At 64.9% G+C, this 56,278-nt stretch carries 51 protein-coding genes (1 of these 51 cut by a window edge); 26 read left to right on the top strand and 25 right to left on the bottom strand.

Features of this window, described 5'->3' with window-relative positions; translation table 11 throughout:
* From ugpA to RB623_RS04335, 3 genes are all read left to right on the top strand, one after another.
* Positions 1-696, top strand: partial view of a sn-glycerol-3-phosphate ABC transporter permease UgpA gene (gene ugpA, locus RB623_RS04345; protein ID WP_308055540.1) — the 3' portion only. Its footprint begins 189 nt before the window's first position; 696 of the gene's 885 nt are visible here — the last part of the coding sequence; its start codon lies beyond the left edge, outside the window; its stop codon occupies positions 694-696.
* Between the two features lie 67 nt (positions 697-763).
* Positions 764-1,612: a sn-glycerol-3-phosphate ABC transporter permease UgpE gene (ugpE, locus tag RB623_RS04340; protein WP_308055830.1), complete on the top strand. Its 849-nt coding sequence runs from the start codon at positions 764-766 to the stop codon at positions 1,610-1,612.
* A gap of 220 nt (positions 1,613-1,832) precedes the next feature.
* On the top strand, positions 1,833-2,864 hold the full coding sequence (locus RB623_RS04335) for a sn-glycerol-3-phosphate import ATP-binding protein UgpC (protein WP_308055539.1): 1,032 nt from the start codon (positions 1,833-1,835) through the stop codon (positions 2,862-2,864).
* 150 nt (positions 2,865-3,014) lie between these two features.
* Here RB623_RS04335 and RB623_RS04330 read toward each other — a convergent pair whose 3' ends face one another.
* Positions 3,015-3,737: an XRE family transcriptional regulator gene (locus tag RB623_RS04330; RefSeq protein WP_308055538.1), complete on the bottom strand. Its 723-nt coding sequence runs from the start codon at positions 3,735-3,737 to the stop codon at positions 3,015-3,017.
* A gap of 218 nt (positions 3,738-3,955) precedes the next feature.
* Between RB623_RS04330 and RB623_RS04325 the strand changes: the two genes are divergently transcribed.
* Positions 3,956-4,957, top strand: coding sequence for an ornithine cyclodeaminase family protein (locus RB623_RS04325; RefSeq protein ID WP_308055537.1), 1,002 nt, complete (start codon positions 3,956-3,958; stop codon positions 4,955-4,957).
* A gap of 29 nt (positions 4,958-4,986) precedes the next feature.
* On the top strand, positions 4,987-6,432 hold the full coding sequence (hutH, locus tag RB623_RS04320) for a histidine ammonia-lyase (RefSeq protein WP_374121643.1): 1,446 nt from the start codon (positions 4,987-4,989) through the stop codon (positions 6,430-6,432).
* Here hutH and RB623_RS04315 read toward each other — a convergent pair.
* The 5 genes from RB623_RS04315 to RB623_RS04295 all read right to left on the bottom strand — a co-directional run bounded on the left by RB623_RS04315 (position 6,396) and on the right by RB623_RS04295 (position 11,777).
* The gene (locus RB623_RS04315; RefSeq protein ID WP_308055535.1) at positions 6,396-7,346 is read right to left on the bottom strand and encodes an oligopeptide/dipeptide ABC transporter ATP-binding protein; all 951 of its coding nucleotides are present in this window, start codon (positions 7,344-7,346) and stop codon (positions 6,396-6,398) included. The two genes, hutH and RB623_RS04315, sit on opposite strands and share 37 nt — an antisense overlap.
* Complete coding sequence (locus RB623_RS04310; RefSeq protein ID WP_308055534.1) at positions 7,343-8,311, bottom strand: ABC transporter ATP-binding protein; 969 nt, start codon at positions 8,309-8,311, stop codon at positions 7,343-7,345. The genes RB623_RS04315 and RB623_RS04310 overlap by 4 nt, the downstream gene beginning before the upstream one ends.
* Positions 8,308-9,093 carry an ABC transporter permease gene (locus RB623_RS04305; RefSeq protein WP_308055533.1) on the bottom strand — a complete coding sequence of 262 codons (786 nt, stop codon included), beginning with the start codon at positions 9,091-9,093 and terminating at the stop codon, positions 8,308-8,310. The genes RB623_RS04310 and RB623_RS04305 overlap by 4 nt, the downstream gene beginning before the upstream one ends.
* Positions 9,094-9,142: 49 nt before the next feature.
* Positions 9,143-10,135: an ABC transporter permease gene (locus RB623_RS04300; RefSeq protein WP_308055532.1), complete on the bottom strand. Its 993-nt coding sequence runs from the start codon at positions 10,133-10,135 to the stop codon at positions 9,143-9,145.
* Between the two features lie 85 nt (positions 10,136-10,220).
* Entirely contained in the window at positions 10,221-11,777 is a 1,557-nt protein-coding gene (locus RB623_RS04295) for an ABC transporter substrate-binding protein (RefSeq protein WP_308055531.1), read from the bottom strand.
* Between the two features lie 235 nt (positions 11,778-12,012).
* On the opposite strand from RB623_RS04295, the gene RB623_RS04290 reads away from it, so the two are divergent.
* Positions 12,013-14,028: a CocE/NonD family hydrolase gene (locus tag RB623_RS04290; RefSeq protein ID WP_308055530.1), complete on the top strand. Its 2,016-nt coding sequence runs from the start codon at positions 12,013-12,015 to the stop codon at positions 14,026-14,028.
* Between the two features lie 22 nt (positions 14,029-14,050).
* On the opposite strand, the gene RB623_RS04285 is transcribed toward RB623_RS04290, so the two are convergent.
* A complete protein-coding gene (locus RB623_RS04285) occupies positions 14,051-16,444 on the bottom strand; it encodes a transketolase (RefSeq protein WP_308055529.1) in 2,394 nt (797 codons plus the stop codon).
* Positions 16,445-16,574: 130 nt separating this feature from the next.
* Here RB623_RS04285 and RB623_RS04280 point away from each other — a divergent pair, with 130 nt between their 5' ends.
* Positions 16,575-17,036 (top strand): Lrp/AsnC family transcriptional regulator, encoded by a 462-nt coding sequence (locus RB623_RS04280; protein ID WP_308055528.1) that lies wholly within the window; start codon positions 16,575-16,577, stop codon positions 17,034-17,036.
* Positions 17,037-17,049: 13 nt separating this feature from the next.
* Here the strand turns inward: RB623_RS04280 and RB623_RS04275 are convergent, their stop codons facing one another.
* From RB623_RS04275 to RB623_RS04255, 5 genes are all read right to left on the bottom strand, one after another.
* Positions 17,050-17,874 carry an SDR family oxidoreductase gene (locus RB623_RS04275; RefSeq protein WP_308055527.1) on the bottom strand — a complete coding sequence of 275 codons (825 nt, stop codon included), beginning with the start codon at positions 17,872-17,874 and terminating at the stop codon, positions 17,050-17,052.
* Positions 17,875-18,393: 519 nt separating this feature from the next.
* Complete coding sequence (locus RB623_RS04270; RefSeq protein WP_308055526.1) at positions 18,394-19,287, bottom strand: SMP-30/gluconolactonase/LRE family protein; 894 nt, start codon at positions 19,285-19,287, stop codon at positions 18,394-18,396.
* Positions 19,284-20,111 carry a carbohydrate ABC transporter permease gene (locus RB623_RS04265; protein ID WP_308055525.1) on the bottom strand — a complete coding sequence of 276 codons (828 nt, stop codon included), beginning with the start codon at positions 20,109-20,111 and terminating at the stop codon, positions 19,284-19,286. The genes RB623_RS04270 and RB623_RS04265 overlap by 4 nt, the downstream gene beginning before the upstream one ends.
* Positions 20,108-21,028, bottom strand: a complete 921-nt coding sequence (locus RB623_RS04260; protein ID WP_308055524.1) for a sugar ABC transporter permease — start codon at positions 21,026-21,028, stop codon at positions 20,108-20,110. The genes RB623_RS04265 and RB623_RS04260 overlap by 4 nt, the downstream gene beginning before the upstream one ends.
* A 29-nt stretch (positions 21,029-21,057) precedes the next feature.
* Positions 21,058-22,485, bottom strand: coding sequence for an extracellular solute-binding protein (locus RB623_RS04255; protein WP_308055523.1), 1,428 nt, complete (start codon positions 22,483-22,485; stop codon positions 21,058-21,060).
* A gap of 254 nt (positions 22,486-22,739) precedes the next feature.
* On the opposite strand from RB623_RS04255, the gene RB623_RS04250 reads away from it, so the two are divergent.
* The 4 genes from RB623_RS04250 to RB623_RS04235 all read left to right on the top strand — a co-directional run bounded on the left by RB623_RS04250 (position 22,740) and on the right by RB623_RS04235 (position 27,194).
* Entirely contained in the window at positions 22,740-23,543 is an 804-nt protein-coding gene (locus tag RB623_RS04250; RefSeq protein ID WP_308055522.1) for an SDR family oxidoreductase, read from the top strand.
* A complete protein-coding gene (locus tag RB623_RS04245; RefSeq protein WP_308055521.1) occupies positions 23,540-24,556 on the top strand; it encodes a LacI family DNA-binding transcriptional regulator in 1,017 nt (338 codons plus the stop codon). The genes RB623_RS04250 and RB623_RS04245 overlap by 4 nt, the downstream gene beginning before the upstream one ends.
* A gap of 294 nt (positions 24,557-24,850) precedes the next feature.
* Complete coding sequence (locus tag RB623_RS04240; protein WP_308055520.1) at positions 24,851-26,017, top strand: mandelate racemase/muconate lactonizing enzyme family protein; 1,167 nt, start codon at positions 24,851-24,853, stop codon at positions 26,015-26,017.
* A gap of 148 nt (positions 26,018-26,165) precedes the next feature.
* Complete coding sequence (locus RB623_RS04235; RefSeq protein ID WP_308055519.1) at positions 26,166-27,194, top strand: substrate-binding domain-containing protein; 1,029 nt, start codon at positions 26,166-26,168, stop codon at positions 27,192-27,194.
* Between the two features lie 56 nt (positions 27,195-27,250).
* Here the strand turns inward: RB623_RS04235 and RB623_RS04230 are convergent, their stop codons facing one another.
* The 6 genes from RB623_RS04230 to RB623_RS04205 are packed head-to-tail and all read right to left on the bottom strand — an operon-like array spanning position 27,251 to position 31,604.
* A complete protein-coding gene (locus tag RB623_RS04230) occupies positions 27,251-28,039 on the bottom strand; it encodes an SDR family NAD(P)-dependent oxidoreductase (protein WP_308055518.1) in 789 nt (262 codons plus the stop codon).
* 10 nt (positions 28,040-28,049) lie between these two features.
* Positions 28,050-28,817 carry an SDR family NAD(P)-dependent oxidoreductase gene (locus RB623_RS04225; protein WP_308055517.1) on the bottom strand — a complete coding sequence of 256 codons (768 nt, stop codon included), beginning with the start codon at positions 28,815-28,817 and terminating at the stop codon, positions 28,050-28,052.
* Positions 28,818-28,835: 18 nt separating this feature from the next.
* Complete coding sequence (locus tag RB623_RS04220) at positions 28,836-29,168, bottom strand: EthD domain-containing protein (RefSeq protein WP_308055516.1); 333 nt, start codon at positions 29,166-29,168, stop codon at positions 28,836-28,838.
* On the bottom strand, positions 29,165-29,656 hold the full coding sequence (locus RB623_RS04215) for a VOC family protein (RefSeq protein ID WP_308055515.1): 492 nt from the start codon (positions 29,654-29,656) through the stop codon (positions 29,165-29,167). The genes RB623_RS04220 and RB623_RS04215 overlap by 4 nt, the downstream gene beginning before the upstream one ends.
* A gap of 3 nt (positions 29,657-29,659) precedes the next feature.
* Positions 29,660-30,529: an amidohydrolase family protein gene (locus RB623_RS04210; protein ID WP_308055514.1), complete on the bottom strand. Its 870-nt coding sequence runs from the start codon at positions 30,527-30,529 to the stop codon at positions 29,660-29,662.
* On the bottom strand, positions 30,522-31,604 hold the full coding sequence (locus tag RB623_RS04205) for a tartrate dehydrogenase (RefSeq protein WP_308055513.1): 1,083 nt from the start codon (positions 31,602-31,604) through the stop codon (positions 30,522-30,524). Before RB623_RS04205 ends, RB623_RS04210 begins: the two co-directional genes overlap by 8 nt.
* A 559-nt stretch (positions 31,605-32,163) precedes the next feature.
* Here RB623_RS04205 and RB623_RS04200 point away from each other — a divergent pair.
* The 10 genes from RB623_RS04200 (at position 32,164) to RB623_RS04155 (ending at position 43,567) form a co-directional block, all read left to right on the top strand.
* The gene (locus RB623_RS04200) at positions 32,164-32,913 is read left to right on the top strand and encodes an SDR family oxidoreductase (protein ID WP_308055512.1); all 750 of its coding nucleotides are present in this window, start codon (positions 32,164-32,166) and stop codon (positions 32,911-32,913) included.
* Between the two features lie 30 nt (positions 32,914-32,943).
* Complete coding sequence (locus RB623_RS04195) at positions 32,944-33,822, top strand: SMP-30/gluconolactonase/LRE family protein (RefSeq protein WP_308055511.1); 879 nt, start codon at positions 32,944-32,946, stop codon at positions 33,820-33,822.
* A gap of 12 nt (positions 33,823-33,834) precedes the next feature.
* Positions 33,835-34,974, top strand: a complete 1,140-nt coding sequence (locus RB623_RS04190) for a mandelate racemase/muconate lactonizing enzyme family protein (protein WP_308055510.1) — start codon at positions 33,835-33,837, stop codon at positions 34,972-34,974.
* A gap of 67 nt (positions 34,975-35,041) precedes the next feature.
* The gene (locus tag RB623_RS04185; RefSeq protein WP_308055509.1) at positions 35,042-36,160 is read left to right on the top strand and encodes a sugar ABC transporter substrate-binding protein; all 1,119 of its coding nucleotides are present in this window, start codon (positions 35,042-35,044) and stop codon (positions 36,158-36,160) included.
* A gap of 68 nt (positions 36,161-36,228) precedes the next feature.
* The gene (locus RB623_RS04180) at positions 36,229-37,278 is read left to right on the top strand and encodes an ABC transporter permease (protein WP_308055508.1); all 1,050 of its coding nucleotides are present in this window, start codon (positions 36,229-36,231) and stop codon (positions 37,276-37,278) included.
* On the top strand, positions 37,275-38,765 hold the full coding sequence (locus RB623_RS04175; protein ID WP_308055507.1) for a sugar ABC transporter ATP-binding protein: 1,491 nt from the start codon (positions 37,275-37,277) through the stop codon (positions 38,763-38,765). The genes RB623_RS04180 and RB623_RS04175 overlap by 4 nt, the downstream gene beginning before the upstream one ends.
* 210 nt (positions 38,766-38,975) lie before the next feature.
* Entirely contained in the window at positions 38,976-39,743 is a 768-nt protein-coding gene (locus RB623_RS04170) for an SDR family NAD(P)-dependent oxidoreductase (RefSeq protein ID WP_308055506.1), read from the top strand.
* A 65-nt stretch (positions 39,744-39,808) separates the two neighbouring features.
* A complete protein-coding gene (locus tag RB623_RS04165) occupies positions 39,809-40,876 on the top strand; it encodes a sugar ABC transporter substrate-binding protein (protein ID WP_308055505.1) in 1,068 nt (355 codons plus the stop codon).
* A gap of 133 nt (positions 40,877-41,009) precedes the next feature.
* Entirely contained in the window at positions 41,010-42,572 is a 1,563-nt protein-coding gene (locus tag RB623_RS04160; RefSeq protein ID WP_308055504.1) for a sugar ABC transporter ATP-binding protein, read from the top strand.
* Positions 42,569-43,567: an ABC transporter permease gene (locus RB623_RS04155; protein ID WP_308055503.1), complete on the top strand. Its 999-nt coding sequence runs from the start codon at positions 42,569-42,571 to the stop codon at positions 43,565-43,567. The genes RB623_RS04160 and RB623_RS04155 overlap by 4 nt, the downstream gene beginning before the upstream one ends.
* Positions 43,568-43,574: 7 nt before the next feature.
* Here RB623_RS04155 and RB623_RS04150 read toward each other — a convergent pair whose 3' ends face one another.
* The 7 genes from RB623_RS04150 to RB623_RS04120 form a co-directional block, all read right to left on the bottom strand.
* Positions 43,575-44,870 carry a hypothetical protein gene (locus tag RB623_RS04150; protein WP_308055502.1) on the bottom strand — a complete coding sequence of 432 codons (1,296 nt, stop codon included), beginning with the start codon at positions 44,868-44,870 and terminating at the stop codon, positions 43,575-43,577.
* Between the two features lie 91 nt (positions 44,871-44,961).
* Positions 44,962-46,482 carry a fumarate hydratase gene (locus tag RB623_RS04145; RefSeq protein ID WP_308055501.1) on the bottom strand — a complete coding sequence of 507 codons (1,521 nt, stop codon included), beginning with the start codon at positions 46,480-46,482 and terminating at the stop codon, positions 44,962-44,964.
* A 188-nt stretch (positions 46,483-46,670) separates the two neighbouring features.
* Positions 46,671-47,519: a hypothetical protein gene (locus tag RB623_RS04140; protein ID WP_308055500.1), complete on the bottom strand. Its 849-nt coding sequence runs from the start codon at positions 47,517-47,519 to the stop codon at positions 46,671-46,673.
* A gap of 198 nt (positions 47,520-47,717) precedes the next feature.
* Complete coding sequence (locus RB623_RS04135; protein WP_308055499.1) at positions 47,718-48,866, bottom strand: CoA transferase; 1,149 nt, start codon at positions 48,864-48,866, stop codon at positions 47,718-47,720.
* A complete protein-coding gene (locus tag RB623_RS04130) occupies positions 48,866-49,357 on the bottom strand; it encodes a MaoC family dehydratase (protein ID WP_308055498.1) in 492 nt (163 codons plus the stop codon). Before RB623_RS04130 ends, RB623_RS04135 begins: the two co-directional genes overlap by 1 nt.
* Positions 49,358-49,363: 6 nt before the next feature.
* Complete coding sequence (locus RB623_RS04125; protein ID WP_308055497.1) at positions 49,364-49,600, bottom strand: lipoyl domain-containing protein; 237 nt, start codon at positions 49,598-49,600, stop codon at positions 49,364-49,366.
* A gap of 100 nt (positions 49,601-49,700) precedes the next feature.
* Positions 49,701-50,861 carry a sn-glycerol-3-phosphate ABC transporter ATP-binding protein UgpC gene (locus RB623_RS04120; RefSeq protein WP_308055496.1) on the bottom strand — a complete coding sequence of 387 codons (1,161 nt, stop codon included), beginning with the start codon at positions 50,859-50,861 and terminating at the stop codon, positions 49,701-49,703.
* Positions 50,862-51,025: 164 nt separating this feature from the next.
* Between RB623_RS04120 and RB623_RS04115 the strand changes: the two genes are divergently transcribed.
* The 5 genes from RB623_RS04115 to RB623_RS04095 all read left to right on the top strand — a co-directional run bounded on the left by RB623_RS04115 (position 51,026) and on the right by RB623_RS04095 (position 55,997).
* Complete coding sequence (locus tag RB623_RS04115; protein ID WP_308055495.1) at positions 51,026-52,165, top strand: enolase C-terminal domain-like protein; 1,140 nt, start codon at positions 51,026-51,028, stop codon at positions 52,163-52,165.
* Positions 52,166-52,191: 26 nt separating this feature from the next.
* The gene (locus tag RB623_RS04110; RefSeq protein ID WP_308055494.1) at positions 52,192-52,989 is read left to right on the top strand and encodes an SDR family oxidoreductase; all 798 of its coding nucleotides are present in this window, start codon (positions 52,192-52,194) and stop codon (positions 52,987-52,989) included.
* Between the two features lie 153 nt (positions 52,990-53,142).
* Positions 53,143-53,619, top strand: a complete 477-nt coding sequence (locus RB623_RS04105; protein ID WP_308055493.1) for a VOC family protein — start codon at positions 53,143-53,145, stop codon at positions 53,617-53,619.
* Positions 53,620-53,679: 60 nt separating this feature from the next.
* A complete protein-coding gene (locus RB623_RS04100; RefSeq protein WP_308055492.1) occupies positions 53,680-54,681 on the top strand; it encodes an alpha-ketoacid dehydrogenase subunit beta in 1,002 nt (333 codons plus the stop codon).
* Positions 54,682-54,947: 266 nt separating this feature from the next.
* A complete protein-coding gene (locus RB623_RS04095; protein ID WP_308055491.1) occupies positions 54,948-55,997 on the top strand; it encodes a thiamine pyrophosphate-dependent dehydrogenase E1 component subunit alpha in 1,050 nt (349 codons plus the stop codon).
* Positions 55,998-56,278: the final 281 nt, after the last annotated feature.

The following is a 56,278-nucleotide window of genomic DNA, read 5'->3' as shown; positions in this document are numbered from 1 at the left end:
GACCCCAATTACCTGAACTCGCTGAAGGTGACGGTCATCTTCTCGGTATCGACGGCAGCGGTTGCCATGTCGGTGGCGCTGCTGCTGGCGGTTATGGTCGACAAGGTGATCAAGGGCCGGGGCCTTTACCGCACGCTGATGATCTGGCCCTATGCGGTGGCGCCGGCGATTGCCGGCATGCTCTGGCTGTTCCTGTTCAACCCCTCGATCGGCAGCCTGGCGGTCTGGCTGCGCTGGCTCGGCATCCCGTGGGACCCGCTGCTCAACGGCAACCAGGCGATGGTCCTGGTCGTCACCGCCGCCGCCTGGAAGCAGATCAGCTACAATTTCCTGTTCTTCGTTGCCGGCCTGCAGGCGATTCCGAAATCGCTGATCGAAGCCGCGGCGATCGACGGCGCCGGGGAAAACAAGCGGTTCTGGACGATCGTCTTCCCGCTGCTGGCGCCGACCACCTTCTTCCTGCTGGTGATCAACACCACTTACGCCTTCTTCGACACATTCGGCATCATCCACGCTGTCACCGGCGGCGGCCCCGGCAAGGCCACCGAGACGCTGGTCTTCAAGGTCTACAGCGACGGCGCGCTGAACCAGCTCCTGGGCGATTCGGCCGCGCAGTCGGTGATCTTGATGGTCATCGTGATTGCGCTCACCGCCATCCAGTTCCGCTACGTCGAGAAGAAGGTGCATTATGACTGACGCCGCCGTCGCGAAGCCGGAGGCGCAGGGCACCGCCGTCGCGCTCGGCCGGCGCGAGGAAGGCGAGATGCTGGGCTTGAGCCGCACGTCGCGTTATCTCGCGCATGTGCTGCTCATCCTCGGCATCCTTATCGTTGCCTTCCCCATCTACTATACCTTCGTCGCCTCGACCCACACGCTGCAGACGATCCTACGCCCGCCGCTGCCGCTGCTGCCCGGCGGCGAGTTCTTCAACAACTATTATGAGGCGCTGTTCGGCGGCATCGGCCGCATCGGCGGCGTCAATGTGTGGACGCTGCTGTTCAACACCACCGTGATGGCGCTGGCGATCGCCACCGGCAAGATCGTCATTTCCATCCTGTCGGCCTATGCGATCGTGTTCTTCCGTTTTCCGCTGCGCATGACCTTCTTCTGGCTGATCTTCATCACGCTGATGCTGCCGGTCGAGGTGCGCATCATGCCGACCTACAAGGTGATGGTCGATCTCGGCCTGATCGACACCTATACCGGCCTGACGCTCCCGCTGATGGCGTCGGCCACCGCGACGCTGCTGTTCCGCCAGTTCTTCCTGACCATCCCCGGCGAACTGGTCGAGGCGGCGCGCATCGACGGCGCCGGGCCGTGGAAGTTCTTCAAGGATATCTTGCTGCCGCTGTCGCGCACCAACATCGCGGCGCTGTTCGTCATCCTCTTCATCTACGGCTGGACGCAATATCTGTGGCCGCTGCTGATGACCAACAGCAACGACATGAACACCATCGTCATCGGGCTGAGGAAGATGGTGTCCTTCGCCGACGCCGACACGGAGTGGCATTTGGTGATGGTGACGTCGATGCTGGCGATCGTGCCGCCGATCCTGGTGGTGGTGCTGATGCAGCGCTGGTTCGTGCGCGGGCTGATCGAGACGGAGAAGTGAATTTGCCTGTGGTTGTTGCGTCTCCCCCTCACCCGGCCTCCGCTTCGCTCGGCCACCCTCTCCCCGCTGGGGAGAGGAGGTCGTCAGCGTTGCCGCCTCGCTTTTTGACGCTAACGAGTTGGCGCGATCCGCGGAAAACCTCCTCTCCCCAGCGGGGAGAGGGTGGCCGAGCGAAGCGGAGGCCGGGTGAGGGGGACATTCAGACACGGGGCAACGACTAATGGCAACCGTCGATCTGAAAGACGTCCGAAAGACCTATGCCGGCAAGGTCGAGGCGGTGAAGGGCGTCTCCATCGCCATTCCCGACAAGGCACTCTGCGTTCTGGTCGGGCCGTCCGGCTGCGGAAAATCAACCCTGCTCAGAATGATCGCCGGGCTGGAATCGATCACCTCAGGCGCGGTCTCCATCGACGGCAAGGTGGTCAACACGGTCGGTCCGGCAGAGCGCGACATCGCCATGGTGTTCCAGAACTACGCGCTCTACCCGCACATGAAGGTCTACGACAACATGGCTTACGGCCTGCGCAACCGCGGCATGGGCAAGGAGGACATCGACAAGCGCGTCCGCGCCGCGGCGAAGACGCTGGAACTGTCGCACCTGCTCGAACGCCGGCCGCGCGAGCTTTCCGGCGGCCAGCGGCAGCGCGTCGCGATGGGCCGCGCCATCGTGCGTAACCCAAAAGTCTTCCTGTTCGATGAGCCGCTCTCAAACCTGGATGCCAAATTGCGCGGCCAGATGCGGGTCGAGATCAGGAATCTTCAGCGCTCGCTGGGCGTCACCTCCGTCTACGTCACCCACGACCAGTTGGAGGCGATGACGCTCGCCGACACGCTGGTGGTGATGAACGCCGGCGTGGTCGAGCAGACCGGCGCGCCGCTCGACGTCTACGAAAAGCCCGCCTCGACCTTCGTAGCGAGCTTCATCGGCGCGCCGCCGATGAACCTGCTGCCGGTTGCCGCCCTGCCCGCCTCCGCCGGAATTGCCGTGCCGGTCGGCGCCGCGACCGTCGGGTTCCGGCCGGAGGATGCCTCGATCGCACTGGCCAATGGCAGTGCGCCTGGATTTGAGGTTGCGGTCGAGGGCGTCGAGCCGGTCGGCGCCGAGAGTTTTATTCACAGCCTGCTTGGCGGCAACCGCGTGATCCTGCGTGCGCCGGGCCGCACATCTGTCGTGCCTGGCGACCGGCTCGTCATCAACATCGAGCCGAACAAGCTTCACTGGTTCGACGGAAAAGGAAAACGCTTGGACTGAACTCGAACAGTGACGATCCGCTGTTACGTTCATGATTTTGGGTTCTCGCCCGACTATAGCGAGCCAGGTCGGTCTCGACCATCACGGCAGGCTTGCCGGCGATAGAGTCGCGGACACCAAAGCCGTTGCCTGTGCTGGCTTGGAAAGAGGCTATTCGCTGTGGCTCTCGGGGTAGGAGATGATCGACAGGTAGCGTATCGGCAATTTCTTCAGTTCCTCCGGTCCGTGCGGTGCATCGGCGTCGAAGAACAGGCTGTCGCCTGGCGCTATATAGTAAAGATTGCTGCCATGGCGGTATATGACCTCGCCTTCCAGCATATAGAGGAACTCCATGCCATCGTGCTGAAAGGTCGGGAACACGTCGGAACCTTCCGTGAGCGTGATCAGGTAGGGCTCGACGACGACACCCGTCGCGGCGGAACCGACATAGCCGAGCAGACGGTACTGGTGGCCGGCGCGCGTGCCGCGGCGCTCGACATCGACGCCTTCCCCCGACTTCACGAACACCGCCGTGCGCTCCTCCTCGAAGCGCCGCAGGAAGGTCGTCAGCGGCACACCGAGCGCGCGCGACAGTGCCTGCAGCGTGGTCAGCGAAGGCGAGGTGTTGCCGTTCTCGATCTTCGACAGCATGCCGAGCGAGATGTTGGCGGCGCTGGCCAGATCGGCAACGGTGACGCCGAGTTTCTTGCGCAGGGTTCGTACCTCGCGGCCGATGGCGACCTCGAGCACGTTTTCCCGTGGGTCGCGCACGGCATGCGGGTCCTGGTTGAGCGCATGCGACGGAAAGGCTTCCTCGGTCACTATATCGCGTCCGCCGGACGCGACGATCTCGGTGCCGATAAAATTGCTTGCCACACGCTTCTGCCTGGCCATGGACCGCTTCCCACCGCGTCTGTTTTCACTGGCAGTGAACAACCAGAGGCGATCGAAGTCCATGAAAATTTATTTCCGGTGAAGCATGGTCCGCTGCGAAGATGCCTTGACGTGCGGTCCGCCGTTGCGACCCGCCGGCTCGATGCGCGTTCGCGGGAGGCGATTGCGCCACGCCGCCATAGCTCCTATCACCGGCCGCGAGACAGAAGGCAGGACCGATGACGCCGATCTACATCGACTATCTCAACGCCCTCGACATCGAGGCGCTGGCCATGACCGACGGTGAAATACTCGACGCCGTCGAGGCGGGGCTGATCGCCCAGGGCAACGGCCAGACGGTGATCGAGCCACGCGTTCATCTCGAGCCGAACCCGGACTTCCACGGCCATTTCAACGTCCTGCGCGGCTACGTCGCGCCGCTGGACGCGGCGGGCGTCAAAATCGTCGGCGACTATGTCGACAATTATCTGCACGGCCTGCCATCCGAATTCGGCATTCTGAACCTGTTCGATCCGCGCACCGGCACGCCGCGCGCCATCCTCGACGCCACCGTGATCACCGACATGCGCACCGGCGCGGTCACCGCGCTCGGCGCAAAACATCTGGCGCGAAAAGGCTCGAAGGTGCTGGCGCATATCGGCGCGCGGGGCACCGCCTACTGGAACGTAAAACTGCTCGATGCTCTGTTCGACTTCGATGAGATCCGGGTCCATTCGCGCCGGCCGGAAAGCCGCGATACCTTCGCCGCCAAATTGTCCGCCGACCTCGGCAAGCCGGTGAAGGCGACTCGGGACTGGCAAAGCGCCATCGAAGGCGCCGACATCGTGGTGGAGGCGTCGCGGCTGTCGCAGCCCGAGCCGCTGTTGAAGACCGAATGGATCAAGCCCGGCGCCTTCGTCGTGCCCTACGGCACGATGAGCGCGGTGGAACTGTCGCTGACCGACATCATGGACAAGATGGTGGTGGACGACTGGGGCCAGTGCAAGGGCGGAAAATTCGGCTCGCTGCGCGCCCATGTCGAGACCGGCCGGCTGAGCGAACGGACGCTGCATGCCGAACTCGGCCAGATCGCGGCGGGGCTGAAACCCGGCCGCGAAAGCGACGACGAGACGATCCTGTTCTGGCACCGCGGGCTTTCGCTGTCCGACATCGCGCTGGGCAAGGCCATGCTGTCCAAGGCGGCGGCAAAAGGCATCGGCCAGAGGCTGCGCTTCGCGTGACCACGGTCGAGATCGGCGCAGCACATGTGATGGTCGAGGACGTCGTCGCTGTCGCGCGCGGCGACGCGGCAGCCGCTGTGGCGCCGGCCGTTGCGGAGCGGCTGCGCAAGGCGCGCGAAGTGCTGGACCGGGTCGCCGCCGCCGGCCAGCGCATCTACGGCCTCAACACCGGGCTCGGCGCCAATCTCGGCACCTCGGTCGAGGGCGATGTGGCAACGTTCCAGCGGCAGTTGTTGCACGGCCGCTCCGGCGCGGTCGGCGCTCCCCTGCCCGTCGAGACGGTCCGCGCGGCGATGTTCGCGCGCGCTGCTATGCTGTCGCGCGGCGGATCGGGCATCTCGCCGGACGTGTTCGAGGCGCTGGTTGCGGCACTCAATGCAAAGATTCATCCTGTAATGCCATCGATCGGTTCGATCGGCGCGGGCGATCTAGTCCTGATGGCGGCGCTGGCGCGCTGCCTGATCGGCGAAGGCGAGGCCGAGTTTTCCGGCGAGCGCCTGCCGGCTGCGGAGGCGTTGGCGCGGGTCGGTCTTGCACCGGCAAAACTCGCTCCGAAGGACGGGCTGTCGCTGATCAATTCTTCCGCAGTCTCGACCGGCGCGGCCGCGCTGGCGGTAGCGGATGCGCTGTCGGTTTTTTCACAGCAGCAGCAGGCGGCGGCGCTGACCATGGCCGCCTGGGGTGCCAACAACTCCATCCTCGATCCAAGACTGCAAGACGCGCGGCCGGCTCCCGGACAGGCGGAGGCCGCGGCGCAGTTGCGCGACCTGCTGGGCGAGGAGGCCGGGCCGCCGGCCGCACTCCAGGACCCGCTTTCGATCCGCTGCATTCCGTCTATTCACGGCGCGCTGATCGAGGCGATTAACCAGGCGCGGCGTGTGGTCGAACTTGAGCTAAACGCTTCGGCCGACAATCCGCTGGTGCTGGCCGAGGACGGTCTTGTGCTCTCGACCGGCAATTTCCATACACCGGCGCTGGCGCTCGCCTTCGAGACGCTCGGCCTCGCTGTTGCACAGGCAGCGGCGGCAAGCGCAGCGCGTTTCATCCAGTTGACCGGATCGGGCCGCAGCGGCCTGCCGAAATATCTGTCGCCGGTCGGCGGGGCGTCGGCCGGTTTCGTGCCGTTGCAGAAGACGGTGACGGCGATCCTTGCCGCGATCCGCCACAAGGCCAATCCGGTGGTCCTCGACTTCCTGCCGGTCTCCGAGGGCGTCGAGGACCACGCCACGCAGACGCCGCTGGCGATCACCAAATGCGCGAAGATGATCGCTTTATGGCGGCGGCTGGTCGCCTTCGAACTGATGGCGGCGGCGCAGGCCGCCGATCTGCGCGGGCATCAGTCGCTCGCCGCGGGAACGCTGGCGGTTCACGCGGCGGTTCGCGCGCTTGTGGCTACGCTGCGCGAGGACCGGCCGCTCGGCATCGACGCCGAAAAACTCTACGCCGCACTTTCCAGTGGGAAATGGCAGGCGTAGCGCTGGCCTTCGGTTCCGGTCAGCACCGGCTCCTCCACCCTGCACCGGTCCTGGACCTTCAGGCAGCGCGTATGGAAGCGGCAGCCCGAAGGCGGGTTCGACGGGCTGGGGATTTCGCCCGACAGCACCAGCTTTTCGCGCTTGTGCTCCGGATCGATGACCGGATTGGCGGACAACAGCGCGTGCGTATAGGGATGGCGCGGCGACCGGAACACGGTGCGCGTAACCCCCTCCTCCAAAATCTTGCCGAGATACATGATGGCAACGCGGTCGGTGACGCGGCCGATGACGTTGAGGTTGTGGCTGACGATCAGGATGCCGAGCGAATGCCGCTTCTGCAGGTCGGCCAAAAGATTCAGCAGCTCGCCCTGCACCGAGACGTCGAGGCCGGCCGTCGGCTCGTCGGCGATCAGGAAGGACGGGTCGGTGACCAGCGCCCGGGCAATCGCCACGCGCCGCGCCTGACCGCCGCTGATCTGGTGCGGGTATTTTTCCAACTGCGCTTTGGAGAGCCCAAGCCGTGCGAGCAGGTCGAGCACCTTCGGCCAACGCTCGTGGCGGTCGAGCCCATGGATCTTTATCGGCTCGGCCAGCAGCGACGCGATCTTCATGCGCGGCGACAGCGACGATAGCGGATCCTGAAAAATCATCTGCACGCGACGGCGCAGCCAGAGCCGATCTGCTCGCGTCAAGCTGGTCAGGTCGCGGCCTTCGAGCTTCACCTTGCCGGAGGTCGGCCGGTTCAGCCCGACCAGCGCCTTGGCAAGCGTCGTCTTGCCGCTGCCGCTCTCGCCGACCAGCCCCACCGTCTCCCCGATCTTGAGCGCCAAGCTGATCCCTGCCACCGCCTGCACGCCCCCGGAGAAGGTAATCCGCAGTTCCTCGACCTCGATGGTTTGCACACTGTCGGTCATGCCAGCCAGCACGCCGACTTGTGACCGGCCTCGACTTCGCACAGCGGCGGTTCTTCCACACATTTCCCGAAACGCGAAGGGCAGCGCGCCGCAAAGATGCAGCCCTTCGGCACGTCGATCAGGTCGGGCAGGCCGCCCTTGATCGTCACCAGCGCCTCGCCCGGCTCGTCCTCGGGATCGATCTCGCAAGCGAGCAGCGCCAGCGTGTAGGGATGGCGCGGGTTGCCGAAGAGAATTTTGGTCGGCGCGCTTTCGACCACCTTGCCGGCATACATCACCGCCACCTCGTCGCAGAGTTCGGAGATCAGGCCGAGGCTGTGCGACACCAGCACGATGGAGCCGCTGAAATCGGCGCGCAAATCGTCGAGCAGCCGCACGATCTGCGCCTCGATGGTCACGTCGAGCGCCGTGGTCGGCTCGTCGGCGATAAGAATATCTGGCTCGCAAAGCAGCGCCATGGCGATCATGACGCGCTGACGCATGCCGCCGCTGAGCTGGTGCGGATAGGCGGCGAGCCGCGCCTCGGGGTTGGAGATGCCGACACGCTTCAGCATCTCGTCCGCCCGCTTCAACAGTTCGCGGCGGCCGAGCTGTGGGTGCCGGTTGCGCTGCGCGTCGACCAATTGCGTACCAATGGAAAAGACCGGATTGAGCGACGTCATCGGGTCCTGGAAAATCATGGCGATGCGCCCGCCGCGCAGCCGGCGCAGCTCTTCCGGCGGCACGTCGAGCAGGTTTTCACCGTCGAGCTCGATGCGGCCCGAAACTTCGCCCGTGTTGTCGGGCAAAAGACCGAGCAGGGCCAGCGCCAGCGTCGACTTGCCGCTGCCGCTCTCGCCGACGAGGCCGACGACGCGGTTGCGAGGGATCGACAGGCTGACGTCGCGCAGCACATGCAGCGCGCCTTTCGCGGTGGAAAAATCCACGGACAGGTTTTTGATCTCGACTAGGGTTTCCCGGTTCATGGCTCGCGCCTCAATTTCGGGTCGAGCGCGTCGCGCAGGGCTTCGCCGAACAGGGTGAAGCCGAGCGTCGCCAGCGTCAGCGAACCGCCGGCCACCAGCACCGGCCAGACCGACTGTTCGAGATAGGTGAAACCGTCGAACAGCATGGTGCCCCAGCTTGCCAGTGGCGGGCGGATGCCGACGCCGAGGAAGGATAGGCCAGCCTCCAGCGTGATCACCACCGGTATGTTCATCGAGGCCAACACGACGATCGGGCCGACAATGTTGGGAAGGATGTGGAAGGCGAGGATGCGCCCGCCAGATGCGCCCAGCGCACGCTCGGCCTCGACGAAGGGCCGCTCCTTGACGGCAAGCGTCTGGGCGCGGGCGACGCGGCCGAACTGCGGCACGAAGACGACGGTGACCAGGATGATAATGTTGAGCAGGCCCGGACCGAGCACCGCGACCAGCGCCAGCGCTAGGATGAGGCTCGGGAACGAGCTGACGATGTCGAAGGCGGCGAGAATGGTGCGTTCGATAACCGGCGGAGCGGTAGCCGCCGTGACGCCGAGCAATATTCCGGCCACCAGCGCAGTTGCCGTGACAGCCAGCGCGACGCCGACGGCGATGCGGGTGCCGAACAGCGCGCGCGAAAACAGGTCGCGGCCGAGATGATCGGTCCCAAGCCAGTGCGCGCCGGAGGGCGGCGTCAGCCGCGCGGCGACGTCGAGCTGGTTTGGCATGTGGGTGGCGATCAGCGGCGCGGCCACGCCGCCGAGGATGACCAGCAGCGTTGCCACCATTCCCAGACGGCCGCTCGGGCTCGCCCATATGCGCCGGAGCAATCCCATCCTACGCCCCGCCGCCGGCCCTGCCGAGATTTTCCCGCACGCGTGGATCGAGCCAGGCATAAGAAAAGTCGACGAGCAGGTTGACCAGCACGAAGATCGACACGACCACCAGGATGCCGCCCTGCACGATCGGATAGTTGCGGTTGCGGATGGCGTCGAAGATCAGCGATCCGAGCCCGGGCCGGTTGAAGATGATTTCCACGAACAGCGCGCCGCCCATCAGCTCACCGATGCCGACGCCCAAAATGGCGACGGTCGGAATGCAGGCGAGTTTTAGCGCGTATTTCATTACGATGCGCCGCTCCGGCTGGCCGTAGGCGCGCGCGGTGCGGATGTAGGGTTCGTTCAGAACCTCCAGCAACGAGGAGCGGACGAGCCGCGCGATATAGCCGATCCAGCCGACAGCGAGCGCTATCGTCGGCAGCACGAGATGGTGAAGTTGGTCGACAAAATTGCCGGGGTCGCCGGCCCCGAGAACAGGAAACCAGCCGAGCCGCACCGAGAAGCAATAGAGCAGCGTGATCGCCACCACGTAGCTCGGCGTGGCGACCAGCCCGACGCTCACCACAGCGAGCCCCTGGTCGAGCAGGCTGCCTTGGCGGACGGCTGCATAGCAGCCGATCGGGATGCCGATCAGTACCGCGAGCCCGATGGCCGAGACGGCGAGAAGAATCGTGTTGGGCAGCGCTGCAAACACCATGGCGGCCACCGGACGGCCGTTGATGACGTCGACGCCGAGATCGCCGCGCAACGCATTGGCAAAGAACAGCGCCACGCGCTCGTAGAGCGGCAGGTTGAGGCCCATCTGCTCGCGCAGCAGGGCGGCAGCCTCCGGCGTGGCGCGCGGCCCGAGCAGGATGGTGGCGGGGTCGCCCGGGACGATGAGCGTCAGGCAGCAGAGCAGCGTCATCGAGCCGACCAGCACCAGCACGGCGGTCGCCAGCCGGAACGCGCCGTAGCGGGCCAGGCTGCCTTCCTTCCAGAAATGGTTCATGCGGCTCGGCCCTGGCATCCGGCTAACGGCAAGCGCCCGGCCGAACGGCCGGGCGCCTCAATGTCTTCGCTTCGGATCGGGCAGGTCAAGCCTGCTTGAACGCCGCGTATTGCCACTGGTTGCCGTTCGGCAGGATGCCGGGCGACAGCGTGTCCTTGAAGGCGAAAGTGTAGGCGTTGTGTGTGATCCACCAGAAGGCGGCAGACTCGTCCATCAGCTTCTGCGCGGCGATGTAGATTTCCTCGCGTTTTTTCACGTCCGTCTCGATGCCGCCCTGCTTGTGCAGGTCGTCGAACTCCTTGCTGCCCCAGCGCTGCCAGTTCCACTTGCCGATCTGGTCGGAAGTGAACCACTGCGTCTGGAAGCCGGGATCGAATTTTCCGCGGTATTCGACCAGCACGAGGTCGAGGTCCTTCGAGGCGTCGTTCTCGCCGTAGGCCCAGTAGGCGCCCTCGTCCAGGGCGTCGATCTGCACGTCGATGCCGATCTCGGCGAGGTTGGCCTGCACCACCGCGGCGGTCGCCTGCGCCACCGCCTTGTTGAGCACGGTGAGCCGCGTCGAGAAACCGCCGCCCTGCCTCGCTTCCTCCAGCAGCGCCTGGGCCGCAGCCACGTCGCGCTCGCGCTTCGGCGCATCCGCCCAATGGCCGAGGATGCCGGGCGCCTCCAGCGCGTAGGCCGGCTCGACCGCGCCGTTGTAGGCGGCGGCGATGATCGCCGGAATGTCGAGCGCCAGCCGCACCGCCTGGCGCACGCGAACGTCGTCGAACGGCTTCTTCTCGATGTTCGGGCCGATCCAGACATAGTCGATGGCCGACAGTTTCTCGACCTTCAGGCCCTTGGTCGCGGCGATCTCCTTGGCGACCGCCGGATCGAGCCGGGTGAAGTCTATCTCGCCGGCTTGCAGCGCGAGTTGCGCCGTCTTGTCCTCGGCGATCGGCTTGCCGACGATTTCGGAAAAGGCCGGCTTGTCGCCGATATAGTCGGGATTGGCGACCAAGGTGAAATGGTCGCGCGGCACCCATTCCTTCAATATGTAGGGGCCGGTGCCGATTGCGGTCGTCTTGAACTTGTCGCCGAGTTCCTCGAACGCCTTCTTCGAGATGATGACGCCGGAGCCATCGGCCAATGCGATCAGCCAGACGGCGGGCGACGGGTTCTTGAGGTGGATTTTCCCGGTCAGCTTGCCGGTCACCTCCACCGAATCCAGCGCCGCCCAGTCGTCGGCGTAGTCGACCTTCTTGCCGCTGGCGTCGGGCTTGATGAAGCGCTCGAACGAGAATTTCACGTCCTCCGCGGTGAGTGCTCCGTAGTTGCCACTGAACTTCAGGCCTTCCTTCAGCGTGAACTCGATGGTCTTGTCGTCCACCTGCTTGATATCGGCGGCAGCGTCGTTCTCCCACTCGGTCGAGCCGGGCTTGAATTTTACCAGCCCCTGGCCGACGGCCAGGATGACGTTGACGTCGATCGGACCGGAGCGATTGGCGGGATCCAGGTTTTTCAGATCCTCGTCGACACGCACGACGATGCGTCCGTCGGCGGCATGCACCACGTTCGACCAGGGCTGGCCGAGCACGGCGATGCCGGCAGCAGCGGCGGCCGTTCCCCTTAGAAAACCTCTGCGCGAAACTTCGTAGCTCATGGTCGTTCCTTTCAGAATCCGGTTACCGGCGACAGGCGATGGAGAAAATTCGTCCCGGCTTCCAAACTGGAGGTAACTCATTTCGCACACAAGAAAGACCGCTTCGCAAGCCCGATTAAGTCTAGACAATTCATTCCGTTTTGGCGTTGTTTCGTGGAACGCGGCGGCCGGTGCAGCCCACACCGGCTCGCGGCGGGCGCGACGACGTCGCCGCACCATCCCGGGAAGATTTTTGATGACCATCCGGACGATCACCGATTTCCCGCGGCGCGTGCGCACCATCGACACAGAGTGGATCACCTTGTCGGACGGCACGCGGCTGGCGGCAACGATCTGGCTGCCGGAAGACGCCCAAAGCGATCCCGTGCCGGCGATCCTGGAGTTCCTGCCCTACCGCCGCCGCGACAGCACGGTTTTGCGCGACCGCCAGACGCATGCGTACTTCGCCGGCCACGGTTATGCGGGCGTGCGTGTCGACATGCGCGGCTCCGGCGATTCCGACGGCATTCTGCACGACGAATATCTGCCGCAGGAGCAACAAGACGCGGTGGAAGTCATCGCCTGGCTGGCCGCGCAAGACTGGTGCAGCGGTTCGGTCGGCATGATGGGCATTTCCTGGGGCGGCTTCAATTCGCTGCAGGTGGCGAGCCACCGCCCGCCGGCGCTGAAGGCGATCATCACCGCCTGCTCCACCGACGACCGCTATGCCGACGACTGCCACTTCATGGGTGGCTGCCTGCTCAACAATTCGATCGCCTGGGCATCGACCATGTTCGCCTATGGTGCGCAGCCGCCGGACCCGCTCGTAGTTGGCGAGCGCTGGCGCGACATGTGGATGGAGCGGCTGGACAACAACCCGCTGATGGCCGCGACCTGGATCGAGCACCAGACCTATGACGACTACTGGAAGCAGGGTTCGGTCCGCGAGGATTATTCGCGGATCGAGGCGGCAGTCTACGCGGTGGGTGGCTGGGCGGACGGCTATTCCAACACCATCCCGCGCATGCTGGCCGGCCTGCCGGGGCCGAAGAAGGGCCTGATCGGCCCATGGGCGCATGCCTGGCCGAATGCCGCGCAGCCCGGCCCGCAGATCGGCCTCTTGCAGGAAGCGCTGCGCTGGTGGGATTATTGGTTGAAGGGCATCGACACCGGCATCATGGACGAGCCGATGCTGCGGGCCTGGATGCAGGAGAGCGTGCGGCCGGCGACGACCTATCCGGAGCGGCCCGGCCGCTGGATCGCCGAGGCGGCATGGCCGCAGGCTGGACGGCCTGCCAGGACGCTGCACCTCTCCGGCCGCGACCTTGCCGACAGTCCCGCCGGGAACCAGGACATCCTCATCGCCTCCAGCATCGCGACCGGTGTTTCCTTTGGTGAATGGTGTCCCTATGGGCTCGCCGGAGAACTGCCGGCCGACCAACGGCCCGACGACGGCCGCTCTGTTTGTTTCGACACGGTACCCCTGCCCGAGCGCATCGAGATCTTCGGCGCGCCGGTGATGTCGGTGGAGATCGCCGCCGATAAGCCGACGGCGATGCTCGCCGCCAGGCTGGAGGACGTCGCGCCGGACGGCTCGTCCACGTTGGTGACCTACGGCCTGCTCAACCTGACCCATCGCGACGGGCACGAGACTCCCAAGCCGCTGGAGCCAGGCAAACGCTACCGAGCAAAACTCGTGCTCAACGACATCGCCCAGGCTTTTCCGGCCGGCCACCGCATCCGGCTGGCACTGGCGACCGCGCATTGGCCGATCGCCTGGCCCTCGCCAGACCTTGCAACGCTGACGCTATCCATGGATGCAAGCACGCTCAGTCTGCCGATCCGCAATCCCTCGCCACTGGACAAAAACCTGAAACCCTTCGCCGAACCGGAACAGGCCGAGCCGGAACCATACGAGATCAACAAGTTCGCCGGCCGCAATCGCACCATCACGGAGGACCCGATGACCGGCGAGATCACGGTCACCGTGCATCGGGAACGGGCGTCTTACACGCTGCCGAAAATCGACCTGTCATTCTCTGCGGACTCCGAAGAGCACTATCGTGTTCGAGAAGGCGACCCGTCAGCAACGACGGCCGAAACCCGCGCGACCTGGCGGTTATCCCGCGAGGGTTGGGACATCCGCACGGAGACATCGACGCGCGTCTCCTGCACGCCGACCAGCTTCGACGTCAGGGCGACGATGGAGGCGTTCGAGAATGGCGAACTGGTGAAAAGCCGCGAGTGGGACCGCAGCGTTCCGAGATTGTAGACTGCAAGCTTCGTCTGCGGGCTCATACCGCCCGGAGATGCCGGATCGGCCGGCCCGGCGCCACCGCCTGCGCCGCCGTTGCAATACCGCGCGCGTCGATGCCGAAATGGCGGTAGAGATCGGCGATGGTGCCGGTCTGCCCAAAATGCTCGACGCCGAGCGAGCGCGTGCGGTGGCCCATGACCGAGCCCAGCCAGGCGAGTGTGGCCGGGTGTCCATCCAGCACCGTAACCAGGGCGCAATGCGGCGGCACGCCGAGCAGCAAGCGCTCGATATGGCTCAGCGCCTGGGAAGCCCCCTGCTCGCGCGCCCGCGACGCGGCTGTCCAGCCGGCGTTCAGCCGGTCGGCGGAGGTGACGGCCAGCAGGCCGACGTCACGCCGATCCTCAGCCATAAGCCCGACCGCCTCGATGGCCTCCGGCGCGACCGCCCCGGTGTAGGCCACCACGATTTGCGCGTTCGGACCCGGCCGGCGCATCCAGTAGGCGCCGTCGATCATGTCTTGGGCGAGGTCCGGCGTGATCGCCCGCTTCGGCTGCTCGATCGAGCGGGTAGAAAGACGCAGATAAACGGAGCCGCCCGTCAGATCCCGCAACCAACTGCGCGCATCGGGCTCGGCCTCGCCGGAACGCTGCATGTAGTCGAACGACCAGCGCAGGATCGTCGCAAGTTCATCCACATAGGCCGGTTCGAAACTTGCCAGCCCGTCCTGCGCCATGCCGATCAGCGGCGTGGCGATCGACTGGTGCGCGCCGCCTTCCGGCGCCAGCGTCACGCCGGAGGGAGTCGCCGCGAGGATAAAACGCGCATCCTGATAGCAGGCGTAGTTCAGCGCATCGAGGCCGCGCTCGATGAACGGGTCGTAGAGCGTGCCGACCGGCAACAGCCTTTCGCCGAAGATCGAATGCGACAGGCCGAGCGCCGACAGCACGATGAACAGGTTCATCTCCGCGATGCCGAGTTCCATATGCTGGCCTTTCGGCGAGAAATTCCAATTGTAGGTCGAAGGAATGCGTTCGGCCTTGAAGACATCCGCGAGTTCCTCGCGGGCGAACAGCCCGCGCCGGTTGACCCAGGCGCCGAGATTGGTCGACACGGTCACGTCCGGCGAGGTGGTGACGATGCGCTCGGCGAGCACCGTGTCGCCCTTGCCGATCTCGTGCATCAACAGGCCGAAACCCTGCTGCGTCGACATCGTCGGCTGCGGCGAGATTGCAAGCTCGTCCGGCACCGGAACGGGCGAGGCCGAATGGCGTCGCCTGCCAGCTTGAACGAACGGCACCGCGGACAGGAAGCGTTTGAGTTCTCCTTCTGGAAGACCGAGCCCCTCGAACGGCTCCCATTCGCGCCCCTCGCGGACGCTCATCGCCTTGCGCAGCGCCTCTACCTGCGCCGGTGTCATCAGCCCGGCATGGTTGTCCTTGTGTCCGGCGAGCGGCAGACCGAATCCTTTGATGGTATAGGCGATAAAGCAGGTCGGGCGGTCGTGTTTTCGGGCCTGCTCGAAGGCGTCGAGAATGGACGGCAGGTCGTGGCCGCCGAGATTGCCCATCAGCCGCGCCAGTTCTTCGTCGCTGCGCTTTTCGATCAGCCGCGACACCGGCCCCTGGTCGCCGAGATCGTCGAGCAGCCGCTTGCGCCACGCCGCACCGCCCTGGAAGGTCAGCGCCGAATAGAGCTGGTTCGGGCAGGCGTCGATCCATTTGCGAAGCCTTTCGCCGCCCGGCTCGGCGAAGGCTTGCCGCTGCAGCTCACCGTGTTTGAGGATGACGACGTCCCAGCCGAAATTGCGGAAGATCGCCTCGAAGCGCGCCCACAGGCCCTCGCGCACCACGGCGTCGAGGCTTTGTCTGTTATAGTCGACCACCCACCAGGTGTTGCGCACCCCGTGCTTCCAGCCTTCGAGCAGCGCCTCAAAAATGTTGCCTTCGTCCATCTCGGCGTCGCCGATCAGCGCCACCATCTTGCCTTCCGGCCGCTCGAGCCCCCAGCCTTTTGCGCGCACATAGTCCTGTGCCAGCGCCGAAAACAGCGTCTGCGCCACGCCGAGACCGACGGAGCCGGTGGAGAAATCGACGTCGTCGGCATCCTTGGTCCGCGACGGGTAGGATTGCGCCCCTTGATACCCACGGAAATTCTGGAGCTTTTCGAGGTTCTGGTTGCCCAGCAGGTACTGGATGGCATGGAAGATCGGGCTGGCATGCGGCTTCACCGCGACGCGATCCTCTGGGCGCAACGCTGAAAAGTAGAGCGCCGTCATGATGGTCGCCAGCGAGGCCGAGGACGCCTGGTGTCCGCCGACCTTGAGCCCGTCGTCGCTGTCACGCAGATGATTGGCGTTGTGGATCATCCAGGTCGCCAGCCACAGCACCTTGCGTTCCAGCGCGACGAGTGCGTCGAGATCCTGCCTGTTCATCAATGCCTCCCCGAAAGAGGCGACGACGTTACCAAAAACAGATTGCGGATTGCGACCAATCTTGACCTTTAGGGCGAGCAGGATTGGTGAATTCAGCTAACATGGCCTGACAAAGGGGGAAAAGCCACCAATGCGTAACCTGGACGAGATCGACCGGAAGATCATTGCCGCCATCCAGGCGGACGGCAAGATCACCACCCAGGAACTCGCCGACAAGGTCGGCCTTTCCGCCTCGCCTTGCGCGCGGCGGGTGCGGCTGCTGGAACAGGCCGGCATCATCAAGGGCTACACCGCCGTCATCGACCAGAAGAAAGCCGGCCTGCCAATCAGCGCCTTCGCCTCGATCAAGCTGGAGCGGCAGCGTGAGGAAGATCTTGATCGCTTCTCGCAGGCGGTGACGCGGTGGCCGGAGGTGCTGGACTGCTATTTGATGACCGGCCAGCGCGACTACCTGCTGCGCATCGTCGTGCGCGATCTCGACGCCTATGAGGAATTCCTGAAAGACAAGCTGACGCGGCTCGACAATGTCGCGTCGATCGAAAGCAGCTTTGCGCTGAAGCAGGTCAAGCGCTCGGAGATACTGCCGCTTTGACCAAGGAGGGCAGCTACTGCGCCCAGGCCGGCGTCTTGAAATCGTCCCAAGTGGCGCCGATGCCGGCATCGACGGGAATGGCCGCGCCGGTGATGCCGGTCGCCACCTGCGAGGTGACGAAAGCGATCGCCGCCGCGATGTCGCGCGGCGACAGCACGCGGCCAAGCGGATGACGGTCGGCATAGGATTGCAGGATTTCCGCGCCGTTGGGGATTGTAGCCAGACGGCCGTCGAGCAGCGGCGTTTTGGTAACGCTCGGGCAGACGCAGTTGACCGTCACGCGGTCGCGCGCCAGGTCGAGGGCCGCGGCGCGCGCCATGTTGAGCAGCGCACCCTTCGAGACGCAGTAGGAGAACATGCCGTGCTCGGCCTGCAACCCGTCGAGGCTGGAGAGCAAGACTATGGCGCCGGATTTTTTCGGCCGCATCTGTTTTGCCGCCTCGCGCACGACGAGGAACGAGCCGCGCACGTTGACGCCCATCACCTGCTCGAAATCCGCGACAGGCGTGTCGAACACCGGGCCGCCCGCGCCGAGCACGCCGGCGCAGGCAACGGCGACATCGACCGGTCCGAGTTTTTCCAGCGTCACCGCGAAGGCGTCGACCACTGTCCTTTCGTCGCCCGTGTCGCCGGTGACGGCCAGCGCCCGCCGTCCGGTCCTGCGGACTTCCTCGGCCGCCTGGTCGGCAGCGCCGGGCGTCCAGTCGAGGATGGCGACGTCGGCGCCGAGGTCGGCCAGCGTGAGGGTCGTCTCCAGGCCGATGCCAGAGCCGCCGCCGGTCACAAACGCGACCTTGCCTTTGTGCGAAACGCCGGGAAATGGTTCACGAGCAGCCATATCATACCTCCGAATCTGACTTTTGGTCTTCGCACCGTCCGTCCTTCGGGACGCCTGCGCCGAGCACGATGGCGCGCAGCCTTTTCGCATCGACTCCGCCATCTCTTCGTGTTGAACTCATCTGGCTGGTCAACAGATCGGAGGTTTCGATGGATCGTCGATTATTTCTGACCGGACTGTTTGGCATCGCAGGGGCGGCCGTCCTTGCAGGTTCACTTCGCTCAGGCACCACGCTAGCCGGTGTTCCGCAAGCCAGAGGCGGTATTCTCGACGAGCTGGACGCGCCGGCTGCCGACTATTCCGAGAATGAAGAAACTCAGGCAGAGTTGGAGCCGGTCCAGTATTGGCGGCGTCGCCGTCGGCGTAGGCGGCGCGTCTGGAGAAGGGTCTGCCGCCGCTATTGGCGCCGTGGCCGGTGGCGCGTCCGCTGCTATCGCAGGCTTGTCTGGGTCTGGACCTAAGGATCTGTCTTGCCGAAACCTCGGTAAATAGCCGGGGAATGGCGCGCGACCCGCCATCTCACCTGCCTCCCGCGATGCTGCCGGCCGCCGTCGGCGCACCGCCGCCGGGAACCGTCAGCTTCCACAGTTGGCCGCCGAGATTGGGCTTGTCGCTTGCCGCCAGCACGGTAGCGTCCGTCACCCACAATGTCTCGCCGGAGAAGATGCAGTTGGTCGGCGCGCCGCCGACCTCGATGAAGGCGTCGACCTTGCCGTTCGGCTGGACGACATGGATACCCTTGCCGACCAGATCGGTGACGTAGAGCCGTCCGTCGGCGCCGATCTTCATGCCGTCGAGGATCGGGTTGTCGCCCGGCATCTTTCCGAGATCCTCGATTTTTCCGTTCGGGCGGCGGCGGCGGACATGGCCAGTGTAGGATTCGTCCCAGACCACCGAGCCGTCCGCCTCGACCGCGAGCCCATTGGGGAATACCGGATTCTCGAAGGCGACGACGACGCGGGGCGTGCCGTCCGGCGCGATGGCAAAGATGTAGCTCGGATCGGGATTGGCTGGATTGTAGGTGCCGGGATCGGTGAAATAGAGGTGGCCGTCGGCGCCGAAGACGAGGTCGTTCGGGCCGTTGAGCTTGATGCCTTCGACCTCGGTGACAAGGATGACCGCCCTGCCGCCCGGCTGGACGCGCTGGATCGACGGCACGCTCATTTCCGCCGCGCGCCAGGGCCCGACCGTGCCGCCGTTCTGGCAGACATAGAGTTCGCCCTTGGCGCCGACGACGCACGAATTCGGCGCGCCGGCCGTATAGGCGAGGCGGCTGACCTTGCCGTCCTGGAAAACCGAAAGCTGGCTGCAATAACTCTCGACGAAGACCACGCTGCCGTCCTTCTGCAGCGTCGGTCCTTCCGGCCAGCCAAGCCCCTCGGCCATAAGTTGGGGCTTCCCAAAATCGGTCATTTGACGGCTCCTGCGGTCAGGCCGCGCACGATGTAGCGCTGGATGAAAAGCGAGAAGATGAGGATGGGTACGACGGTGACGACGCCGACGGTGGCCGCTATGTTCCAGTCGATCGGCCGCTGTGCGCTGACCAGCGTGGCGGCGCCGAGCGAGATGGTTTGCAAGGCTCGCGAATCGATGACGTAGAGGGCGACCAGGAACTCGTTCCAGGTAAACAGCGCGCCGAACAGCGCGGCCGTCACCATGCCGGGCCGAACGATGGGCAGGATGACCCGCCACAACGTCTGGATGCGCGTCGCGCCATCGATCATCGCCGCTTCGTCGATTTCTTGCGGCACCTCGTCGAAGAAGCCGATCAGGATCCAGACCACCAGCGGCAGCGAGAACGAGACGTAGGGCAGGATGAGGCCGGCATAGCTGTTCGTCAGGCCGATCGCCTTGACGGTCAGGAACAGCGGGATTGCCACCGCGATCGGCGGCATGAAACGCATCGACAGGATGGTGCTGGCCATTCGGTCGCTGCCGGCGAACTTAAGCCGCGAGAAGGCGTAGGCGGCGGGCGTGCCGATGACCAGCGCGATCAGCGTCGACAGGCCGACGACGATGATCGAGTTCAGGGTGAAGGACAGCATGCCCTGGCTGAACAGCACCTCGGAATAATTCTTGGTGATCTGTGCCCAACTGAAGTTCAGCGTCGGCGGCACCTGCGCGACGATTTCTATCCTCTTCTTGGTGGAAAGGATGGCGAGGTAGAGGAACGGCGCGGCGCCGATGATGCCAAGCGCGATCAATCCGAGATAGGCGATGACGCGGGCGGGTTTCATCGCGCCTGTCCCGGCCGAAGCTGCACGTAGCGCAGCAGGATGGTCGTGCCCACCGCGATGATGATCAGCATCGAATAGGCGACTGCCGCCGCATAGCCGTAGTTCTGGAACTGGAACCCGTTCTGGAACGAGAAGAACGCCAGCGTCGTGGTGCCGCGCGCCGGCCCGCCATAGGACAGGCCGTAGATCAGGTCGAAGGAGCGGAAGGCGTCGACCGCCCGGAACACGGCGGCAAAGACGATCGCCGGCATCAGCATCGGCAGGACGACGCGGCGGAATTTGACGATCGGCCCGGCGCCGTCCACTTCCGCTGCTTCAAAAATCTCGCGCGGCAGGCCCTGCAGGCGAGCGAACACGATGATGAAGACGAAGGGCGTCCATTGCCAGGTGTCGACGAGGATGAGCGTCACCATCGCCATGCCGACCGAGCCCAGCCAGTCGGGCGGTGTCAGGCCTATGGCCGAGATGGTCCAGTCGACCATGCCCCAGTCCGGGTTGAGCAGCGCCCGCCACATGACGCCCACGACGATCGGCGTGATCAGCATCGGCAAAAGCAGAATGCCGCGCACGATCCAGGCGCCCTTGAGGTCGAGGTCGAAGAACAGCGCCAGCGCCACGCCGAGCACCACCTGCAGCGCGACGGCCGCCGTCACCATGATCGCGCTGTTCATCGCCGCGTTCCAGAACAGCGGATCGGTGAGCAGCGTGTAATAGTTGGCGAGCCCGACAAAATTACCGGTGCCGGTTGCGGCCGTCAGGTCGGTGAAGGACAGCCGCAGGGAGTAAAACAGCGGATAGATCGAGAAGGCCACAAGGTAGAGAACGCAGGGACCGAGCAGCAGCCACGCGGTCAGCGCCGGCCGGTCGCGGCCTTCGATGACCGCGACCGGTTGCCGAGCGGCACTTACGGCGCTCATGCTTCGGGCCCCCGCCGAATTTTTCCCGCTCAGGCGAGATGCCCTGCCTTGCGCAATGCGTCTTCCCACTGCTTCTGGACCTTCTCGCAAGCGGTCTTGGCATCCTGCGTGCCGATCAGCGCTGCGTTGAACTCGACATTCATCATGTCATTCAACTGGAAGAATTCCGGGATGAGCGAGGTCGGGATGATCTCGGCGGTCGAGGCCGCCTTCAGCGCATCCGGCAGGTACGGCAGCTTGGCGACGAGGTCGGGATCGGTGAAGGCCGAGGTACGGCTGGCGTCGATCTGGTATTTTTCCACCTCGTACTTGTTGAACTCCTTGCTGGTCATCCAGGTCAGCGCCAGCCAGGCGGCGTCCTTCTTGGCCGGATCGGCATTCTTCGGAATGGCCATGCCCCAGCCGCCCTGGATGGCGCGCGGCGTCTCGCCGGGTTTTGCCGGCACGGGGCCGGTGCCGGTCTTGTCGGCCACCATCGAGTTTTCGCCGTTGAGGATCGGGCCGGCGATCGTCGACCAGAAGATCATCTGGGCGATCTTGCCGGTCGAGAAGCCGTCGACGTTTTCGGCGAAGCCGTATTTGGTGACGTTCTTCGGTGCATACGGCAGGAGGTCGATCAGCATCTGCAGGGCGCCGATGCCTTCCGGCGAATTGACCTGCGGCTTGAAATTCTTTTCCTTCGGCGAGCCGCTCATCAGCTTGCCGCCGGTGGTGATGAAGCGCGTGTACCAGTCGACCGCGGCCAGCGAGAAATCGTTGGCGCCGATGAACGAGCAGCCGGCGACGTCGTCGCTGTGCAGCTTTTCCGCCGCCGCTTTGAACTCGTCCCAAGTGGTCGCGGGCTTCAGGCCCGCAGCCTCGAACAGGTCTTTTCGGTAGAAATAGATTACCGACCCCGAATGCAGGCCGGGAATGCCGTAGATGTCCTTGCCCTGGCCGACGGTGCCGGTCGCCATGTCGAAAATGCCGACATTGGCCATGGCCGGGGGAAGGAAGTCGGCGATGTCCCAGTCGGGAGGCGTCTTGGCCGGGTCGTCGATATAGGCGTTGAGCTGTTCGTAATAACCGCCGCCGACCTGCTGGGTGGTGAGGAAGCCGAGATATTCGATCAGTTCAAAGGAGGATTTGTCGGCCTTGAGGTTCTGCAACGTCTTCTCGATCAGCGCGCCCAGCGCCGGCGAGGTGATCTCCAGTTCCATGCCGGTCTCTTCGGTGAATTTCGGTAGCATGTCGGCCAGCGCACGGTGATCGTTCTCGTCGCCGGTCATCAGGATCGAGAGTTTTGTACCCGCATGCTTCTTCCAGTCGAAGTCGGCTGCCCAGGCGTCGCCCGTGCCGAAGCGGCCGGCCAACGCCGCAGACAGGCCGAGCGCCGCAGCTCCCTTGAGCAGCTTGCGCCGGTCGGCCGCCACGCCCGTCAACAAGTCCCGAAGACCGCCTTTTCCGCTGTCGTCCATCTCTTCCTCCCGGTTCTGTAACGCCAAGCTCGTTCCGTCGGCTTGCAGCAAGACTAACTGGGACCTCGCCGCTTAGTCAATCGTTTGAGTTCCATCATGATATCGATTTCAAGGGATTTCGCGGAAAATGAAGGCCGATGACGATTCTTTTCCCGTCCGAATTGGTCAAACCATTGCCTAATCTCCCAGATCGGGTTTTATCTAGGTGGCCGCCGGCCCTGACGGGACGGGCCGAAAAACCTGGAGGGATCGTCATGGCAAGCAAAAGCGTCGTCGTCACCGGCTGCGGCACGGGCATCGGCCGGGCCATCGCGCTGCGGCTGGCGGTCGATGGATGGAGCGTGGTCGGGCTCGAACTCAACCCCGAAACCGGCGGCAGAACCGGCGCAGATCTCGGCGCCGGCCACCATGTGATGATCGGCGACGCTTCCGAACGGGCAGTGCTCGCCGCCGCTCGGGAGAAGGCCGAGACGCTGGCGCCGCTGACCGGCTGGGTGAACAATGTCGGCATTGCGCTGATGGGCAACCTGCACGAGCCGAAGGAGCCCGAGGTCGAGCGGCTGATGAAAGTCAATTTGATGTCGCACTTCTGGGGATCGTCGGAGGCGATCTCCACCTGGGTGCGGCAGCGCCGCGTCGGCGCCATCGTCAACGTCTCGTCAGTCCATGGCCGCTCCGCCTTCAACATGTGGGCGGCCTATGACTGCGCCAAGGCAGGCATCGACGCGCTGACCCGCTACATCGCCGTCGAATACGGGCCGGTCGGCATCCGCGCCAATGCGGTGGCGCCGGGCGCCATCCGCACGCCGCTGGTCAGCCAGGTGATCCGCGAGAGCCCGGACCCGGTGATCGCCGAGCGCGAGATGTCGATCCAGCATCCGCTGGAGCGCATCGGCGAGCCGGAGGAGGTGGCCGCGGCGGTGGCGTGGCTGCTCTCCGACGAGGCGTCCTTCGTCACCGGACAGTCGCTGGCGGTCGATGGCGGCTTGACCTCGCGCTGCTATCGATACAATCCAGATGCCCAATTGCTTGCCCGCTATCAGGAGGCGCGTGCTTGACAGAACCGCCGCGTCCCCGGCCCGCCACGCTGAAGGACATCGCCATGGCCATCGGCGTCGACATCTCGACGGCGTCGAAGGTCGTCAATGGCGGCGGCATCAGTGTGCGCCCGGAGACGCGCAAGGCGATCCTCGACGAGGCGGCGCGGCTGAACTACCGGCCGCACGCGCTTGCCCGCAACCTGCGCACACGGCGCACCGGCGCGCTCGGCGTGCTGCTTCCCGACCTGACCAACCCGATCTATGCGGCGACGATCCGCGGTGCGGTGCGCCGGGCCGAGGCGCTGGGCTACGTCACCCTCGTCGCCGAGGCGCAGGACGATGCGGCCTCGGCCTCGATCTACGCCAAGCTGGTGGCGGAGCGCCGCATCGACGGTTTTATCATCGCCGTCGCTGCGCAGAACGATCTGATCGCGGCGATTGACGCGCAGCCGGTGCCGCATGTCTTCGTCAACCGCCGCGCCACCATCGGTCGCAGCGTCACGGTGGACGACGAGGCGGCGGCGCGGTTGGCCGCGCATACGCTGATCGCGGCCGGGCACACGCGGCTCGGCTTCATCGGCGATTCCGACGAGATGGACACGGCGCGGCGGCGCCGCGCTGGCTTCCTTGCCGTCGCCAGGGAGGCGGGCCTGCCGCCGGTGGTCGACGCCGTCGGTCCCTATTCGCGGCGCGGTGGCTATGAGGCGTGCCTGAAACTGCTCGCCGCGAAACCGCGGCCGACCGGCATCTTCGCCTCCAACCTCGTGGTCGGCATCAGCGCGCTGGCGGCGGCGCGCAGCAGCGGCGTGCGCGTGCCCGACGACGTGTCGATGGTCACGCTCGACTTCGAGGACGCCAACTATTCCGCGCCGCCCCTGACGGCCATCGCCATGCCGCTCGACGAGATGGGCACGCTGGCTGTTGAGGAACTGCATGCGATGATCGAGGGCCGCGAGCCCAAGGACGTGGTGGTCGACGTCGCGCCGACGCTGATCTCGCGCGCCTCGGTGGCGCCGCCGCCGAGGGAATGATCCGCCCAGCGGCCTGAAGCTGCACAAGCCTGCGCGGCGAGACGCGGGCGGGCGTTCGCTTTTGCGACGGCTATCGGCGGCGACGCGACAGGCCTGAAACGGTTCCGCAAACAATACGTGACGCCGCGAGCGACTCCGCCCGACACCGCTCGCTCTGCACCATCACAAAGGAACCGCACGACGTTTCTGGACAACGCTAGCCCTTGTCGGCGCTGTACAATCCAAAGATTTTCCGTGCAGAGCCCAGGGTTTCAGCATGAACCATGCGAACGCCCTTGACCTTGGCGCAGGGCCATGATTATCGTTGAAACGTTTCAATATGCAGCCTTCGACGAGCAGCCCATGGTTCCGAAACTGAAGATCGAGCGGATCGAGTGCATTCCGCTGTCGATGCCGTTGCCTCGCACATTTCGAGGCAGCAACTATTTCATGACGCATCGCTGCACGATCATCACGCGCCTCTACACCAGCGCCGGCATCGTCGGCGAAATCTACAATGGCGACGAGTTCGAGACCCAGGCCGAGGTGGTGAAAATCATCCTCGACGAGATCCAGCCGCTGCTGATTGGCATGGACGCCTTCAACGTCGAAGGCTGCTGGGAAAAGATGCGCAAACCCTCGACCAACATCCTGCGCGACCGCAAGCTCGCCATGTGTGCGCAGGCATGCGTCGACAGCGTCATCTGGGACGCCGTCGGCAAGGCGCTGGATGCGCCGCTCTACAAATTGTGGGGAGGCTATGCCGAAAGACTGCCGGTGATCTGCATCGCCGGCTATTACGAGGAAGGCAAGACGCTGGCCGATTTCGGCCGCGAGATGGAGCAGATCCGCAAGGACGGCTACGCCGGCTGCAAGTTCAAGGTCGGCGGCCGCACTCCGAAGGAGGATGCCGAGCGCGTTCGCGCCGGCCGCTTGGCTGTAGGCGACGATTTTGTCATGATTGTCGATGCCAACCAGGGCTGGAGCCTGCGCCAGGCGGTCGAATTTTCACGCCACGCGGAGGAACTGAACATCCGCTGGTTCGAGGAGCCCGTGCACTGGCAGAACGACAGGCTCGACCTTGCCGCCGCCCGCTCGCTGACCGGTATTCCGATCTGCGCCGGCCAGAGCGAGATCTCGCGCGCCGGCTGCCGCGACCTGATGATGGATGGCGCAATCGACGTATGCAACTTCGATGCGAGTTGGGGCGGCGGGCCGACCGAATGGCGCCGCGTCGCGGCCATCGCCCAAGGTTTTTCCGTGCAGATGGGCCATCACGAGGAGCCGCAAATCTCGGCGCATCTGCTCGCCTCGGTGCCCAACGGGACTTATCTGGAGACATTCCACCGCGACCGCGACCCGATGTTCTACGCGCTGGTCGCCAATCGCTCGAAATTCGACAACGGCTACTATGCGGTTCCGCAGGGTGCAGGTTTCGGCATCGAAATGGACAGGGCGGTCATCGATAAGTACCGGGTTTGACGGCCACGGAGCGGGTAAACCGTATTTTTCGGCGGACAGCTTGTGTGGCGGCGTTGCAGTTGATGCGGGTTCAAGGTACCGCCTAAATCGTGGCCGGAGGACATTCGCCGGGCCGGCCAGGCAAGACCCGGCGACATGGAAGCGAGCTTTGTCGATCGCGAGGGAAAAGCCAGCCACCATCAGGGACGTTGCAAGAGTTTCCGGCGTCTCGGTCGGCACGGTGTCGCGCAGCCTGAATGCTCCCGACCTCGTCCGTCCCGAAACGCTGGCGAAGGTGCGCGCCGCGATCAGTTCGCTCGATTTCCGGCCGGACTCCCGCGCGCAGAACATGCGTCGCAAGAACACGCTGACGATCGGCTTCATCGTCGACGACATCGCCAATCCGGTGCATGCCGAATTGTTCAAGGCCGCCGATGCGACGTTCCGCGAGCAGGGTTTTTCGCTCTACCTCGTCAACACCGACGGGCGCGCGCGGCAAGAAGCCGATGCGGTCGAGATGCTGCAGCGCGGCCGCGCCGACGGCATATTGATGACCATCAACAGCGAACGCGATCCGGTCACACTGAAGCGGCTGGAGGCGCTGCGCGTTCCATCGGTCCTGCTCGACCGCGACGTACCGCTGCCACTCGACGCCGTGCTTCCCAACCACGCCGCCGGCATGGCCCAGGCAACGGAATACCTGATCGGGCTCGGCCACCGGCGCATCGCGCTGATCACCGCCGGCCCCGACATCAGACCTGGCCGCGAGCGTGTGCGCGGCTTCACCGAGACTTTCGAGCGGCTGGGCGTGCCGCTGCCGCGCGACCTGATCCGCTCCCACAGCCTTTCCGCCGAATACGGTTTCCGCGAGACGCTGGCGATGCTGCAGGCGCGCGAGCGGCCGACCGCGATCATCGCCGGCGGAAACCGCACGCTGGTCGGCGTGCTGCGCGCCCTTCAGGAGCTTTCGGTCTCCTTCCCCGGCGATATCTCGCTAGTTTCCTGCGACCAGACCGATCTGTCGCGGCTCTACCCCGGCCCGATCACCCTGATCGACCGGGACATGGCCGATACCGGGCGCACGGCGGCCCAACTCCTGCTCGAGCGTCTGGCCGGCAACGAAACCCTGCCGCCTCGCCGCGTCACCTTTCCGACCCGGCTTATCCTCGGCCGCTCCTGCGCCCCGCCTCGCGGGTGAAAGCCTCGACGGGCATCGCCGGGGTTGGCTTGTAGCTATTGACCCCGGCCGATCCGTCACCTGACCGAGGACGGTAGAGCCGGGTTCAGCCAATCGGCAATGTGCACCATTCCTTGCACCGTCCAGCCGCCGTCGACCACCAGCGTCTGGCCGGTGATGTAGCTTGCCCTGTCGCTGGCGAGATAGACGACCGGATCGGCGATCTCCCACGGCTCGGCGAGCCGGCCCATCGGAATGCGTTCGATCTGCCAGTCGCCGCGTATGGAACCATCCTTCAACCCCTGTTCGATCAGTTTCGTGCGGGTCGAGCCGGGCGCGACCGCGTTGACGCGGATGTTCGCGGCCGCGGTCTCGGTGGCGTAGACGCGGGTCAGGCTTTCGATGCCTGCCTTTGCGGCACTGTAGGGGCCACGTCCGGGGATGCCGACGATGCCGGCGACCGAAGCGATGCTGACGATCGCACCGCCCCTGCCCTGCGCCCGCATGCGCCGGATAGCCTGCGCGCAGCACAGGTGCATGCCCGTGAGATGGGTATTCAGGACCAGATGCCAGTCTTCCGGCCGCATGTTCTCTGCGAGCGCGACACGCTGGACGCCGGCATTGTTGACCAGGACGTCGATCTGGCCGGCCTCGCTGTCGATGCTGCCGAAGGCTTCCTCGACGCTGCCCGGGTCCGCCACATTGACCTTCAGGTAAGTCACGCCGTCCCGCGCCTCATCGGGATCGTTCAGGTCGAACGAAAAGACTTTTGCTCCCTCCGCGATCAGGCGAGCGGCGATGGCGTCGCCGATGCCACGCCCCGCGCCGGTGACAGCCGCGACCTTGCCCGAGAACTCACCAGGCATGCCACCCTCCTCAATACATCAGCCAGCCCCCGGACACGTTGATCGTGGCGCCGGTGATGTAGCCGGCATGGTCGGAAGCAAGAAACAGCACCGCGCCCGCGAGTTCGGAGGGATGGGCCATGTAGCCCAGCGGAATCTGCGCGGTCACGCCGGCCAGCGCGGCCTCGTCCATGCCGCTGCGCATCATCGCGGTGTCGGCAGCACCCGGCGAAACCGCGTTCACGGTAATCTTCTGCTTGGCCAGCGAGCGCGCCATGCCACGGGTCATCGAGACGATGCCGCCCTTGGTCGCGGCATAGGCCACCGATCCGCCGAAGCCGCCGCTCCAGAACCCCTGCGAGGTGAAATTGATGATCCGCCCGCCCTCGCCCCGCTCCGCCATCTGCCGCGCGGCGGCCTGCGCCAGGAAAAAACTCGCCTTGAGATTGACGTCGTGCTGAAAGTCCCAGTCGGCTTCGGAGACGTCGAAGATCGTCGGCCGACGCACCAGCACGGCCGCCGTCTGCACCAGCACGTCGAGCCGGCCGAACGCCTTCACGACGCGCTCGACCAGCGGCGCGTGGCCGACGACCGGCTTCAGATCGTAGCCGATCGCCAGATGCGGGCCGCCCTCCATTTCGGCGACGACGGCGTCAGCGCGCTGCTGATCGATGTCGACCGCCGCCACGCTTGCGCCTGCTCCTGCGAACGCCAGCGCCACCTCGCGCCCGATGCCGCCGGCCGCGCCCGTCAGCAACACGTGCTTGCCCTTGAGCCCCGCATTCAGATCGAAAGGCATGGCCGCTCTCCGAAATCGTCAGCGCCCGTCCGGCGGCTGCACCACGGTCTTCTCCTCGACGAAGCAGGCCTGGATTTCGCGCGTAAATTTTGGACGGTCCGCCGCCAGCAGCGATTTGAACGGCTCGGTGGCGAAAGCCGCGTGCGCTACCTCGACGCTGTCGAACCACAATTCGCCGATGCCGTCCCAGCGCGCCTCTTCCGGCGTCCAGCTCTGCACGCGGCCGAAGCGCAACCCGCGCACGCCCGGCATCTGCCTGACGATGTCGGCATGCGGACCGGTCCAATGCGCGAAGAACTCGTCCTCGCTCATGCCGTCCTTGCGGCGCAGGAAGCTGACGCGCTTGATCATGGCGATTTCCCTTGTGGCGGCGGCTGGAAGATCTCCAGCGTGATCCCGTCATGGATGCGCAGATAGGCCCCGCGCGCGCCGACATTCGGGCCCCCGTCTATGTCGACGGGACCGTCGGGCGTCAGCGGCCGCGCGCCACACGCAATGGCCTTGCGCCAGCTCGCCGCCGCGTCGTCGACCCTGATGCAGAGATGCGCATTGCCGGGGTTCGACGTGCGATCCGGATTGGGCGAGCGGTCGGCGACCTGGTAGTCGAGCAGTTCGACCACCACGCCGCCAGGCAGGTCGATGAAGGCCGCCTCGATCCGGACCCCCGGCATGCCGACGATCTTTCCGAGATAGGGCCGGTCGAGCGTCGTGGCCCAGCGCGCTGGCTTGCCCAAAAAGCCTTCCCAGAACTTCAGCGCGGCATCCCGGTTGGCAACGGTGAGGCCGACATGGTGGACCCCAACCATGACCGGCGTGACGGCATCGTTCATTTGCGGCATGGGTCAGATCCTGAAAATGCGTTCGGCATTGCTGGAGGCCATCTTCACCTGCTCGGCATGCGGGAAGCCGGAAATGATCTCGGCATAGGCGTTGATGACGTCGGGGTAAGAGCTGAACATGCGGTCGACCGGCCAATTTGTGCCGAAGACGACTCGGTCCGAGCCGAAGGCCTCGATACTGCCCAGCACATAGGGGCGGATCGAGGAGACGGTCCACAACGGATCGCCCATGCCCAGGCCGGAGATCTTCATGACGACGTTCGGCGCCTTCGCCATCGTGTCGATGGCCGCCCGCCAGCGCCGGAAGTAGGCATCGTCGCGCTGCGTCGGGATGGCGCAATGGTCGACGCAGATCACGATACCGGGGAAGGTCTTGGCGAGGCCCAGCACGTCGTCTGCCCGCTCGATGCGCGTGTCCAGGCAGTAGACGAGATCGCGCGCCTCGAGTTCGGCGAAACCGCGCAGCCAAGCCCGATCGATGAGATAATTGCCCTCGCCGAAATTGCGGATGCCGCGCACATTGGCGAATTCGAGGTGCTCGTCCAGAACCTTCGCCGCGTCGGGACGGGCAAGATGGCACTCCGCGACGATGCCGTGGGGATAGCCGGTCTCGTCGGCAAAGGCCTGCAGCCAGCGCGTCTCATCGACCGGGTCCGGCGTGTTCACTGCTGCCTGCACGTGGATCGCCTTCGGCACATTGGCGAAACGGATCTCCGCGAGATAGTCCTTGATACGGTAGCGTTGCGCCTTCAGCGGATCGGTATCGGGCAGAAAGCCGTGCACGGCCTCCGGTTCCAGCCATCCGTAGCGCAGCGCCGGATGCTTCATGTCATGCAGATGGAAATGCGTGTCGACGAAGGCGAGTTCAGCCATGGGCCGCTCTCCGTGCCGGATGCTTGGACACCGCGTCGGCGATCGCCTGCCCCAGCGCGGTGGTCGAGGCGGTGCCGCCCATGTCGCGAGTGAGGTTTTCGCCGGAGGCGAGCACGCGCTCGATCGCCGCGACGATCGCCGCGGCAGCTTCCGTCGCGCCGAGATGCTCCAGCATCATCGCGCCGGACCAGATCTGGCCGATCGGGTTGGCGATGTTCTGGCCGGCGATGTCTGGCGCCGAGCCATGCACCGGCTCGAACATCGAGGGAAAACGCCGCTCCGGGTTGAGATTGCCGGAGGGCGCGATGCCGATCGTACCGGTCACCGCCGGGCCGAGATCGGACAGGATATCGCCGAACAGGTTGCTCGCCACCACCACGTCGAAGCTCGAGGGCCGGCGCACGAAATGCGCGGTCAGGATATCGATATGATACTGCTCGGTGGCGATGTCGGGATAGTCCTGTGCGACCGCCCGGAACCGTTCGTCCCAGAACGGCATGGTGTGGATGATGCCGTTGGATTTTGTAGCGGAGGTAAGTTTCTTCTTGCGCCTGGCCGCAAGCTCAAAGGCAAAGCGCATGACGCGATCGCAGCCGTGGCGGGTCAGGATGGTGTTTTGCGTTGCCATCTCCTGATCTGTCCCGGGATAGAGCCGCCCCCCGATCTCGGAATACTCGCCCTCATTGTTCTCGCGCACGATGTAGAAGTCGATGGCGCCAGGATTGGCGAGCGGCGACGGCACGCCGTCGAACAGCCGCACCGGCCGCAGGTTCACATATTGCTGAAAGTTGCGGCGGATCGGCATCAGCAGAGTCCACAGCGCTTCCCAATCCGACACGGTCGGCCAGCCGACCGCGCCGAGGAAGATCGCATCGTGCCCGGCTATGCGGTCGAGCCCGTTTTCGGGCATCATCCGGCCAAACCGCGCGTGGTGGTCGCAGCCCCAGTCGAGATGGTCCCAGAAAACACCGATGCCGAACGCCCTCGCGGCCGCCTCGACGACGCGGATGCCTTCCGGCACCACCTCCTTGCCGATGCCGTCGCCTTCGATTACCGCGATCCTGAATCCCGCCATGTTGTCTCCAATACGAGGCTCTTCGGACGTCCCGTCATGATATCGTTTCAATTAGTAGCGGCGCTTTTGCACCTTTTCAAGACGCTCGCGGAGTAGGAAGCGTTTGATCGAACGATAAGGCGCAGGCGATGCAAACCGGCTTCGCGCATGAAAGTCCGGCCGGCCGCCGCTGATCGCGGCCGCCCGATGCTCACCGGGAGTCGCGGGCACCGCCTCGCCCTTGGCTGCGCCAGGAAAAACGAGCCTGGCCGCATCGCACAATGGTTTGATCCGTTATTTGCGACAGTGCGTCCGGGCGAATGGAGCGACTGGGTCTTAATCTGCGCCTCGAAAAATACCGGCGATCGCTCTGCCTCATCGCTGCCTTCCGGCTTCGAAGGAAACTGGTTTTGCCTCATGCCGAGCGGCGCGAACAATTTCACTTGCGCTTCATGGGAACGTTTCAATATAGTTTGTCCGACCGCCGCCTCGGGAGGGCCGGCGGCCGTCGAGACGCCCTGCCCCGAGGCCGACGCCCGGAGCGCGACGGCGTCAGCGCGAGTGCGCGTGGGTGAGGTCGATGGGTTCTGGCAACGACGGCAAGAGGGCGGTGGTGACTGGGGCCGCGCGCGGTATCGGCAAGGCCGTGGCGCGTCGCCTGCGTGCCGAAGGCATCCATGTGCTCGCGGTCGACATCGATGAAAACGGACTCGAAGACCTTGCGCGGCAGGGTTGCCGGACCAGATCGGCCGACCTTGCCGACCAAGCCCAGCGCGAGGCACTGTCTCGCGAGGCGGAAGGCTTCGACTATCTCGTCAACTCGGCCGGCATGCTGCGGGTGAAGCCGATCCTCGAAGTCACGGTCGAGGAATGGCGCTCCATCCAGACCGTCAACGCCGAAGCGGTCTTCTTCCTGTGCCAGGGCATAGGACCGCGCCTCAGGCCAGGCGGCGCCATCGTCAACCTCTCGTCGAGTTCGGCAAAACTGGCGACCTCGACAGACGTCGCGGCATATGCGGCATCCAAGACGACGATTCTGTCGATCACCCGCTCGTTTGCCTATGCGCTTGCCGACCGGCCCGTGCGGGTCAACGCCATCTGTCCGGGCATTGTCGATACCGAGATGCAGGATAACTTCCTGGCGGGCGTGGCGAGGAAGCGCGGCATCACAGCGGCCGAACTCGACGCGCAGCGCAAGAAGGCGGTGCCACTCGGCCGCGGCGCCAGCGCCGACGAATGCGCCGGCCTGATCCAGTTCCTGCTGTCCGACGAGGCGGCCTACATGACCGGCCAAGCGGTAAATTTCACCGGCGGAACGGTCAATTGGTGAGACGGAGTTGAGGACCATGGGGAGGAGATCATGAAGAAGCCGACACGAACCCGCGCGACGGGCCTGGGCCATCCTGAAGGCCCCTACGAGCTCGACGACGGACGCGTGATCTTCGCCAATACCTATGCCAGCGAGATCGGCTTCTGGGATCCGAAGACGGACACGCAGGGGCAATATGCCTTTGTCGGCGGTGGTCCGAACGCCTGCATGCTCGGCACCGACGGCGCGGTCTACTCCACCCAGACACCGAATGTCGGCGCCTGGGTCGCGCCGGTGCACCGCCCACCTTCGATCCAGAAGACTCTTGCGAACGGCAGGGTGGAGGTGCTGGTGACCGAAGCCGACGGTAAGAAATTCGACGGGCCGAACGACCTTACCTTCGGCCCGGACGGAAAACTCTACTTCACCGATTCCGGCGACTGGAACCCTGCCGAAAAACCGCATCCCGGCCGTATCGTGGTGATCGAGAAGAACGGCGTGGCAAAAATCCTTGAGGAACTCGACTTCGTCTATCCGAACGGCATCGTCGCCGAGCCCGACGGATCGATCGTCTGGGTCGAATCCTACACGCTGCGGGTCGTGCGCCGCACCCCCGACGGCAAGAAGACCGTCATACACACCCTGCCCGACGGCCATATCCCGGACGGTCTGAAGATCGACGCCAATGGCGACTTCTGGATCACGACCGTTGCCTCGGGCGGCGTCGACCATATCCGCAAGGACGGCACGCCGGTCGACTTCCTGGAGGTCGGTGGCACGATCCTCAACTGCGCCTTCGGCAAGGGCGGCAAACTGTTCTGCTGCGACATGGGTCCTTTCGACGTCACCGGCGCGGCGATGACAGGCCGGCTCGTCGAGGTCGATCTCGGCGTCGAAGGCATGCCGCTGTTACGTGGAGCGATTGGGTAGGAATTTTCACGCATGAAGATCGCAAAAGTCGAAGCCATTCCGGTCAGCTATCCGGAGCCGAACGATTTCAACGCGCTGCGGCATCTCTGCCTGGCGAAGGTCACAGCCGATGACGGTCAGGTCGGCTGGGGCGAATCCATCACCCAGTTTCCGGAGGCCAACTTCGCCGCCAAGGCGATCATCGAAGGCATGGCGCCAAACCTGGTCGGCAAGGATCCGGTCCACACCGAGGCGCTGTGGCGGCAGAACAAGCAACAGGCCTGGTGGTACGGCTATCACGGCGGCATCGCCTCCTACGCCACCGCCGCGATCGACATCGCGCTGTGGGACCTCAAAGGCAAGGCGCTGGGAAAGAGCGTGCTCGACCTGCTGGGCGGCCCGGTGCACGAGCGCCTGCCGGCCATCGCCTCCTGCCACGCCCACTTCGAGAACATCGAGGAGATGGCCGAAGAGACCGCCGAATGGGTCTCGACCGGGCTACAGGGGCTGAAAACCGGCTTCGGCAAGCGCGGCAACGCCCGCCTCGGTTACGAGCACGACCGCGACGTCGCCTATGTCAAGGCGATGCGCGAGGTGCTCGGCGACAAGATGCTGATGATCGACAACGGCATCGCCATCAAATGGGACGTCACCGACGCAGTGCGGCGCGCCAAGGCGATGGAGGAATACAACCTCGCCTGGATCGAGGAGCCGCTCGGCGCCTGGGACCCGGAGGGCTATGCGAACCTGCGCGCCAAGACGACGACCCGGATCGCCTATGGTGAGCGCGAGTGGACGCTTGAACAGTTCGAGCGCGTGCTGGCGACCGGCACGGTGGACGTGATCGGCGTCGATCCGGGCCGCGCCGAAGGGATCACCGGCTTCAAGAAGGTGACGGAGCGCTGCGAATTCTACCGGCGCCAGGCCAACGCCCATGCCTGGTCGTCAGCGATCGTGTCGGCTGCCAGCCTCGCCATCTCCTTCAACTCGCCGGCCTGCAAGCTGTTCGAACTGAAGCCGCTGCGCAACCCGATGCAGCACGACCTCGTGACCAGACCGTTCGAGCACAAGGACGGCTGGATGTATCCGCCGACCGGCCCGGGCCTCGGCATCGAGGTCATCGAGGAGGTGGTCGAGGGCTATCGCAGCGAAAAGGTGCTCGGCCTGGTCTGAAAAGAGGAGCCTCTGGCACGGGCGCCAAGGAAACACATGTGCGATCGACAACAATGGGAGGTTTGAAGTGAAGACGATCTACCAGCATATGCTTGCAGCCGCAGTCGGCTGCGCCGCCCTGGCGCTTGCCGGCGCCGCGCTCGCGCAGGAATCCAGCGAGAGCCAGATTCCGAAATCCGGCGACAAGGTCGAAGGCGCGCCCTTCGAGGTCAAGCGCGACTGGGGCACCTTCAAGCTCGCCGACCGCATCGCCGAAAAGATCAAGAACAACCAGCCGATCAACTACGTGTTCTCCTATCAGGCCTCGGGCATCCCGCTGTTCTCGCCGCAATACAAGGCGGGCTTCGAGATGGGCTGCAAGATGGGCAAGGAGATCTACCCAATGGAGTGTGCCTCCATCGCCCCCGTCCAGAACGACCCCAACATGCAGGTCAGCCAGATCGAAGCGAAGCTGGCGGCGGGCGAGATCGACTGCCTGAGCATCGAGCCGGTCTCTTCCGACGCCATGACCGCGATCACCAACAAGGTGATGGAACAGGGCATCCCGGTGTTCACGGCCGGCGTCACCTCGCGCGGCCACGAATTCACCAACTTCACCCAGATCCCGGACAAGGAAGGCGCCACCGCCGCCGAGACCGTGCTGAAGTGGATCAAGGACAACAACAAGACCGACATCAAGGTCTTTGCCGTCTCCGGCGGCGACCCCACGCAGTTCTGGGCGCAGGGCCGGATGAAGGGTTTTGAAGAAGGCATCAAGGCGGCCATTCCCGACGCTACTTTCGTCACGGCGGCGGCGAACGGCCTCAACACTTCCTATGAGCCGGGCAAGACCTACGACGTCTACAAGGCCTTCCTGCTCGCCAATCCCAACGTGCAGTTCATCCAGAACGTCGACATCGGCGCCGAACATGCCGACCGCGCAATCGTCGATCTCGGGCTGGAAGGCAAGGTCTTCACCATCGGCTGGAACTCCTCAAAAGGCCAGCTCGACGCCATCGAGAAGGGCATCCAGGTGGCGCAGCTCGACCAGCGCTGGCCCGACCAGGCCGCCTTTGGCGGACCGGCCTGCGCAAAATTCCTGAAGGACGGCGAAATCCTGCCCAACACGCAGACGCTGAAGGCCGTCATGAAGGCCGACGTTGCCAAGGCGCGCGAGGAACTCGACCGCACCCTGCAGGCAAAATAGCAACCAGCATTCCCGCGGGCGGGATTTCTCCCGCCCGCATTCCGTTTCAACGACGCCAGAGGTTCTTGATGACGACCGACACGACGCAGTCCGCCGCGCCGCGGCCCGCCGCAACGGGCGTCGGAAAGGCGACGCTCGACGTGGTGCTGCGGCTGGGGGGCCTGTTCCTGGCGGTCATCCTCGTCGCGCTGATCTTCATCTTCATCAATCCGAACTTCGCCAATCCCGTGCTCGGCGTCTCGGTGCTGCGCGCCATGAGTTCCGTCGCCATCATGGCGCTCGGCCTGACGCTCGTCATCGTGGTCGGCGAGATCGATCTCTCCTTCGGCGCCATGTACGGACTTGCGGCCAACACGCTTGCCGTCGTCTGGATCGTCATGGGCGTGTCGGTCTACCTCGCCATACCGATCGCCATCGGCGTCGGCGTGCTGGTCGGCCTGTTCAACGGGCTGATGGTGACAAGTTTCAGGATACCGTCCTTCATCGTGACGCTGGGCAGCTACAATCTGCTCTACGGCCTGTCGCTTTGGATTACCAACACCTCGACCTTCAATCCCAACTATCCGCCACCGGATGCGGAGATGCCTCAAGGCGAGCTGGATTTTTTCATCGGCCTGACCCAAAGCATCGGCCAATACCGCCTGTCGATCGAGGTCTTCTGGATGATCGGCATCGCGCTGGTGGTCGGCTTCCTGCTGCATCGGTCGCTGTTCGGCTTCCGGCTGATGGCGATCGGTGGCAACCCGGAGGCGGGCAAGCTCGCGCGGCTGCCGGTCAAGCGCTACAAGGTCACCGCCTTCATCCTCTGCTCCGTGCTGGCGGCCATTGCCGGCATCCTCGACTTCTCCTTCATCCAGACCAGCCAGCCCGATATCGGCCTATCGCAGACTTTTCCGGTGTTCGCCGCCGTCATCATCGGCGGCGCCAGCCTCTCGGGCGGCAAGGGCACGGTGATCGGCACGCTGGGCGGCGCGCTGCTGCTTGCCGAGTTGCAGATCGGCCTCGCCCTGCTCTCGCCCGGCCCGCACGTCCAGCAGATATTCCTCGGCGCGGTCACCATCGGCGCTGTGTCGCTCGACCTGTTCCTCACATCGCTGCGCAAGAGGCGCGCGGCATGAGCGCGACAAGCGGCATCAGCCTGCGCGGCGTCAGCAAAAACTACGGCAACACGATCGCGCTCGCCGGCATCGACCTCGACATCAAGCCCGGTGAAATTCTTGGCATCGCCGGCCCCAACGGCGCCGGCAAATCGACGCTGGTGCGCATCATCGGTGGTGAGGAGCGGCCGAGCGCCGGGGTCTTGAGCTTCGACGGAAAGCCGTGGTCGCCGGCCGACGACTGGCATGCGGTGGCGGTGGTTCATCAGGAGCCGCAGCTTTTCCCGAACCTGACGGTGGCGCAGAATGTCATGGCGGGTCGCGAAGGAACGGGCCGCGCCTGGCCGAAACTCCGCAGCGCCGACGCCGCCGTCATGGATGTGCTTGGCCTGGCGCCGTGGCGCGATACGGCGCTCTCCGACTGCTCGCTGGCGACTCAGCAACGCACCGAGATTGCCCGCGCCGTGGCCCGCCAGGCGCGCGTCTTCCTGTTCGACGAGCCTAACTCGGCGCTGACGGCGGAAGAATCCGACGAACTGTTTCGCGAGATGCACAAGCTCGCCGGGTCGGGCCGCATGGTGGTGCTGATCACCCATCGCCTCAACGATCTGGTCTCGCATTGCGCACGGGTAGCGGTGGTGCGCGACGGGCGCGTCCGCACGATCCTGTCCGGCGAGGCACTGACCGAAGAAGGGCTGGCGCGGCAACTCGTGACCGAGAGCGTGCAGGCCGCCCCCGCGGACGGCCGCGCCGCCGGCGCGAAATCGGCGAAGCCGCTCTTTTCCGTGCGCGGCTGGTCGCACCAGACCGCGTTCCGCGGCATCGACTTCGACGCCCATGCCGGCGAGATCGTCGCGCTGATGGGCGTCGAAGGCTCCGGCGCGCGCGAGTTGCTGCGCTCCTTCGCTGGGCTGGAGCGCACCACCGGTTCGATCAGGCTGGGCGAGACCGGCGATGTCGGGCTGCGCAGGCTCCGCTCCTACGTGCCGGCTACCCGCACGCTCAGCCTCTATTCGAATTTTTCCGTCGGCGAAAACCTTCTTGTGCGACTGGGCGTACCCGAAATCGCCTGGCCCGGCCTCGCCCTGAAGAAGGGACGGATGAAGCTGCTGGCACAGTCGGCAGTGAAGCGTTTCCTGGTCAAGACTGGCTCGATAAGCCAGCCGATCCGATCGCTCTCCGGCGGCAACCAGCAGAAAGTGGCGATTGCCCAGGCGCTGAACTGCTCACCCGAACTGCTGGTGCTGGAGGAGCCGACGCGCGGCGTCGACATCCATTCCAAGGGCGAGATCTATCGGCTGCTGCGCGACTATGCTGCCGGCGGCAAGGCCGTCGTGATTTTCTGTACCGAGGTGCTGGAGATTTTCGAGGTCGCGGACACCGCCTATGTGGTGTCCGACGGCCGGCTGTCGCCGCCGCTGTCTTCGGCCTCCTACGATCACGTCGAACAACTCGCCACCGACATCACCCGCCTCGAGGCACATGGCCGGGCGCCGCAGGCGGCGTGATACGAAGTGGCATCCGGCGGCTTTCTCTGTCCAGCAACGGCGAAGCCAAGGAAATGGAACCGATTTCTCGAAGAGAATTCCAGTGAAATTCGGAGCAGACAACAACTCTGATCCATTGCTTGACGATCGAAATGGAAACGATATTATCGCATCGAGAACGATAAAATCGTCACTCCGCCCTCGATGCTTTCGAGGGCGCCGGGAGGAACAATGCGGGGCTTGAAGGGAAAGGTCGCGGCCGTCACGGGCGCCGGTTCCGGTATCGGTCAGGCCGCCGCCATTCGGCTCGCCGAGGAAGGCTGCAAGGTTGCCGTTCTCGACTGGAAGGCCGATAGCGCCGAGAAGACGGCAGTCATGATCCGGGACGCCGGTGGCGAGGCGATCGTGATAAAGGTCGATGTCAGCGACGAGGCGGGCGTCGAGGCTGCGATGAGCAGCGTCGTCGAAGCCTTTGGACGGCTCGATATCCTCGTCTCCAATGCCGGCATCTTTTCCGGCGAACGCGACCGCAAGGTCGACGCCCTGCCCAAGGAAGTCTGGGACGAGATCGTCGGCGTCAACCTGACCGGCATGTATCTCGCCTGCAAGCACGGCGTGGCGGCCATCAAGCGCACCGCCGGCAAGGGCGCGGTGGTGCTGACCGGCTCGCCGACCGGCATGTCGGGCTGCACGCCGGCCAACATAGCTTACGGCTCGTCCAAGGGCGGCGTCCACGGACTGTCTCGGGTGATGGCGGTCGACCACGCGCCGGAAGGAATCCGCGTCAATGTCGTGGTGCCCGGCTTCACGCTGACGCCGATCGTGCGCGAATTGGTCGCCGACCCGAAAGTCTACGAGTGGCAGATCCAGAACATCCCGCTGCGCCGCGGCGCCGAGCCGGAGGAGATCGCCGGCGCGGTGGCGTTCCTGGCGTCGGACGATGCGTCCTACATGACCGGTTCGTTCATGTTCGTCGACGGGGGGCTGACCGCCATCTGAGACTGGCAAGGCGGCCGTTGCGGGCCGCGATACGACAACAGCAACGGAATTTTGGGAGGAATTTCATGCGCTTGATAACGACAACCTTGAAACTGGCGACCGTGGCGGCCGCCCTTCTGGCGAGCACCGCGTCCTGGGCAGCCGACGAGACGATCGGTTTCGTCACCCACGCGCAGGGCGACCCGTTCGTCCAGCAGATCATCGACGGCGCGCAGGCCGCAGCCAAGGATCTCGGCGTCACGCTGACTGTCGCCCAGCAGGCCGGCGGCGCGCCCGAAGGCCAGTTGAAACTGGTGCAGAACTTCGCCAATGCCGGCGCCAACGGGGTGGCTACCTCGGTGCCGGGCGAGTCCATGGCAGGCGCGCTCAACGAGTTGATCTCGTCCGGCGTGCCAATTGTTCAGTACAACCTGCTGAGCCAGGGCGTTAAGGCGCCCTATGTCGGCGAGAAGTCGGTCGAGAGCGGCCGCATCCTTGGCAAGATGATCGTCGAGAAACTCGGCGGCGCATCCGCCAAGGGCACCGTCATCATCGGCAACTGTTTCCCGGGTTTTCCGGTGCTGGAAAACCGCGCCAAGGGCGTGCAGGAATCGCTGAAGGCCGCCTCCGGCCTGAACGTGCTCGGCCCGTTCGACGTAAAAGTGTCCGCGGTGGACAACTACAACCGCTGGGAGCAGCTCTACGCCGCCAATCCCGATGCGGTCGCTCTGATCGGACTGTGCGCGCCGGACGTCACCAGCCTCGGCAAGCTGAACGCCGCCAATGGCGACAAGTTCGTGGCCGGCGGCTACGACCTGACGGAACTCAACCTGAAGGCGATCAAGGAAGGCCACGCCTATGTGACGATCGGCCAGAGCGCCTTCGTGCAGGGTTATCTGCCGATCGCGCTGCTGGTGAATTCGATCCGCAACGGCAAGGCGCTGGAGTCCGGCTTCTACAATTCCGGCTCGCAGATCGTCACCTCGGAGGGCGTCGACATGGCCAACGGCCTGCCCAAGATTTCCTTCGATGAAGCGGAAAAACTTGCCGCCGACCCTGCCGCCACCGCCGCCTACTACGCGCCGTGGACAAAATCGCTGACAGCCGAACTGCTGGGTGCCGCCCCACAGTCGATCGCCGCCGAGTCGGAGTGAGGTCCCTGGTTCAGAAGTCTTCGGAAGGCGGTCGCAGGACCGCCTTCCTTGTTCTTGGTCGTTGGCAGAGGCCGATTTTCGGGCTCCTCATTCGTTCGATGATATCGCCAAGCCGACCGGACGAGGCGCTCCGATGCCCTACATGGAACGCGGCAACGTGAACCCCAGCCCATCAACACCCCTGATCTCCGTGCGGCACCTCACCAAACGCTACGGCGGCGTGATCGCGCTGGCAGACATGAACCTCGAGGTCGAGCGCGGCACCATCCATGCGGTGGTCGGCGAGAACGGCGCCGGAAAATCGACGCTGATGAAGGTGCTCGCCGGCGCGGTGCATGCCGACAGCGGCGAGATATTGGTCGAGGACGCACCGGTGACGCTGGGTAGCCCCCGCGCCGCGCATCGCCAGGGCATCGGCATCGTCTACCAGGAACTCAGCCTGTTTCCCGAGCGCTCGGTGCTCGCCAACCTCTTCGTCAACCGCGAGCCGACGCGCCACGGCCTCATCTCGCTGAAGGCAATGGAGGACGAAAGCCGCGCCATGCTGGAGCGGCTCGGGCTCAACGTCGACGTGCGCGCCCCGCTCAGCCGCCTGTCCATCGGCGAACGGCAACTGGTCGAGCTCTGCCGGGTACTACTGGAGGAGCCGCGGCTGCTCATCCTCGACGAACCCAACTCGGCGCTGAACCGCCGCGAGACCGAGCGTCTGTTCGCCGTGCTGCAGGGTCTGCGCCGACGCGGCATCACCATGCTCTACGTCTCGCATCGGCTGGAAGAAGTGTTTTCGATCACCGACCGGATCACCGTGACGCGAAACGGCCGCGACGTGATGACCAAACCGACGGCAGACTTGACCATTCCCGAGGTGATCGAGGCGATGATTGGCCGCCAGCGCGAGGCGCTGTTCCCGCCGCCGTTGCCGCCCAAACCCGGCGTCGCCGAGCGCCACATCGAGGTCTCAAATCTTTCCGGCGGACGGCTGGAGCATGTTTCCTTCGCCGCCCGGTCCGGCGAGGTCGTCGGCCTGGCGGGGCTCGAAGGTTCGGGCGTCACCGATATCCTCGAAATCCTGTTCGGCATCCGCCAGGCGCGAAGCGGCAGCGTCGCTTTTCCGGACGGCCGCGGCTTGCCGAAAAACCCCACGGATGCCGCGAAACGCCGCGTCTGCCTCGTGCCCGCCGACCGGCGCAAGAACGGATTGATGCTCGACAAGTCGATCATGTTCAACATCTCCAATGTCTTCGTCGGCGCGCGCGGCGACGGGCCTGTCTGGTACTTGCCGAAAGACGCTTTTGGGCGTGCCCGCCGCCAGATCGAGGCGCTGCGCATCAAGGCGGGTTCGGCCTGGTCACTCGCCAACTCGCTTTCCGGCGGCAACCAGCAGAAGGTGGTCATCGGCAAATGGCTGGAGATCGGCCCCGACGTCTTCCTGCTCGACGATCCGACCCGCGGCGTCGATGTCGGGGCAAAACGCGAGATCTACGGCCTGATCCGAAAAATGTCGGCCGATGGCGGCATTGTGCTGTTCAGCTCGACCGAACTGCCGGAACTGATCGGACTGTGCGACCGCATCCTCGTCGTCTACCAGGGCCGCCTGGTGGGCGAGGTCAAGGGCGGCGAAACCGACAACCGCGCGCTGCTGCGCCTGATCAACACCGGCGATCTTTCCGCCGAGAACTCCAGGGCCGCGTCATGAACGAAACCTCACTTGCCCCGGCGCGCCGCCGCTTCACGCTGCCCGACGAGATCGGCGTGATCGCCGCCCTTGTCGCCATGATGGTGATCGTCGGCGTGGCGCGGCCGCGTTTCCTCAACCCGATCAATCTTTTCGCCCTGCTCGGCAACACGACGTTCCTGGGCATGCTGGCGCTCGGCATGGTGTTCCTGCTCGCCATCCGCGAGATCGATCTGTCGGTCGGCTGGATGTTCAATTTTGCCGCCGTCTTCGCAGCGATCCTGATGGTCGCAGGCCTCAATCCGTGGCTCGCCGCCTTTGCCGGGATAATCTTTGGCGCCGGCCTGGGTTTCGTGAACGGCATTCTGGTCGTCGGCCTGCGCCTGCCTGCCGTCATCGTCACGCTCGGCACCTATTCGATGTTCCAGGGCGCCTCGCTGGTCGCCAACCAGGGCCGCGCCATCGTGCCGTCGGATACGTCGAGCAATTTCTTCAGCATCATCTCGACGAAACTGTTCGGCGTGCTGCCGGTGGCCGCGCTGGTCTTCGTGGTGCTGGCGGTGGTCATGCACTTCGTGCTTCACCGCACCCGCTTCGGTTATCGCGTGCAGGCGGTCGGCAGCAATCCGGAGGCAGCCCGCTTTGCCGGCATCCCGACCGGCAAGGTAAGATTGCAGACGCTGGTGATGATGGGCGCGCTGTGCGGCCTGTCGGGCGTCATGTATGTCGGCTTCCGCGGCGCCATCGACCCGCAGGAGGGATCGGATTTCGTGCTCGTAGTGATTGCCGCCGTCATCATCGGCGGCACGCCGCTCGGCGGCGGCCACGGCACCATCATCGGCGCGGTGGTCGGCATGATGATCATCCAGGTGATCTCCAGCGGCCTGATCTTCTTCGGCATCGACGCCACCTGGTCAACCTTCGTCACCGGCGCCGTCATCGTGCTCGCCGTGGCGCTCGACCAATTGATCAAGTACCAGCGCGCCACGCGAGCGGAGCGGATAGCGCGGGGCTGATCGCGCTTCAGATCACCACGAAATCCGCCGCGGTAAGCCCGAGCCCCACGGCAACCGTGGCGAACTGGACCCGCGCGCCGGCGGCGGTTCCATCGGCGTCGAAGAACAGCCTGCCGGTGTCGAACTCGAAGATCACCCGGTCGCTGGCGTCGCCGGCAAGCCCGGTGGAATTCGCGCGGAAAGCGACGGCGGCCAGTGCTCCGGCCGCCAGTCCGGTGAAGAAGGCGTTGTCGATCTGGATCGTATCGTCGGCCACGCTGAAGTCGGTGATCGTGTCGACATTGGTCGACGCGCTCAGGGCCGAATTGAAGATGAAGATGTCGGCTCCGGTATGGCCGGTCAACGAATCGTTGCCCCCATACCCCTTGATGATGTCGTTGCCGGCGCCGCCGTTCAGAGCATTGGTTGCCGAATTGCCGAACACCGAATCGTTGTAGCTCGACCCCGAAAGGTTTTCGATCGAGGCAAAACTGTCGCCGAAGGCATCGCCGGTGTTGATGGTCGGGTTTGCCAGGCTGACGATGACCGCCTTTGTCGCCGAAGCGTAGGAGGCCCGGTCGCTGCCGCTGCCGCCGTTGAGCACGTCGGCGCCCGCGCCGCCCATCAACGTGTCGTTGCCGGCTTCGCCGAAAAAGGCGTCGTCGGCAGCGCCGCCATAGACCCTGTCGTTCTCGCTGCCTGCAAGCACCTTGCCGTCGAGGGTGCCCAGCCTGCCGTCGTAAAGGTCTTCATTGTCGCCGAGCAGGACGTCGCCGATCATCAGTCCCTTGTTGACGATGCGCTCGATGGAATCGCCGGCCGAATAGGAATAGCTGTTGGCGCCGCCAAAGATCGTGCCGTAGTTGGTCACCACGAGGGTCTCCCGGACGTCGGAGTTCTGCCGCCCGATGCCGGTGTGGTCGCCGTGGATCAGCCCATGATTGACGATGGTCGACTGGCCGCCATCCGTCGAGGTCGTGTACATGGTGATGCCGCTGCTGCCGCGGATCTCGCCATAGTTGGCGACTGTGTGCTCGCCGCCGCTCAAATAGATGCCGCTATGGAAGCTCGCGCTTACGGTTCCGGTTTCTCCGACGACGACATGGTTGTTCCGGGCGAGATCATTGTTGTTGAGAATGCCCATGTAGTCGCCGAACACGTAGCCGTCGATCGTGTACTCATGGTCATCCGTCGTTCCGGCGATTGCCTGGTTTTCGGTAGAGCCGACGGTGATCCCGCCGGCGACATAGACGTGTTCGCCAGCAAGGAGCGTCTCCTGGATGCCTGGACCGACGCGATCCTGAAAGATGATCTTGGTTGGCATTGGCGAACCTCCGGATTTTGTCGAGCTGATCCGATCTCAATCAAGGTATTTGACGCCAGCGTAGGCCATGACGCAAAGACTTCCAAGCAGTTCAACTTGCCGCGTCGGCAATCACCTTCCGCCATATCTTCGGCCCGCTCTCGTGGACCGACTGTCCGGTCACGTCGACGGCGACCGTTACCGGCATGTCCTTGACCTCGAATTCGTGGATCGCCTCCATGCCGAGATCCTCGAAGGCGAGCACGCGTGCCGACTTGATCGATTTCGAGATGAGGTAGGCCGCGCCGCCGACCGCGATCATGTAGGGCGCGCCGTATTTGCGGATCGCCTCGACCGCCGCCGGGCCGCGCTCCGCCTTGCCGATCATGCCGAGCAGGCCGGTTTCGCGCAGCACGAGGTCGGCAAAGTCGTCCATGCGGGTGGAGGTGGTGGGGCCGGCCGGGCCGACCGCCTCGTCGCGCACCGCCTTGACCGGCCCGACATAATAGATGACGCGGTTCCTCAGATCGACCGGCAGAGGCTCGCCGCGCTGCAGCAGTTGCGCGATGCGCTTGTGCGCGGCGTCGCGTCCAGTCAGCAGGCGGCCGGAAAGCAGCAGCGTCTCGCCGGCGCGCCAGGTCGCCGCCTCCTCGCGCGTGAGTGTGTCGAGGTTGACGCGCCGCACCGCGCCGCCCGCCTCTTCCAGGAAGATTTCCGGCCAGTCGCCGATGTCGGGCGGGTCGGCGAAGACCGGGCCGCTGCCGTCGAGGGTCAGCTTGATGTGGCGGTTGGCGGCGCATTGCGGGATGAGCGCCACCGGCTTCGACGCGGCATGCGATGGGTAGGTCGCGATCTTGACGTCGACGACCGAAGTCAACCCGCCCAGCCCCTGCGCGCCGATGCCAAGCGCGTTGACCTTCTCATAAATCTCGATACGCATTTCCTCGAGGGGGTTGCTTGGCCCGCGCCGCAAAAGATCGAGCATGTCAATCTTGTCGTTCAGCACCTCCTTGGCCAGCAGCATCGCCTTTTCCGCGTCGCCGCCGACGCCGATGCCAATCATGCCGGGCGGACACCAGCCGCTGCCGAGCCCCTCCATAGTCCTCACCACCCAGTCGACCACGGAGGCGGCCGGATTGAGGGTGACGAAGCGCGCCTTGTTCTCCGAGCCGCCGCCCTTTGCCGCGACGGTCAGTTCGATGGTGCCCCCCGGCACCAGTTCGACATGGGTAATCGCCGGCGTGTTGTCGCGCGTGTTGATCCGCGAAAACAGCGGATCGGCGACCATCGACGGCCGCAGCGGATTCTGTTCGTCCAGATAGGCTGAGCGCACGCCGGCATTGACCAGATCGGCAAAACTTTCGTCTGCCTCGATGCGCACGTCCATGCCGATCTTTGCGAAGACGACAACCAGCCCGGTATCCTGGCAGATCGGGCGCCGCCCGAACGCCGCCATGCGCGAATTGACAAGGATCTGGGCGATGGCGTTTTTGGCCGCCGGGCTTTGCTCGTGCTCATAGGCTGCCGCGAGATGACTGATATAATCCGGTGGGTGATAGCAGGAGATGTATTGCAGCGCGCCGGTGATCGTCCTGGAGATGTCGCTGCCGGAGATGGTGACGGGAGGTGCCATTTGTATCTTGGATCCCTGGGAGCCGACGCTCACATCAAACCCTGAACGCCTACCGATCGATCTAAGCAGGTTCGGCCGGCCTGGCCAACGGATGAGACGGTATTTTCGGACAGCACAGATCGCCGACACGGGGCGGAAAGGACCCGCGCCGGCGGTCGATTCTTCGCCTGGCAAAGTCCGAGGCAACATCAGGACGTGTCGGGGGATTCCAGCGCGTACACGGCCAGCGCATGGGCATGCGCCAGAATCTCGTCGATCTCGCGGATGTTGCGCGGATGGGTCGCGTGCGGGTCGTAGCGCGACAGCCGGCCGCCGGGCGGACGGCCGCGCCGCAGCGGCGAGATGCGCCGAAACCGGACTGCGGCACGATTTTGTCCGCCCTGCTTGCCTTGCGCGACTGCGGCGCGGGCTTCCCTTTGCCGCGCAATTGCTGCGTCGTGACGCACCTTCCAGCGGGCGAAACGTTGTGCCTGTCCCGGCAGGTCGTCGAGCGCCCGGCCCAACGCCTCCAGCCGCAAGGCGAGCCGCGATGCGTTGACTGGATCGTCGGGCGACGGCGGGGCAGGCAGGGGACGGTACGGTGCGCTGAAATCGAGCGACATGATGCGCGGCACGGTGCGGGCGGGCACATAACGGCGGCGAATGCGGAACGGATTTTTCAGCGGGTCGAGCAGCGACAGGTTTAGGACGCGCGGGCGGGCGGCGCGTTTGGCGGCGGCTCTCTTGGCTGCTTCGGCGCGAGCATGATCGGCATGCGACATGGTGACGGCGATGCCGAGGCTGCGCAGGACCGGCTCGACAGGTTTGGGCTTCGGCTTTCGCGGCCGAAACGGCGGCAGGGTTACGACGAGACCGCGCGCTGCCGCGATGATCAGCCGCCGCGCCGCCGCTTCGGCCGGACGCAGCAGTTTGAGGATGGCGCGGTGGAGATGGCGCGGCAGGGTGACCCCATCGCCCAGCTCGGCCATGCCGACAAGCATCGCCAGCAAGCGCTTCAGCGCCTCCCAGTTCTTGTCGATCGCCGGACTTCTCTCCATCCCACCGCCTCCTTCGAGCACAGGCAACCGGGATTATCGCCCAGGTTGGAGCGGGGGGATAAGTTTTGAGAAAATAATCCTGACAGATGCTGACGATCGTCGCTTCTGTTGAGATTCAACAAAGCGGTTGCCCCTCGGGCAGAGTTCATGGCCGAGCCGAACACTTCCCCGCCTTCAAGCACAGACCTCGCGCAGGCTTCACCCCACCGCATCCTCCTCGCGCAGCGGCCCCAGCACGGCATCGTTGTCGGCGGCGAAGGGTTTTCCGGCATGGCGCAACCGGCCGGGCGTCTTCGACAGGTTCGCCAGCATGTTCTGCATGACGATGCCGTCGACTTCCGTGATCATGCCGCGCGCCTTGAAATGCGGGTCGGCAAAGATGTCGCGCATGTCGAGCACCTTTGCGATCGCAGCGTCGACGCGGCGGAACTCGGCCAGCACCGTCTCCGAAGACCGCTCCGCGATCCAGGCACTGATCCATTCCTCCAGCGCCTCGCGGTTGGCGCTGCGCGCCTGGAAGGACGAAAAGCGCTCGTCGCCGGAGAGACCGACTAGGTCGAGAACCCGCCGGGCGATGCTGTCGGACGAACTCGACACCGCCACCCACACGCCGTCGGCGCAGCGATAGGTGCCGCGCGGAACCGTGTATGGAATGCCGGAGCCAAGCCGCGGCTGCAGATAGCCCATATGCGCATAGGCCGAGACCAGCGGCCCCATGATCTGGAACATCGACTGCAGCAGGTTGACGTCGACCACCTGCCCCACGCCGGTGCGTTCGGCATGGCGGACCGCGACCAGCGTGGCGAAAGCGCCGCCCAATGCGGTCACCTCGTCGGTCAGCGCGATCGGCGGCAGCAGCGGCGGCCCGTCGGCCTCGCCGAGCAGGCCGGCGAAACCCGACAGCGCCTCGGCGATGGTGGCGAAACCCGGATGCTGCGCATAGGGCCCGTCCTGACCGAAACCGCTGACGCGCAGGATGACCAGCCGCGGATTCTTTTCGTGCAGCGCTTCCGGCGAAAACCCCAGCGCTTCCAGCTTGCCGGGCCGCATGTTCTCGATCAGCACGTCCGCATCTTCGAGCAGCCGCCAGAGATCGGCCTTGCCCTGCTTCGACTTGAGGTCGAGCGAGACGACCTGCTTATTGCGGTTGACCAACTTCCAGAAATAGGCGTCGGTTTCGCCCGGACCGGTCCAGCCCATGCGGCGCGTCGGGTCGCCGCCGGGAGACTCGACCTTTATGACCTCGGCGCCGAAATCGGCGAGATATCGGCCGCTGCCAGGCCCCGCCACCACGGTGGCGAGCTCGATGACTTTTATCCCGGCAAGCGGGCCTTCAATCGCGTCCATCACGCCTCCCCGGCAGGACGCATCGGCAAAAGCACCGACCGCGTGAAGGTGCAGACCTTCGTTTCGTCCTGTTTGAAACCGTCCGTGCGCACCGTCAGCACGCCCTGCCCCGGCCGCGACTGCGACGGCCTGGTGGAAAGGACTTCGGTGACGCCGTAGAGCGTGTCGCCGTGGAAGAGCGGCGCGAGATGCTTGAGTTCACGCACGCCCAGATTGGCGATGGCGCGGCCGGAAATGTCGCGCACGCTCATGCCGGCCAGCAGCGAATAGACATAGGTGCCGACGACGACGTTGCGCCCGAACTCGGTCTCGTGCTCGCCATAGTGGCGGTCGGTGTGGATCGAGCTGGCGGAGTGCGTGAGCAGGCAGAAGAGATGGTCCTCCGCCTCCGTCACCGTGTGTCCCGGCCAATGCCGGAACACGTCACCAACCTCGTATTCGTCCAGATACAGGCCGAAATGTTCTTGCCGTGCATCGTGGACGCGGGGCATCGCTCTCTAGGCCTCCAGTACCAGGGTCGGGGCGCCGGTCGGCACTTCTTCTCCGACCTTGATCAAGATGTCGCGCACCGTGCCGGCAAACGGCGCCGGCACTTCGAGCTGCGCCTTGTCGGTTTCGACGACGAACAGGTTCTGGCCCTCGGCGACCGCGTCGCCCACCTTCACCAGCAATTCCATGATCACCACCTCGTTGGCGGCGTCGCCGACTTTCGGCATCTTCAGGGTCGACCGCATAGGCTGCCTTTCTTTTGAAACGTTTCCAGACTTGGACGGCTGCCCGCCCCGGGGCAGCCTCGCCCCCTTCCGATAGGAGAAAAACCAGGCCGCGTCGACATCACAATGCGGCTCCGCTGACGGCATCGAACAGCCTTATCCGGTCCGGATCGGCGGTCAGTGCTATCTTCTGCCCAAGCGCGGGCGCGGCGCGCGACGAAACCCGCATCTGGATGCGCTGCACACCGCCATCCGGCGAGGCGCCATTGCCGGCGGAGCCGTTCGCCGCCGCCTCTTCCGCCTGCCGCACGCGGATCGAAGGATCGTCGAGAACGATCGTCACATAGGCTTCTGGCTCGATGCTTTCGACGAAGTCTACGGTGCCGGGGAGCGCGCCCGCCGCCGCTTCGGCACGCGGCCGCCACGAAAGATGTTCGGGGCGGATGCCGGCCAGCACGCGTTCGGATTGCCCGGCCTTGGCCCGCGTGCCGAGCCCTATCTCGGCCGCTCCGATCCGCACGAAAGCACCGTCGCCGGCGAGAGCGCCCTCCAGAAAGTTCATCGCCGGACTGCCGATAAAACCCGCCACGAACAGGTTTTTCGGCGCCTCGTAGAGGTTTTTCGGCGTGTCGTATTGCTGCAGCGTGCCGCGGGAGAACACGGCGACGCGATTGCCCAGCGTCATCGCCTCGACCTGGTCGTGGGTGACGTGGATGGTCGTCACCCCGAGCCGCTGGTGCAGTCGCCCGAGCTCGGCACGCAACTGCACGCGCAGCTTGGCATCGAGGTTGGACAGCGGCTCGTCGAGCAGGAAGGCTTGTGGATGGCGCACGATGGCGCGGCCCATGGCGACGCGCTGGCGCTGCCCACCGGAGAGCTGGCCGGGCTTGCGGTCGAGCAAGTCCTTCAGGTCGAGGATGCGCGCCGCCTCGTTGACCCGTTCGTCGATTGCCGCCTGCGGGAACTTTCTGAGTTCCAGCGCGAAGGCGATGTTCTGGCGCACCGTCATGGTCGGATAGAGCGCATAATTCTGGAACACCATGGCGATGTCGCGGTTGCGCGAGGCGACCTCGTTCACGACCTTGCCGTTGATCGCGACCGTACCGCCGCTGATCTTTTCCAACCCGGCGATCATCCTGAGCAGCGTCGATTTCCCGCAGCCGGACGGGCCGACGAAGACGACGAACTCGCCGTCTTCGATGTCGAGATCGACGGACCTGACGGCGGCAACCGTGCCCCCGCCATAGGTCTTGCTCAAGTCCCTGAGGGTTATCGACCCCATCCGCTCCGCCGCTCGACAAAGGGGCCGCGCTGGCCCAATCGCGGAACAGTCGTAGACAGCCGAATCCCTCTTGTCAATCGTTTGACTTTAGGCAATCAATCGGTTGACTAGTCTGCCGGCGGCTCGTAACGTCGCGACCAAAGAGACAACGGGGAAACGTTTCAATGGCGAAGTCGGCCATCATCAAGGATGTCAGCGTCGCGACCATCCAGGCGCAGTTGCCGGCCCCGGTGGTCTTCGGCGACTGGGTCATGAAGATCCGCGAATTCGCAACCGTGAGGGTACGCACATCGACGGGACACGAAGGCTGGGCATTCACGCTGACGCGCGACGGCGCGGTCGCCGAGCAGATCCGCAAGAGCATCGCCCCAGTCTATGTCGGCACCGACATCGCCGACCGCGAGGCGACCTACAGGACGACGAAGGGACGCACCTACGGCTCCCATAGCGCCGGCATCGGACTACGGGCGCTTTCCATCGTCGACCTCGCCGCCTGGGATGCGGCCGCCAAGATCGCCGACAAGTCGATCGCCGAGTTCCTCGGCGGGCAGGCAAAGCCGATGCCGGCGACCTGCATCATCGGTTATCCGCCGGCGATCATGCCGCCGGAGAAGACCGGCGCGCAGACGGCGGAGTTTTATGCCAATGGCTGGCGGCGCTTCAAGGCGCCGATGGGGGCGACATGGGAGATCTCGGGCGCGCGCCTTCGCGCCGCCCGCGCCGCGGCACCCGACGCCTGGCTGGGAACCGACCTTGTCTGGATGTTCAAGACTGTCGACGAAGCGGCCGCCTACGCCAACAGCATCGCCGACATCGGCATGGGCTGCATCGAGGACATTTTTCCGCCCGGCAACGCTCGCATGCTCGCCGAACTGCGCAAGCGCGTGCCGATGCCGATCTGGCAGGGCGACGAACAGGGCGGCTCCTATTACCCGGAAGCGCTGATCATGGCGAAGTCCGTCGATCGCGTGCGCGTCGACCTGACCTGCATGGGCGGCATCACCGGCGGCCGGGCCGTTATCGACGAATGTCTGGCGGCGGGCGTCGATTTCGGCCCACATATGTTTCCGCACACCCACAGCCAAGTGTTCAGCGCCTGGGGTTTCGACGACAAGCCGATCGAGTGGGGCGTGCCATGGACGGGCGTGCACCCATACGACGATGCGCTCGCCCAGCCGGAGATCATCGAGGATGGATTGATGAAACCGCTGCCGCAGGGGCCGGGATTCGGCAAAATGATCGACAAGGAGTGGTGCCTGAGCCAGCCGCATCAGGATCCCGACCATATTCTCCAGGACCAATAGTTGCCACCGCGATCGGTCACAAAACCATGACGGACGAACCTTCCGTACCTGCCAACTACGCGAAAACGCTGTTCGACCTCGAGGGCCGCGTCGCGGTGGTCACCGGCGCCGGCAGCGGGCTGGGCGCGGCCATGGCAATCGGCTACGCGCAGGTGGGCGTCGACGTTGTGCTTGCCGACATCAACATGGAAGGCATGGAGGCGACGCGTGCCACCATTGCCGAGCAAGGCGGCAAGGCGGAAATCCAAAAGCTCGACGTGACCGACCGAGCTGCCTGTTTCGCGCTTGCCGACAAGGTCGCGGCCTCGCGCGGCCATGTCGATATTCTCGTCAACAGCGCGGGCTCGGCCTTCAGAAGCCCGGCGGAAGAGTTCCCGGAGGAGAAATTCAACTTCATCCTCGATCTGAACCTCAAGGGCACGTATTTCTGCTGCCAGGCTTTTGGCGGCAAGATGCTGAAACAAGGCAAGGGGTCGGTGATCAACATCGCCTCGATCGGCTCCTTCACCGCCTATCCTTGGGCCAGCGCCTATCTGGCGTCGAAGGGCGGCGTGCTGCAGGTGACCAAGGCGCTGGCGCTGGAATGGCGCGACCGCGGCGTGAGGGTCAACGGCATCGGCCCGACACTGATGGAATCGCCGCTGACCAAGGCGGCAGGGCAAAAGACCTCTATCACCGCCGATTTCATCAAGGCGCGCATGCTGCGCCCTCGCCTCGGCCTGCCGCGCGAACTGATCGGCACGGCGATCTTCCTCGCCAGCGATGCCTCCGAACTCGTCACAGGGCACATCGTGATGTGCGACGACGGGTATATGACGCAGTGATGATGAGGCTTACGAATTCACCCCCACCCCTAACCCCTCCCCACAAGGGGGAGGGGGGACACCGTCAGCGCTCTCACAACCAAACTCGGAGACGTCGGCGCCGGCCCCTCCGAGTCCCCCTCGGGGTGAATTCATCGCAACAGCGAGACGATAATGGCCAAGATCACCAAGGGACACCACACCGGCTTCACCGTAACGTCGCTGGAGCGCTCGGTTCACTTCTACCGCGACCTGCTCGGGCTGGAACTGGTCTTCCAGTGGAATCCCAGGGCGGCTTACATCGGCGAACTGGTCGGTTATCCCGATGTCGACCTGCATGGCGCTATCCTGCGCGTGCCCGGAACGGAAACGTTTCTGGAGCTTCTCGAATACCGGAACGTCCCGCAGGACCGCGTCGACATGGCAAACGGCAACATCGGCAACGGTCACATAGCGTTTACCGTCGACGATTTGGAAACGTTTCACAAAAATCTTGCGGAAGCCGGGGTAAAAAGCGTATCTCCTCCGGTGACGCCGACGATCGGTCCGAACAAGGGTGGCCGGGCGGTCTATCTGATCGATCCGGACGGCTTTCGAGTCGAGCTGATCCAGACGGCGACAGGGTTCGGAGACTACAAACCGGCCGCTTGACGCGGTCTAATCAGCCGGCCTCGACGCAGGCCGGGCCAGCAGGGAGGTGTTGAAGTGGCCATGATGCGTATGCGTCAGGCGGTGATGAAGGCACTCGACGACGCGCTTCGCGAGGACCCCACCGTGATCATGATGGGCGAGGATATCGCCGCCGCCGGCGGGCCGTTCAAGGTGACCGAGGGCCTGCTCGAAATCCACGGCCCACAGCGGGTGATCGACACGCCGATTTCGGAAATGGCCTTCATGGGCGCAGCCGTTGGCGCCGCCGTCTGCGGCATGAAGCCGGTGGTCGAGATGATGTTCATCGAGTTCATCGGCGTCGCGCTCGATCAGTTGACGACCCAGGCCGCCACCATGCGCTACCTGTCGCGCGGCCGGCTGACCACGCCGCTGGTGGTGCGCGCCTCCGCCGGCGCCGGCCAGGGTTTCGGATGCCAGCACTCGCAGATGCTCGACCACTGGTTCCGCGGCACGCCGGGCCTCAAGGTCTGCGTGGCGTCGGGCTCACGCTCGGTGTACGGCCTGCTGCGGTCGGCGATCGAGGACCCGGATCCGGTGGTCGTGCTGGAGCCGCGCATCCTTTATGGCGAGCGCGACGATTTCGACGAGCCGGACACCTTCCGCATCCCGCTCGGCAAGGCCGAGGTGGTGCGGGAAGGCAATGACGCGACCATCGTCGCCTGCGGCCAGATGGTGCGCGTGGCGAAGAAGGCGGCCGAGCAGGACGGGCTCGACGCCGAGGTCATCGACCTGCTGACCATCTGGCCATGGGATCGTGAGACCATCCTGAAATCGGTCCGAAAGACTGGCCGCCTCGTCACCGTCGAAGAAGCCACCGCCGGCAGCGGCTGGGGCGGCGATATTGTTGCAACCGTCTCGACAGAACTGTTCGGCGCGTTGAAGGCGCCGCCGCTGCGCATCACCCTGCCCGACGCGCCTGTACCCTACAATGGTGAACTCGAGGCCCGTTACCTGCCCAGCCCCGACTACGTCGCCGCGCAGACGGCATCGCTCGTATCCAAGAACCGCATCCCGGAACCCTGGTGGAGGAAGGCGTCATGACGGCTAGCCTGCATTTCTCGCACTCCATGCGGCCTGCGCCGGTTCAAGAAGCCGGCAGGGCAGGAGCGGCGCGAAGGGCGATGCGGGGCCATCGGGCGAGCGGCGCGACGAACCCTGCCGGCTTCTTCAACCGGCCCTTCGGGTTGCCTTTCGGCGGGCGCCTATGGCGTCGGGCGGCTCGACCGTATTCCCGATATGGCGCTTCGCCGCCCGACGCCATATCCGCCGCGCCGAAAGAGCAACGCAGGTCACATGGAGTGTGAGAAATGCAGGCTAAGAACTCGAACACCCCAATCGCCCGCCGCGAGGCGCTGGAAGACCGCATCGAGCAATTGAAGCGCATGATGGAAATCCGCCTCGTCGAGGAGCGCATCCAGAAGCTGTTTTCCGACGGCTATGTGCGCGGCTCGACGCATCTGGCCAACGGCCAGGAGGCTGTCGCGGTCGGCATCGCCCGCACCATCGACCCGGACGACATCGTCACCTGCACCTATCGCGGCCACAGCCACGCGCTGGCGCTCGGCGCCACGCCGCAGGGCGTGCTCGGCGAAATCTGCGGCCGCACCATCGGCTGCGCCGGTGGACTGGGCGGCTCCATGCACCTGGTCGAGCCGAGCGTCGGCCTGATGCCGACGGCGGCCATCATCGGCGCCGGCCTGCCGATCGCCTGCGGCGCGGCGATTGCCGCCAAGGCGCGCGGCACCGACCGGGTCGCCGTGGCGATCTTCGGCGACGGTTCGGCCAATATCGGCGCCTTCCACGAATCGCTGAATTTCGCGGCGATCCAGAAGCTGCCGGTGGTCTTCATCTGCGAGAACAATCTCTACGGCGAATACAGCCGCATCAACCTGACGACGCCGATCGAGGATATCGCCATCCGCGCCACCAGCTATGCGATGCCCGGCGTCATCGTCGACGGCCAGGACGTAGATGCGGTCGCGGCGGCGATGGAGACCGCGGTCGCGCGGGCGCGTGCCGGCGACGGCCCGTCGCTAATGGAGATGAAGACCTACCGCTATTCCGGCCATTCGCGATCCGACCCGGCGACCTACCGTCTGCCGGGCGAACTCGACCAATGGCTGAAGCGCGACCCGATCAATCTCTTTGCCGACAAGCTCGTCGGTGAAGGCTCGCTGGATGCTGGCGGTGTTGAAACCCTGCGCACGCAGATGAAGGCCGAAGTCGAAGGCGCGACGCAAGAAGTGCTTGCCGCTCCGCAGCCGGAGATGATCGAAATGCTGTCGCACATCAATGCAGCCGGTCCTGGCGCAGACCGCCGCGTGACCTTCTGGGACGACCGCGCCGGCAAGCGCTGAGCATGTGCCAAGGCAGCGGGTCCGGGGTCAACGAGCCGAGTTCGGAGCCCCGCGTCGGCGGAGAGCACCGTTGACAGAACGGGCGCTGCCTGCACTGTGCCGGGACGGCGGGCATCCCGTCCGCCGTCACACCAGAGCGTTTCTTGCTCAGATTGAATCATTCTGTTTGCCGTTTGGCGGGCGCCCACTTCGTCAGGCCGCTTGCCCGGGCAACCAGCCCGATCTGCGCGGCCTTCCTTGTGGATCGCCTCGCCAAACGGCAAACAGAATGATTCAATCTG

The sequence above is a fragment of the Mesorhizobium sp. LHD-90 genome (assembly GCF_030929505.1).
In the GTDB taxonomy this organism is placed as follows: domain Bacteria; phylum Pseudomonadota; class Alphaproteobacteria; order Rhizobiales; family Rhizobiaceae; genus Kumtagia.
The sequence above is the reverse complement of the archived record's forward strand: the minus strand, read 5'-3'. Positions and strand labels throughout refer to the sequence as shown.

What these genes read in the sequence shown, in the direction of transcription:
- ugpE (WP_308055830.1), top strand. Translation starts at nt 764, where the DNA reads ATGCTGGGCTTGAGCCGCACGTCGCGTTATCTCGCGCATGTGCTGCTC.
- RB623_RS04335 (WP_308055539.1), top strand. Translation starts at nt 1,833, where the DNA reads ATGGCAACCGTCGATCTGAAAGACGTCCGAAAGACCTATGCCGGCAAG.
- RB623_RS04330 (WP_308055538.1), bottom strand. Translation starts at nt 3,737, where the DNA reads ATGGCCAGGCAGAAGCGTGTGGCAAGCAATTTTATCGGCACCGAGATC.
- RB623_RS04325 (WP_308055537.1), top strand. Translation starts at nt 3,956, where the DNA reads ATGACGCCGATCTACATCGACTATCTCAACGCCCTCGACATCGAGGCG.
- hutH (WP_374121643.1), top strand. Translation starts at nt 4,987, where the DNA reads ATGGTCGAGGACGTCGTCGCTGTCGCGCGCGGCGACGCGGCAGCCGCT.
- RB623_RS04315 (WP_308055535.1), bottom strand. Translation starts at nt 7,346, where the DNA reads ATGACCGACAGTGTGCAAACCATCGAGGTCGAGGAACTGCGGATTACC.
- RB623_RS04310 (WP_308055534.1), bottom strand. Translation starts at nt 8,311, where the DNA reads ATGAACCGGGAAACCCTAGTCGAGATCAAAAACCTGTCCGTGGATTTT.
- RB623_RS04305 (WP_308055533.1), bottom strand. Translation starts at nt 9,093, where the DNA reads ATGGTGGCAACGCTGCTGGTCATCCTCGGCGGCGTGGCCGCGCCGCTG.
- RB623_RS04300 (WP_308055532.1), bottom strand. Translation starts at nt 10,135, where the DNA reads ATGAACCATTTCTGGAAGGAAGGCAGCCTGGCCCGCTACGGCGCGTTC.
- RB623_RS04295 (WP_308055531.1), bottom strand. Translation starts at nt 11,777, where the DNA reads ATGAGCTACGAAGTTTCGCGCAGAGGTTTTCTAAGGGGAACGGCCGCC.
- RB623_RS04290 (WP_308055530.1), top strand. Translation starts at nt 12,013, where the DNA reads ATGACCATCCGGACGATCACCGATTTCCCGCGGCGCGTGCGCACCATC.
- RB623_RS04285 (WP_308055529.1), bottom strand. Translation starts at nt 16,444, where the DNA reads ATGAACAGGCAGGATCTCGACGCACTCGTCGCGCTGGAACGCAAGGTG.
- RB623_RS04280 (WP_308055528.1), top strand. Translation starts at nt 16,575, where the DNA reads ATGCGTAACCTGGACGAGATCGACCGGAAGATCATTGCCGCCATCCAG.
- RB623_RS04275 (WP_308055527.1), bottom strand. Translation starts at nt 17,874, where the DNA reads ATGGCTGCTCGTGAACCATTTCCCGGCGTTTCGCACAAAGGCAAGGTC.
- RB623_RS04270 (WP_308055526.1), bottom strand. Translation starts at nt 19,287, where the DNA reads ATGACCGATTTTGGGAAGCCCCAACTTATGGCCGAGGGGCTTGGCTGG.
- RB623_RS04265 (WP_308055525.1), bottom strand. Translation starts at nt 20,111, where the DNA reads ATGAAACCCGCCCGCGTCATCGCCTATCTCGGATTGATCGCGCTTGGC.
- RB623_RS04260 (WP_308055524.1), bottom strand. Translation starts at nt 21,028, where the DNA reads ATGAGCGCCGTAAGTGCCGCTCGGCAACCGGTCGCGGTCATCGAAGGC.
- RB623_RS04255 (WP_308055523.1), bottom strand. Translation starts at nt 22,485, where the DNA reads ATGGACGACAGCGGAAAAGGCGGTCTTCGGGACTTGTTGACGGGCGTG.
- RB623_RS04250 (WP_308055522.1), top strand. Translation starts at nt 22,740, where the DNA reads ATGGCAAGCAAAAGCGTCGTCGTCACCGGCTGCGGCACGGGCATCGGC.
- RB623_RS04240 (WP_308055520.1), top strand. Translation starts at nt 24,851, where the DNA reads ATGATTATCGTTGAAACGTTTCAATATGCAGCCTTCGACGAGCAGCCC.
- RB623_RS04230 (WP_308055518.1), bottom strand. Translation starts at nt 28,039, where the DNA reads ATGCCTGGTGAGTTCTCGGGCAAGGTCGCGGCTGTCACCGGCGCGGGG.
- RB623_RS04225 (WP_308055517.1), bottom strand. Translation starts at nt 28,817, where the DNA reads ATGCCTTTCGATCTGAATGCGGGGCTCAAGGGCAAGCACGTGTTGCTG.
- RB623_RS04220 (WP_308055516.1), bottom strand. Translation starts at nt 29,168, where the DNA reads ATGATCAAGCGCGTCAGCTTCCTGCGCCGCAAGGACGGCATGAGCGAG.
- RB623_RS04215 (WP_308055515.1), bottom strand. Translation starts at nt 29,656, where the DNA reads ATGCCGCAAATGAACGATGCCGTCACGCCGGTCATGGTTGGGGTCCAC.
- RB623_RS04210 (WP_308055514.1), bottom strand. Translation starts at nt 30,529, where the DNA reads ATGGCTGAACTCGCCTTCGTCGACACGCATTTCCATCTGCATGACATG.
- RB623_RS04205 (WP_308055513.1), bottom strand. Translation starts at nt 31,604, where the DNA reads ATGGCGGGATTCAGGATCGCGGTAATCGAAGGCGACGGCATCGGCAAG.
- RB623_RS04200 (WP_308055512.1), top strand. Translation starts at nt 32,164, where the DNA reads ATGGGTTCTGGCAACGACGGCAAGAGGGCGGTGGTGACTGGGGCCGCG.
- RB623_RS04195 (WP_308055511.1), top strand. Translation starts at nt 32,944, where the DNA reads ATGAAGAAGCCGACACGAACCCGCGCGACGGGCCTGGGCCATCCTGAA.
- RB623_RS04190 (WP_308055510.1), top strand. Translation starts at nt 33,835, where the DNA reads ATGAAGATCGCAAAAGTCGAAGCCATTCCGGTCAGCTATCCGGAGCCG.
- RB623_RS04180 (WP_308055508.1), top strand. Translation starts at nt 36,229, where the DNA reads ATGACGACCGACACGACGCAGTCCGCCGCGCCGCGGCCCGCCGCAACG.
- RB623_RS04175 (WP_308055507.1), top strand. Translation starts at nt 37,275, where the DNA reads ATGAGCGCGACAAGCGGCATCAGCCTGCGCGGCGTCAGCAAAAACTAC.
- RB623_RS04170 (WP_308055506.1), top strand. Translation starts at nt 38,976, where the DNA reads ATGCGGGGCTTGAAGGGAAAGGTCGCGGCCGTCACGGGCGCCGGTTCC.
- RB623_RS04165 (WP_308055505.1), top strand. Translation starts at nt 39,809, where the DNA reads ATGCGCTTGATAACGACAACCTTGAAACTGGCGACCGTGGCGGCCGCC.
- RB623_RS04160 (WP_308055504.1), top strand. Translation starts at nt 41,010, where the DNA reads ATGCCCTACATGGAACGCGGCAACGTGAACCCCAGCCCATCAACACCC.
- RB623_RS04155 (WP_308055503.1), top strand. Translation starts at nt 42,569, where the DNA reads ATGAACGAAACCTCACTTGCCCCGGCGCGCCGCCGCTTCACGCTGCCC.
- RB623_RS04150 (WP_308055502.1), bottom strand. Translation starts at nt 44,870, where the DNA reads ATGCCAACCAAGATCATCTTTCAGGATCGCGTCGGTCCAGGCATCCAG.
- RB623_RS04145 (WP_308055501.1), bottom strand. Translation starts at nt 46,482, where the DNA reads ATGGCACCTCCCGTCACCATCTCCGGCAGCGACATCTCCAGGACGATC.
- RB623_RS04140 (WP_308055500.1), bottom strand. Translation starts at nt 47,519, where the DNA reads ATGGAGAGAAGTCCGGCGATCGACAAGAACTGGGAGGCGCTGAAGCGC.
- RB623_RS04135 (WP_308055499.1), bottom strand. Translation starts at nt 48,866, where the DNA reads ATGGACGCGATTGAAGGCCCGCTTGCCGGGATAAAAGTCATCGAGCTC.
- RB623_RS04130 (WP_308055498.1), bottom strand. Translation starts at nt 49,357, where the DNA reads ATGCCCCGCGTCCACGATGCACGGCAAGAACATTTCGGCCTGTATCTG.
- RB623_RS04125 (WP_308055497.1), bottom strand. Translation starts at nt 49,600, where the DNA reads ATGCGGTCGACCCTGAAGATGCCGAAAGTCGGCGACGCCGCCAACGAG.
- RB623_RS04120 (WP_308055496.1), bottom strand. Translation starts at nt 50,861, where the DNA reads ATGGGGTCGATAACCCTCAGGGACTTGAGCAAGACCTATGGCGGGGGC.
- RB623_RS04115 (WP_308055495.1), top strand. Translation starts at nt 51,026, where the DNA reads ATGGCGAAGTCGGCCATCATCAAGGATGTCAGCGTCGCGACCATCCAG.
- RB623_RS04110 (WP_308055494.1), top strand. Translation starts at nt 52,192, where the DNA reads ATGACGGACGAACCTTCCGTACCTGCCAACTACGCGAAAACGCTGTTC.
- RB623_RS04105 (WP_308055493.1), top strand. Translation starts at nt 53,143, where the DNA reads ATGGCCAAGATCACCAAGGGACACCACACCGGCTTCACCGTAACGTCG.
- RB623_RS04100 (WP_308055492.1), top strand. Translation starts at nt 53,680, where the DNA reads ATGATGCGTATGCGTCAGGCGGTGATGAAGGCACTCGACGACGCGCTT.
- RB623_RS04095 (WP_308055491.1), top strand. Translation starts at nt 54,948, where the DNA reads ATGCAGGCTAAGAACTCGAACACCCCAATCGCCCGCCGCGAGGCGCTG.